This is a genomic window from Streptomyces sp. S3(2020) (assembly GCF_013044505.1).
GTDB lineage: Bacteria > Actinomycetota > Actinomycetes > Streptomycetales > Streptomycetaceae > Streptomyces.
The window spans coordinates 1-46,708 of the sequence record NZ_JABERD010000067.1 but is presented as its reverse complement, the minus strand read 5'-3'; the positions used below and the strand labels follow the sequence as shown (position 1 = coordinate 46,708).

Sequence of the window (46,708 nt, the reverse complement as noted above, 5' to 3'; positions counted from 1 at the left end):
CTGGATCTTCGGGCGTTCCTTCAGGGGGTAGAGGTCGGCGGCCAGCGTCTGGACCGTGCCCTGGAGGGCGCCGCCGCCCAGGCCCTGCACGATGCGGAACGCGATCAGTGAACCCATGTTCCAGGCGCGCCGCCCGAGCAGGGAGCCGAGGCGGAACAGCGCCTCCCCCGCGCCCAGGGCCCCCCGGCGGCCCGGCCTCCCGCCCTTCCCGCAACCACCGGGCCACCTCACCCACCCCGCACTCCCGCACCCACCGCCCGGCGACCTCGTCACCGGGCTCGACGACACGGGTGAGGAGGACGCGGGCGAGGAGTTCGCGGTCCGGGTCCTGGCCTCCGTTCACGTGAGTGCTCCGATGGCCATCGGGACGCCCCTGGGGACCCCGGTGCGCAGTTGCAGCGCGAGGGCGACGTCGGTCGCGTCGGGGCGGTCGTGGCCGAGCAGGTCGGCGACGGTCCAGGCGACGCGCAGGACACGGTCGAGGCCGCGGGCCGTCAGGACGCCGCGTTCGAGATTGCGCTCGGCCTCGTCCATGGCGCCGGGTACCGCGTGCCAGCGGCTGCGCAGCTCTCGGCCCGGCACTTCGCTGTTGGTCCGCCACGGGGTGCCGACGAGGCGTGCCGCCGCCCGCTCCCTGGCCGCCCTTACCCGGTCGGCCACCACCGCGGTCGACTCGCCCCGGGCGCCGCGCTCGGTGAGCTGGGCCCGGGTGACTCGGTCCACCTCCACCCGCAGGTCGACCCGGTCGAGCAGCGGGCCGGAGAGCCGGGCCTGGTACCTGCGGATCGCCGCGGGCGGGCATTCACAGAAGTCGTCGGTCTGCGAGAAGCGTCCACAGGGGCACGGGTTGGCCGCGAGCACCATCTGGAACTTCGCCGGGAACCGCACGACACCCGCGCTGCGGGCGATCACCACATGGCCCGCCTCCAGGGGCTGCCGCAGTGCGTCGAGGGCCTGACTGCTGAACTCCGGGGTCTCGTCCAGGAAGAGGACCCCCCGGTGGGACAGCGACACCGCACCGGGCCGGGCGATGCTCGGACCGCCTCCGACGAGCGCCTGCATGGTGGCCGAGTGGTGCGGGGCGCAGTACGGCGGGACGTCGATCATCGGTTTGCCGGGCGGCAGCAGACCGGCCACCGAGTGCACCGCCGTGACCTCCAGCGACTCCTGACGGGTCAGCCGGGGCAGGACGGCGGGCAGCCGCTCCGCGAGCATCGTCTTGCCCGCTCCGGGCGGCCCCTCCAGGAACAGGTGGTGGCCGCCGGCCGCCGAGACCTCCACCGCCGTGCGGGCCGAGAGCTGGCCCACGACATCGGCCAGGTCATGGCCGTGGTCCTGCTGCGCGGCCCCCAGGCTGTGCATCCCCGTGGCCGCGCCGGTGCCCGGCACCCGCAGGCCCGCCATGAGCGGGTCGGGGCGGCCCGGATCGTCCGGTTCCTCGTCGGGGACCGGCTCGTCAGCGAGGATGGCGATGAGCTGTCGCAGACTGCGCACACCCAGCACGGAGACACCGGGCACCAGCGAGGCCTCGGCGGCGGCGCACTCCGGCACGACGACCTGCTCGTAGCCCGCGTCCGCGGCGGCCAGCACCGCCGGCAGGATGCCCCGGACCGGACGCACCCGTCCGTCGAGGCCCAGCTCTCCGATCATCACGATGTCGGCGAGCACCCGCGGGTCGATCCGCTCCGAGGCGCCGAGCACCGCGCACGCGATGGCGAGGTCGAAGCCCGAGCCGGCCTTGGGCACCGACGCCGGGCTGAGCCCCACCGTCAGCTTCTTCTGCGGCCACCCCACGCCCGAGTTCACGACCGCCGCCCGAACCCGGTCCTTGCTCTCCGTAAGACTCTTGTCCGGCAACCCCACCAACGTGAAAGCCGCCACCCCAGGCTCCAGATCCGCCTGGACCTCCACGACGACGCCCTCGACGCCCACCAGCGCCACCGAGCACGTACGAGCGAACCCCATGTCAGGCCACCCCTCGCGCGTGCTCGACGACGGGTGCGCCGCGGCTCGGCAGGACGACGCCCACCAGGTCGATGCGGACACCGCCCGGCGGCGCTCCTCCGTGGGCGTGGATCCAGCAGGCGGCGAGACCTCGCAGCCGCTCCGCCTTCTCAGGGGTCACGGCGGCCATCGGATGCTCGAAGGCACCCGTCCGCCGTGTCTTGACCTCGCAGACGACCAGGACGTCCCCGTCCCGCGCCACGATGTCGATCTCGCCCGTCCTGCCACAGCGCCAGTTGCGCTCCAGGACCGTCATCCCGGCCTGGGCCAGCCGCCGCGCGGCCAGCGTCTCGCCGTACCTTCCCAGTGCACTGCGTGCCTGATGCGTGTTCATGTCGGCACCACCTCCGGCGCCAACCGTCACGCATGACGGCCCACCAAGTTGATCTTGGTGGGCCGTCCGACGATTGTGGAAAACTCCGTCACCCCCACGGGGCAACGTCAGGCGACGTCAGGCAACGTCAGCTGCCCGGAAGCTCCAGATCACTCTTGTTGAGCTCCTCGATGTTCACGTCCTTGAACGTGAGCACCCGCACCTGCTTCACGAACCGAGCCGGCCGATACATGTCCCACACCCACGCATCCGCCATCGACACCTCGAAGAACACCTCACCCTGAACCGAGTGCACCTGCATCTCGTAGTCATTGGTCAGATAGAAGCGCCGCTCGGTCTCGATCACGTACTTGAACAGACCGACGACATCGCGGTACTCCCGATAGAGCTTCAGCTCCATCTCGGTCTCGTACTTCTCGAGGTCCTCGGCGCTCATGGCATGTTCCCCTTCAGCCGTGCGGTCCCACCATTGTGCGCCAGTCCCGTCAGCCCCTAGACGATTTCGGGGTCGAGGGTCACGGGCCCGGCCGGGGGACCTTCGTCGAGCAGCCTGCGGAGCAGCTCGGCGAGTCTGGTCGGATACACCGTCTCATGTGCCCGGGTCAGTTCCTGACACGTCCACCAGCGCGCTCCGGCGACACTGCGCCGCTCCAGCTCCGTCAGCGCCACGGCCCCGGGCACCTCATCCGACGTATGGGCCGTCCGCGCCAGGTAGTACCACTCGTCCTGGTCCCATCGGCGGCCCGCGAACGGGAAGGAGCACATCCGTCGCCACAGCACCGGCCCGAGCTCCACCTCGGTGATGCCGGTCTCCTCCACGAGTTCCCGCAGAGCGGCCTGTTCACGGGTCTCGTCGCCCTCGATGCCGCCGCCCGGGGTGAACCACCAGTCGTTCGCCGGATCGTCCGGCTCATGGCCGTGCAGCAGGAGGATGCGGTCGTCCGGGTCGAGGAGCACCACCCTGGCGACCTTGCGCAATCCGCCCTCGTAGGTGTCCGCCGAAGCCTCAGCGCGCACCCACGGGCTCCGTCCGGGTCCGGGACCTGCCGCGGCCCAGCAGCTTGGCGACCGGGCCGTAGGCGCCGCCGCCGAGGACGAGCGCCGCACCGGCCACGATCAGGATCGTGATCGTCCGCAGCGGGCCCGGCGAGGAGAGCGCACCGAGCTTCTCGAAGCCGGTCGGCTGCTTCAGCATGCCGTCCATCGGCCATACGACGGCGTCCACGCGGCCCGTCACGGCGGACCGCGCGACCGTGCCGCTGGCGGCGTCCGTCAGGTGGGCGCTGGAGTCCAGGGAGCCCTGCCGTTCGTCACCCAGCAGGAACAGCCGCCCCTCGGGGACCGTCACGGACGGGATGGTCTTCCACTCGGCCGCGCTGCCCGCGGGCAGATAGGGCTCGTCGATCTGCTTGCCGTTGACGGTCAGCTTGCCGTCGGTGCAGCAGGCGACCGTGTCGCCGCCGACCGCGACCACGCGCTTGACCACGGGGGCGTTGGACACCCAGGTCTTGTCGGTGAAGACGACGACATCGCCCCGGCGTATCTCACCGCCGTCGACGCGCTGGGCCAGCACCCGTTCGCCGGCGTCGATGGTGGGCGCCATCGAGCTGGTGGGCACGGTGTACGGCCGGTATACCACCGCTCCCCAGGCGAACCCGCCGAGGAACAGCACAAGGCCCAGCGCGACGGCCAGCCCGGACAGTCGATGTCCGGTCCGGCTGCCCACCGGGCCTGTGTTCGTGCCGCCGCTGCGCGGGGCCGTACGTGTCGTGCTCTCGCCACCCATGGGTCCGCACCCTACCCGGCGGTACCGGACACGGTCAGCCCCTCACCAGCGACGAAGGTCAACCGCTCCGTAAAGGTTTCCCTAGGTCAACCGGTCAGCGGGTCTCGACCGGCGCGATCCTGCGCCGACGCCACAGCACCACCGGCACCGCACCCGCGAGCACGAGGCCCTGCGGGGCCACCGACAGGGCGGTGGAGGCGGCGGACTGAGTGCTCAGATCCTGGTCGAAGGTGTCCGGGACCGGCAGCGTGCCCCAGCGGTTGATCGGCCAGGCCTTCACGATGGCGCGTCCGACGACCTCGTCGACCGGGACCATGCCGTGGTACTTGTCGTCCTGGTTGTACCGCGAGTCACGCGAGTTCTGGCGGTGGTCGCCCATGACCCAGATGTAGCCCTCGGGCACCTTGACCTTGAACTGGCCGCCGATGTCGTCGACCGTGCACGGGGTGTTGCCCGGGTAGACGTACGACGACTCGCTCAGCGCCTTGCCGTTGACCTTCACCGGGCCGGTGCCCTTGCACTCGACCGTGTCGCCGCCGACGCCGATGACGCGCTTGATGAGGTCCTTCTCCTCGGCGGACGGCATCAGGCCGATCCAGCTGAGGAACGTCTGGATCGCGTTCGGGTCGGCGGTCGGCTCGCCCGCCAGCCACGTCGAGGGGTCGTGGAAGACGACGACCTCGCCGCGCTCGGGCTCGGAGCCGAACCACGGGGTGAGCTTGTCGACCAGGACGCGGTCACCCTGCTGGAGGGTGTTCTGCATCGAGTCCGAGGGGATCGAGAACGCCTGCACCAGGAACGTCTTGATCAGCAGCGCCAGGACGAGCGCGATACCGATCAGGATCGGCAGCTCCTTCCAGAAGGAGCGCTGGTTCTTCTGCTTGGGGGCCGCGTCGCCCGGCCCGTCGTCCCCGGGCTGTGTCCGCTCGTCCGCCGTGGAGTCACTCCCGGAGGTCACGACGTCGTCCGTGGCCGGGTCGGCCGCGTCCACGGGGCGTCCGCGGTGCTCCTCGCCGTCGTGCCCGGACCGTGCACCAACCGCCACATCCCCCACGCCAACTCCTTACTCTGTGCCGCCGCCTGCCCCATACGCGGCGCAGGCCCACCACTCCCATAACGAGCGGGAGTTCCGCAGGGCTCGGGAGCTGGATCGTTCCGTTCGGATCGTCGGAGGCAACCCTATGCGACAGTTGGGGAGCCGCAGTCGACCCGGCGGCCGAGTCGGTAATGGATGAGTATGTTTTCGGCTCGTCGAGGCTGTTCCAGTGACCGAAGGGCCAGGCGATGACCCGCGCCCGTCCCACCACCGAGTCCTCGGAGACCGTACCGCCGTAGTCGGTGTTCTGATGTGCGCGGGAGTCCGCGGAGTTGGCGCGGTGGTCGCCCATCACCCACAACCGCCCCTGCGGCACGGTGATGTCGAACTCCTGCGTGGACGGGGCGTTGCCGGGATAGAGGTAGTCCCCCTCGGTGAGCGGGACGCCGTTGACGGTGACCCGCCCTTCCGTGTCACAACACTTGACCTTGTCACCGCCGACGCCGACGACCCGCTTGATGAGGTCCTTCTCGTTGTCGGACGGCAGCAGGCCGATGAAGGTGAGCCCTTCCTTGATCTGCTTGATGACGACGGGGTCTTCCTTCTTCGTCGTCGTCTGCTCGTCCTGGAGCCAGCCGCCCGGGTCCTTGAAGACCACGACGTCCCCGCGCTGCGGCTTGGAGCCGAACCACGGGGTGAACTTGTCGACCAGTACCCGGTCGCCGATCTGGATCGTCTGCTCCATGGAGCCGGACGGGATCACGAAGGCCTGCACGAGGAAGGTCTTCAGCACCAGGGCTATCAGCACAGCGACGCCGACGAGGAGCGGTATCTCCTTGGCCGCGGAGCGCCTGCGGCGCCGCTTGACCTTGCGCTGGAGCTTGCGTCGCTCCGCGCGCGTGCGACCGCCCGAGGGGCTGGCGGCGCGCCGGACACCGGTGGGCAGAAGGTTGTCGGCGGCGTCGCTGGGCACACCGCGCGGTTTGCCGCGGTTACCCATCGGCACCTGCCGCGGCGGGCACGCGCGCGTAGGCGTCGGGTCGGTGCAGCCGGGTCCAGTGGGCGGTCGGCCATACGATCCAGTCGGCGCGGCCGATCACCCCGGTCACGGGGATCATACCGCCGCCGGGCGAGCCCAGATGGTCGCGGGAGTCGCTGGACTCGCCGCGGTGGTCGCCGAGGACGAAGAGGGTGCCGTCGGGCACGACGACGTCGAAGTCCACCGAGGACGGACTGTCACCGGGGTACAGGAACGACGACTCGTCGACCGACCGGCCGTTCACCTCGATCCTCCCCTCCTTGTCGCAGCAGACCACGTGGTCTCCCCCCACACCCACCACGCGCTTGATGTAGTCCGCATCCCCGAAGTACCCGGTTCCGTCGAACACCACTACATCTCCGCGCCGCGGCTCGGCACCAAAACGGTACGCCAACTTATTTACGAGAACCCGGTCCCCGATCCTCAATCCGTTTTCCATGGATCCGCTGGGAATCTGGAACGGTTGCACCACGAAAGCGTTGAGGAACAGCAAAAACAGCAGGCAGACCAACAAGGTCAGGCTGATCCGGCCACCGGGAAGCCACCCGGTGATCCGCGACACCAACGCGAAACGCGACCGTCCCTCCTGACCCTCTGTGTCCGAGATCTCCTCGGATCCGGAAGGGCGGGAGGAGCGGTCGCGCTCCGTCTGCTGTGCTTCGGTGTCCATCGGGGCCAGATGCTATCCGGCCCCTCTGTGGACCCCGGAAGGCGAGATCAGCGCTCGCGCTTCTCCTTGATCTTCGCGGCCTTGCCGCGCAGCTCGCGCAGGTAGTACAGCTTGGCGCGGCGCACGTCACCCTTGGTGACGAGCTCGATCTTCTCGACGATCGGGGTGTGCACCGGGAAGGTGCGCTCGACGCCGACGGAGAACGAGACCTTGCGGACCGTGAAGGTCTCGCGGACACCGGCGCCCTGGCGACGGATGACTACGCCCTTGAACTGCTGCACACGGGAGCGGTTGCCCTCGATGACGCGGACGTGGACGTTGACGGTGTCACCCGGGCGGAAGGCCGGGATGTCGCTGCGCAGCGACGCGTTGTCGACAGAGTCGAGCAGGTGAGACATTTCGTCTGCTTTCTTCACCCATGCCACAGGTCATAGGCGGGAGCTAGGTGTATCGGAGGGTGTTGTCCGTGCCGGAGCGGGCGTCGTGTCCCCCTGTGGCAGGGGCGCACGCCGGACGACGCACAACAGCGACCTATTCTTCCACGCCGTCGACCCGACGCCAAAATCGGCCGTACGGCTCCCCTGCCGGATCGGGCGCCCAGCCCAGGATGGAGAGCATCTCGCGGTCCTTCTTGTCGAAGGCCTTGGGGTCGCAGCGCTCGATGAGATCGGGCCGGTTGGCGGTGGTGCGCTTGAGCGCCTCGTCGCGCCGCCAGCGGGCGATCCTGCCGTGGTGTCCGCTGAGCAGCGTCTCCGGGATGCCCCGGTCGCGCCACCGGGGCGGCTTGGTGTAGACGGGGCCCTCCAGGAGGTTCGCCATGGCACCGGGCGCGAAGGAGTCGTCCCGGTGGGACTCGGCGTTGCCCAGGACACCGGGCAGCAGCCGGGCCACGGCCTCCGTGACGACGAGGACGGCCGCCTCGCCGCCGGCGAGGACGTAGTCGCCGATGGAGACCTCGTAGACGGGCATCCGGGTCGCGTACTCGTCGATGACTCGGCGGTCGATGCCCTCGTACCGGGCGGGCGTGAAGACCAGCCAGGGCCGCTCGGAGAGCTCCACGGCGAGTTCCTGGGTGAAGGGGCGCCCGCTGGGCGTGGGGACGATGAGCGCGGGCGCGTGGGAACCCGTCTCGTAGCCGTCCGCGAGCGCGGAGTCCAGCGCCTCCCCCCACGGGTCGGTCTTCATGACCATGCCCGGGCCGCCGCCGTACGGGGTGTCGTCGACGGTGTTGTGGCGGTCGTACGTCCAGTCGCGCAGGTCGTGGACGTGGACGTCCAGCTGTCCACGCGCGCGTGCCTTGCCGACGAGGGAGACGTTCAGGGGTTCGAGGTACTCGGGGAAGATCGTGACGACGTCGAGCCTCATGCGCTGTCTTCCTTGGAAGACGCGGTCTCTGCCTGGTCGTCGATGAGCCCGGGCGGCGGGTCGATGACCGCCCGCTGCTCCTCCAGGTCGATCTCGGTGACGATCGACTCGACGAACGGGATCATCACCTCGCTGCCGTCGGGCCGCTCGACGATGAACAGGTCCTGGGACGGCAGATGCGAGATCTCGGTGATCCGGCCGACCTCCACGCCGTCCTTGGTCACCACGTCCAGGTCCATCAGCTGGTGGTCGTAGTACTCGTCCTCCTCCTCGGGCAGCTCCTCCGGGTCCACCTCGGCGATCAGCAGGGTGTTCCGGAGGGCCTCCGCGCCACTGCGGTCCTTCACGCCCTCGAAGCGCAGGAGGAGGCGTCCGCTGTGGACGCGGCCGGTCTCGATGGTGAGGGGACCGGTGGAGGCGGGGTCCGTGAGCAGTACGGCGCCGGGCCCGAGCCTCAGCTCCGGCTCGTCGGTGCGGACCTCCACGGTGACCTCGCCCTTGATGCCGTGGGCACGGCCGATGCGAGCGACTACCAGCTGCACTGTGCTTGTTCTCCTGTAGGTACGACTACGGGCCGGGGACGGCCCAGTGGCCCTCCCCGGCCCGAGCCGGTGCTCTGTCAGCTGCGTTTTGCGTCAGCGGACGTGGTCGACGTCGACAAGGTCGACACGGACCCCACGGCCGCCGATGGCGCCCACGACGGTACGCAGAGCGCGTGCGGTGCGGCCGTTGCGACCGATCACCTTGCCGAGGTCGTCGGGGTGGACCCGGACCTCCAGCACACGCCCGCGGCGCAGGTCGCGTGAGGCGACCTGCACATCGTCAGGGTTGTCGACGATGCCCTTCACGAGGTGCTCGAGAGCCTCCTCGAGCATGCTCAGGCCTCGGTCGACTCGGACTCGGCGGCAGCCTCGTCCTTCTTCTCAGCCTTCTTCTTCTGGGTGATGGCCTCACCCTTGCCCTCGTCGTCGCCACCGAGGGCGTCGAACACCGGGCGAGCAGCCTTCGGCGCGGCCACGAGCAGCGGGGCCGGGGCGGGCAGGCCCTTGAACTTCTGCCAGTCGCCGGTCAGCTTCAGGATGGCGAGGACGGGCTCGGTCGGCTGCGCGCCGACACCCAGCCAGTACTGCGCGCGGTCCGAGTCGACCTCGATGCGCGAGGGGTTCTGCACCGGGTGGTACAGACCGATCTCCTCGATCGCACGGCCGTCACGGCGCGTGCGGGAGTCGGCGATGACGATGCGGTAGTGAGGCGAACGGATCTTGCCCAGACGCTTCAGCTTGATCTTGACTGCCACGGGAGTGGGTTCTCCTGGTTTTGACGTGGTTGGGCACGGCGAGATTGCCGCGTGGGGTTGCGGTACCCGAGTGCCCGATGGACGCGTCAGCCGGAGGCGAGAGGGTTCCTGTGCGGCTGTCGAGTACAGCTAGCCATTGTGCCATACCCGGCGGGTCGCGTCGGACGGGAGGCTGTGGCGGGCACGCCTGAGAGGCACCCGGCGGCGCAGGGTGCCCCAGGCGTGGTTCCGGCACCCACGAGATGCCGGTCCTCCACGGACCGCGGTTACGCGGCCCCGACGACCTCGGGGATCCGGAACGGCTTGCCGCACCCGCCGCAGACGATGGGCGCCTGCGCCAGGACCGACGGGACGACGCGCACGTTGCGACCGCAGTCGCAGACCGCCTTGACGCGTACGCCGCCACCGGACGAGCCGTGCCGGGCGGCCGGGCCGCGGAAGGAGCGGGCCGTGTCGGCGGAGGTGGCCGCCGTGTGGGCCTTCAGGGCGCGCTGGAGCCGCTCGATGGTCGGGCGGTAGCGGCGCTTGGCCTCGGGGTTGAGCGTGACCAGCGAGAAACCGCTGCTGGGGTGCGGCTCCTCGGGGTGGTCCAGGCCCAGCTCCTCGGCGATCGCGAGGAATCTGCGGTTGTGGTAACGGCCGGCGCGGGAGGTGTCGCGGACGCCGCGGGAGGCGGCGATCCCGTGGACTGCCTCGTGGAGCAGTCGCTCGAAGGAGAGCTCGTGTCCGCACGCGGACGACGACTCTCCGATCAGGGACTCTGGCGCGGCGAGATCGGGCAGCTCGGGGTGGTACCGCTGAATGTCGGCCCACGCCTGTGCCAGCTCGGCGGCGAGAACAGGTGGTGTCTGTGTCGTGCTCACGTAATGACAACGAGCCGGAGTGCCCCAGTGTTCCGATTCCGGGCCATCCCAAATAATTTGCACGTACCCGTCAGTTGCCGCTGATGCGTCCTGACGAGGGCGGGTGCGCTGATCTGCGGATAAGCCTCACAGCTCGCACTAAGCCGGTACGTAGTCTGATATACGACCCGCCACGTAGACGGTGTCCGCGCGCCGGGGCGACTGTGGTCCGCGGATGCGCAAGAGGCGTTTCGGTCGCTCTCCCGTCGGAAGGCGCTACCTCAGTAAGCGTGCGCGACGCCCGCGACGTTACCGGTCGCCTTGCCGCCGCCGGGAACCGACCCGCCCTCGGCGACCAGACACCGTACGGTCACCGCGCGCTCGACCGCCCTGGCCTCGCCTTCTTCACCGAGGGCCGCCCGGGAGACACATCCGCCGTCCGGGACGCGCGGTGCTCGCGGGACCGCGTCGGCGCCTGATCCTCTTCGAAGGTCGCCGGGGGAAGTCGTACGAGGGACTCGACGGCCACCGGCTCCTTCCCACCCGGGACCCGCCGGGCCGGTGTCACCGTGCCCCTCTCCAGGTCACGGGACCCGGCCTCGATCCGTACCGGCACACCGGTCGTCGGCATGCCCCCGTACGCCCACCGCCTCGAACTGATCGCCGCACGCGCGGACCTTGGCCAGAACCGCCTCGGCGATCGGATCCCGGTGCCGGCGCGCGAAGTCGGCGGCCCCGAACGTGGGAACGGGCGCCTTCGCCATGACGTGTTCGTACGGCTCCAGGTTGCCGGGATGTGAAATCTCGCCACGCGCACACCGAACCCGCAAGCCGGGCCCCACAGACCCTGGACGCGCGCTCGGGTGCGGAGTTATCTGGCATACGGGGGGAGTACGAGCGCACGTCACGGGGGCCAGGGAACGGGCACAGAGGTAACTCTCGGCGGATTGGGGCGCTTTCGATGACACCTACGCTCGTGCGGCAGCACCTGACTCATACGGGAGAGGCGTCCCGTGTGGACCGGTGTGCACGCGCGCGTGACTGGTCCGAGATCCAGGAGCGGATGCTGGTTCCGCTCTACGAGGCCGTCTACGAGCGACTCGAAGTGGGCACCGGCACCCGCGTGCTGGGCCTCGGCTGCGGTAGCGGACTCGCCCTTCTGATGGCGGCGTCGAGAGGGGCCGCGGTCACCGGCGTCGACTCCTCGTCCGCCGAACGGCTGGCGCTGGCCCGGGAGCGGCTGCTGCCCGAGGCCTGGGCCACGCGCACGCGTGCGGACACCCGGATCATCGACGGTCACCCCCGGGACGCGGCCGACGCGGAGACGCCCGCGTACACCCTGGTGACCGCCTTCGAGCCCATCGGGTGCCTCGCGGGCGACTCGGAGGGGCTCGCCGGGCTGCTCGCCGCGGCGACGCCGCTCGTCGAGCGGGGGGCGCCCGTGGTGCTCGCCGGCTGGGGTCCGCCGGAACGCTGCGCCACGTCGTCCGTGCTGCGGGTGGCCACGAAGCTGGCGGATCCGCTGCGCAGCACGGGCAGTTGGCGCCCCGCCCTCCGTGACGACCTGGAGGAGGTGGCCCAGCGGGCGGGTCTCAAGCCGGACGGTTCCGGGCGGGTCGCCTGCCCCTTCGGCTACGCCGACCTGGACAGCGCCCTGCGGGGCCTGCTGTCGACGGGCCTCTTCGACGCGGCGATCTGCGCGACGGACCAGGCCCAGGTCGACAAGGAGGTCGCGGAGGCCCTCCACCCGTACCAGCACCGGGACGGGACCGTGTGGATGCCGAACGTGTTCCGGTACCTGATCGCGCGCGTTCCCTGAACTCCCGCGCGGGATCGGCCCGAACCGGGCACAGCGGCCGGCCTAGGCGTCGTCCTTGGTCAGCCGGGTGATCCCCGCGATCCGGTACACGTCCGCCTCCTCCAGCGTCTCGTTGTCCAGCAGGGCCTGGGCGAGGGCGTCCAACTGGCCTCGGTGGTCGCGGAGTTTACGGCAGGCCTCCTCGTAGCAGCCGTCCACGATCCGGCGCATCTCGTGCTCGATCACGTCCAGGGTCTGCGGGGCCGCCGAGAGCCCGTAGGCCTGCTGGGCGTCACCGGGCAGCGCGGACAGCCGGCCCACGCGCTCGCTCATCCCCCACCGGGCGACCATGCCGCGCGCGATGTTGGTGACCTGTTCTAGGTCGTTCTCCGCGCCGGTGGTGATGGCGTCGTAGACGACGTGTTCCGCGGCCATGCCGCCGAGCGCGCCGATGATCCGGCCGCGCAGATACTCCTCGGTGTACGCGTACCGGTCCGCGTCCGGCGTCGACAGCGTCACGCCGAGGGCCCTCCCGCGCGGCACGATGGTGATCTTGCGAACGGGGTCGGCGCCCGGTTGCAGCATGCCGAGGAGGGCGTGTCCGCTCTCGTGGTAGGCGGTGCGGCGGCGTTCCTCCTCGGGCATCACCAGCGGGCGTTCGGCGCCCAGTTGGACCTTCTCCAGCGCTTCCGAGAGGTCGGTCTGCGTGACCGTCTCCTGCTTGCGTTTCACCGCCAGCAGCGCCGCCTCGTTCGCCAGGTTGGCGAGTTCGGCGCCGGTCATGCCCGGGGTCGTACGGGCGACCTGGGCCAGGTCGACACCGTCGGCGAGCGGGATCTCGCGGGTGTGGATCTCCAGGATGGCCTCACGGCCGCCCCGGTCCGGGGGCGAGACCATGACCACCCGGTCGAAGCGGCCGGGACGGGTCAGGGCCGGGTCCAGGACGTCGGCCCGGTTGGTGGCCGCGATGACGATGACGCCCTCCGAGCCGGAGAAGCCGTCCATCTCGGTGAGGATCTGGTTGAGGGTCTGTTCGCGCTCGTCGTGGCCGCCCATGCCCGAGCCGCCGCCGCGGGCCCGGCCGATGGTGTCGATCTCGTCGATGAAGATGATCGACGGCGCCACCTTGCGCGCCTCGGCGAACAGTTCACGCACGCGTGAGGCGCCGACGCCGACGATCATCTCGATGAACTCGGACGCGGAGGCCGAGAAGAAGGGCACTCCCGCCTCACCGGCGACGGCCCGCGCGAGGAGTGTCTTGCCGGTGCCGGGCGGACCCGCGAGCAGCACACCGCGCGGCATCTTGGCGCCCATCTTCCGGTAGGCGTCCGGGTTCTTGAGGAAGTCGACGACGTCGTTGAGCTCGCCCTCGACCTCGTCGATGCCCGCCACGTCCTCGAAGGTCGTGCGCTTCTCCCCCGACTCCAGCTCGACCGGCTTGGGCGGGGCCTTGCGGCCGAGCATGCCGCCGGCGCCGCCCATCCCCGCGCTCATCCGCCGTGCGATGAAGATCCACAGCACGACCAGGAGCAGCATCGGGGCCAGCGAGATCAGCAGGTTGGACAGGAAGCTGCGCTGCTGGACGACCGGCTCCGCGGTGACGGTGACGTCGTGCTTGGTCAGGTCCTCCCAGAGCTGGTCGTCCGCGAAGGTCGGCCGCTCGGTCTTGAACTTGGTGTACTTGCCGTCGCCCTCGGGGTTGTCCTGCTCCTTCTTGAGCTGGCCCTGGATCGCGTCGCCCTTGGCGTAGATCTTGCTGACGTTGCCGTCGTCGACCTGCTTGCTGAACTCCGTGTACGAGATCGTCGGCTCGTCGCCGTCGTTGAAGTACGACAGCACGAGGTTGGCGACCAGGAACACGATCAGCGCGGTGAGGAGCAGGCTCCACCAGCCCCCGCGCGGCTTCCGCCCGCCGGGCGGCGGCTTCGGCGGCTCCTGCGGGGTGCCCTCGGTACGCCAGGGCTGGTCGGGGGATCTCCGCGACGGCGCAGGGTTGGTCATATCCGGACGTTACGACAGGATAGCCCCACAGGCATGTGCGCTGACGCCGCTGGGGGCGCCCTCCACGACGGAGAGCGCCCCCAGCGGCGTACGGAACGAAGCGTCAGCCCATGAACTTCTTGAACTCGTCCGGCAGCTCGAAGTCCTGCGGGGCCTGCTGGCCCGGTACACCGAAGGCGTTGCCGCCCTGGGCGCCCGCGGCGCGGCGGGCGGCCTCCTCGGCCTCCTGCTGCTTGCGCTTCATCGGGTTACCGGAGCGCTGCTTGCCCTTGGCCTGCTTCGGCTGCTTCTTGGCGCGGCCGGGACCGCCGCCCATGCCCGGCATCCCGGGCATCCCCGGCATGCCGCCGCCCTGGGCCATGCGCGACATCATCTTGCGGGCCTCGAAGAACCGCTCGACCAGGTTCTTCACGGCGCTGACCTCGACGCCGGAGCCCTTGGCGATACGGGCGCGGCGCGAGCCGTTGATGATCGTCGCGTCCTGGCGCTCGGCCGGGGTCATCGACTTGATGATGGCGGCCGTGCGGTCGACGTCGCGCTCGTCGAGGTTGTTGATCTGGTCCTTGATCTGGCCCATGCCGGGGAGCATGCCGAGCAGCTTGGAGATGCTGCCCATCTTCCTGACCTGTTCCATCTGGGCCAGGAAGTCGTCCAGGGTGAAGTCCTGGCCCTTCTTGGACGCCAGCTTGGAGGCCATCTTCTCGGCCTCTTCCTGACTGAACGTCTTCTCCGCCTGCTCGATCAGGGTGAGCAGGTCACCCATGTCGAGGATGCGGGAGGCCATCCGGTCAGGGTGGAAGGCGTCGAAGTCGTCGAGCTTCTCGCCGTTCGACGCGAACATGATCGGCTTGCCGGTGATCTGCCGGATCGACAGGGCCGCACCACCGCGGGCGTCACCGTCGAGCTTGGAGAGCACCACGCCGTCGAAGCCGACGCCGTCGCGGAAGGCCTCGGCGGTGTTGACCGCGTCCTGACCGATCATCGCGTCGACGACGAAGAGGATCTCGTCGGGCGAGACGGCGTCCCTGATGTCCGCCGCCTGCTGCATCATCTCCTGGTCGATGCCGAGGCGGCCGGCGGTGTCCACGATCACGACGTCGTGGACCTTGGTCTTCGCGTACTCGATCGAGTCCCTGGCGACCTTGACCGGGTCACCGACGCCATTGCCGGGCTCCGGCGCGTACACGGCCGCACCGGCGCGTTCGGCGACCACGCTCAGCTGGTTGACGGCGTTCGGGCGCTGGAGGTCCGCCGCGACCAGGAGGGGCGAGTGGCCCTGCCCCTTCAGCCAGTGGGCGAGCTTGCCCGCGAGGGTGGTCTTACCGGCACCCTGGAGACCCGCGAGCATGATCACGGTGGGCGGTTGCTTGGCGAAGCGCAGCCGCCGGGTCTCGCCGCCCAGGATCGTGACGAGTTCCTCGTTGACGATCTTCAGAACCTGCTGCGCCGGGTTCAGCGCCTTGGAGACATCGGAACCGAGCGCGCGCTCCTTGACGTTCTTGATGAACGTCCGGACGACCGGCAGAGCCACGTCCGCTTCGAGAAGGGCGATACGGATCTCGCGCGCGGTGGCGTCGATGTCCGCCTCGGAGAGCCGTCCCTTGCCGCGCAGGTTCTTGAAAGTCGCTGAGAGGCGATCGGAGAGAGTATCGAACACGGCGCTCGCGGTCCTCGGGGTCGGTGGCTGTGGGAATCGCCCTCCAGGGTATCCCGGCGGCACCCGCTGCCGGGATCCCCGTTCAACCTCGCAGGGTCTCTTCCAGTTTCCGCGCCACGGAAGCCGCTTCCTCACTGGGCAACGGCGCCCCCTCGGGCCCCGTCACATAGAAGGCGTCCACCGCGTTGGCGCCCAGCGTGGACACATGCGCGCTGCGCATCCGTACGCTCGCGTCCTCCAGTGCCCGGCCGATCCGGAACAGCAGCCCCGGAGCGTCCTGTGCGCGCACCTCGATCACCGTGGCCAGCCGGGACGCGGCCGGATGGACCGTCACCCGTGCCGCGGGCGCGACCACACCGCGCCGGCGCGGGTACGCGGCGTCGCGCTCGGCGAGGCGCCCCGCGACGTCCAGGGAGCCGTCCAGGGCCCGTACCAGATCGGCCCGGAGCCGGGCGGCCTGCGGCAGGGAGCCGTACTCCGCCGCCACCCGCCAGTTCAGCAGCAGCACCGAGCCGTCGACGCCGTCCGGCAGGTCCAGGGCGCGCAGTTCGGCCGTGCGGACGGTCAGGCGGTGCATGGCGAGCACGCCGGCCACCGCGGGCAGCACGCCCGGCTGATCGGGTACGGCGATCAGCAGCTCCACGCCGAGCGGCTCGGGGTCGCCGGACGGCTCGTCGCCCGTCTGGGGTTCCGTCTGCGCGCGCAGCGACAGCACCGGGCTGCCCGTGGCGACCGCCTCGATGGCGAGCCGCTCCTGTTCGGCGGTGGGCGCGGCGGCCTCGGGCTCGTCCGGGTCGTCCCCGGCGAGCACGGCCGCGACCCGCTTGACCAGGTCGGCGACGAGCGAGCCCCGCCAGGACGACCAGGCGGCCGGTCCGGTGGCCAGGGCGTCCGCCTCGGTCAGGGCGTGCAGCAGTTCGAGGGTGCCCTGCGAACCGACCGCGTCGGCGACCGAACGGACCGTGGCCGGGTCCTCCAGGTCACGCCGGGTGGCCGTGTCCACGAGCAGCAGGTGATGCCGTACGAGGGACGCGAGCACCGCCACGTCCTCGCGGTCGAAGCCGATCCGGGCCGCCACGTCGCGGGCGATGATCTCGCCGGCCACGGAGTGGTCGCCGGGCCAGCCCTTGCCGATGTCGTGCAGCAGCGCGGCCACGAGCAGCAGGTCGGGACGGTGGACGCGGCGGGTGAACTCCGAGGCCCGCACCGCGGTCTCGATGAGATGCCGGTCGACCGTCCAGATGTGCACCGCGTTGCGCTGCGGCCGGCAGCGCACCCGCTCCCAGTCCGGGAGCAACCGTGTGATCAGGCCCTCCGCCTCCAGCGCTTCCCAGACATCGATCGTCGGGGACCCGGAGCCGAGCAGCGTGACGAGCTGCTCGCGTGCCTCGGCGGGCCAGGGCGTGGGCAGGGGGCGCACATTGGCCGCCAGGCGCCGCACCGCGTGCAGCGACAGCGGCAGGCCCGCCTGCGCGGCGGCCGCGGCGGCGCGCAGCGGGAGGACGGGGTCGCGCTCGGGACGCGCGGCGCGGGCGAGCACCACCTCGCCGTCCTGCTCGACCACGCCCTCCGCCAGCGGCGACCTGTCCACGACCGGCTTGCCGCCGCCCAGCATGGCGCGCAGCCGGGGCCGCACGGCCCGCGAACGCAGCACGCGCCCCACCTCGCGCCAGGTGACATCACTGGCGTACGAGATGACCCGCGCCGCCTCGTACACCTGCCGCAGCAGCGTGTCCGCGTCGAGCAGTCCGAGTTCGGCGGCGACCTGGTCCTGCTCCTGGAGCGCGAGCCGGTCGGTCGCGCGCCCGGTGGTGAGGTGCAGGGCGTCGCGTACGTCGAGGAGGCGGCGGCGGGCGTCGTCGAGGCCCTCGCGCGGGGCGTCGGCCAGCCAGGAGGCGGCGACGGCGCGCAGGGCGGTGGCGTCCCGCAGTCCGCCGCGGGCTTCCTTGAGGTCCGGCTCCAGCAGGTACTGGAGCTCGCCCTGGCGCTCGGCGCGCTCGGCGCACAGTTCCTGGAGTTCGGGCAGGCGCTTGGGCGCCTGGTTGCGCCAGTCGGCGAGGACGGCGGTGCGCAGTCCGGCGGTCAGGCCCAGATCGCCGGCGAGGTGGCGGGCGTCCAGGAGACCGAGCTGGACCTTCAGGTCCTCGCCGGCGGTCTTGCGGGCCTCGGCGGGTGTCCGTACGGAGTGGTCGAGGGCGAGGCCCAGGTCCCAGACCGGGTACCAGAGACGGTCGGCCAGGGCCGCGACCGCGCCGGAGTCGCTGCCGTCGTGCAGCAGGAGCAGATCCAGGTCGCTGCGCGGGGACAGCTCGCCACGGCCGTAGCCGCCGACCGCGACCAGGGAGACCCCGCGCAATCCGTCGGCGCCCGTGTCGAAGAGCCCCGACAGCCAGTCGTCCGTCAGTTCGGAGAGGGCCGAACGGCGCGGCGGCCCGGACTGCGCCCCCTCGGTGAGGAGGCGCAGCCGGGCCGCCGCGTAGCCGCTGGGTCCCGAGTCTTCTGCTTCTTTACGCACGTCCGTACTCGACACCCAGCAGCTCCTTGTTCTTCTTCTGTCAGAGCGCGTCGGGTCCGCGCTCGCCGGTCCGGACCCGTACGGCCGTCTCGACCGGCAGGGACCAGACCTTGCCGTCACCGATCTTGCCGGTGCGGGCGGCCTTGACGATGACGTCGATCAGCTGCTCGGCGTCGTCGTCCTCGGCGAGGACCTCGATGCGGATCTTGGGGACCAGGTCGACGGTGTACTCGGCACCGCGGTAGACCTCGGTGTGGCCCCGCTGACGACCGTAACCGCTCGCCTCGGTGACCGTCAGGCCGTGCACTCCGAAGGCCTGGAGGGCTTCCTTGATCTCGTCGAGCCGGTGCGGCTTGACGACGGCGGTGATGAGCTTCATGCGTCCACCTTCTTGCTCGCACCCGCGGCGGCCGGGGCCGCGACGGTGGCCTTGGCGGCACCGCCACCGGCGCCGCTGAAGTCGTATGCGGTCTCGGCGTGCTCGGCCTGGTCGATACCGGCGACCTCTTCGTCCTCGGTGACCCGCATACCGATGGTCTTGTCGAGGATGAAGGCGAGGATCGCGGAGGCGATCAGGGAGTAGGCGAGGACACCGCCGACACCGGCGAGCTGCTTCCACAGCTGGGTGAAGCTGTGGTCGCCGTAGAAGACGCCGGTCGCGTCCGACTGGCCCTTGCCGCTGGCGAAGAAGCCGATCAGGACCGAGCCGACGACACCGCCGACGAGGTGGACACCGACGACGTCGAGCGAGTCGTCGTAGCCGAACTTGTACTTCAGGCCGACGGCCATGGCGCACAGGACACCGGCGATCGCGCCGACCGCGATCGCGCCGATCGGGGTGACCGCACCACCGGACGGGGTGATGGCGACCAGACCGGCGACCGCGCCGGAGGCGGCGCCCAGCGTGGTGAACGCGCCGTGGCGGATCTTCTCGTAGATGAGCCAGGCCAGCATGGCGGCGGCGGTGGCGACCTGCGTGTTGACGAACATCAGCGTGCCGACGCCGTCGTCGTTGCCGAGCCACGAACCGGCGTTGAAGCCGAACCAGCCGAACCACAGCAGACCGGCGCCGAGCATGACCAGCGGGAGGCTGTGCGGGCGCATCGGGTCCTTCTTGAAGCCGACGCGCTTGCCGATGACCAGGATCACGCCGAGTGCCGCGGCACCGGCGTTGATGTGGACCGCCGTACCACCGGCGAAGTCGATCACGCCGAGGTCGAAGGCCCAGCCGCCGGTACCCCAGACCCAGTGGGCGACGGGGAAGTACACGATCGTGGCCCACAGCGCGATGAAGAGCGCCCAGGCGGAGAACTTCACACGGTCGGCCAGCGCACCGCTTATCAGGGCGGGCGTGATGATCGCGAACATCAGCTGGAAGACCATGAAGGCCAGGACCGGGATGTTGTACGGGAGCCAGAGGTCACCCTTGTCGATCCCGCTGAGGCCGACGAAGTCCGACGTCCAGCCGACGAGGCTGCCCTTGTCGGCGCCGAAGGCGACGGAGAAGCCGTACAACACCCACAGGATGGTGATGATCCCCATGCTGATGAAGCTCATCATCAGCATGTTCAGGGTGCTCTTGACGCGGACCATGCCTCCGTAGAAGAAGGCCAGACCCGGGGTCATGAGCAGCACCAGGGCGGAACAGATGAGCATGAAGCCCGTGTTGGCGGGCGACAGCTCTACGTCTGCCGCCATCGTGATGGCTGGTGCCATCGGCGTCTCCTCGTCGTTGGTACGGCCCCGTGCGGGCGAAGCCTGAGCGGATTGAGGGGTGGGCCGGTTATGCGCCAAGAGATTGGCGCAGCGCGGTTTCGTTGGAAGCCCCTCGTTGTTTCGCCGCCGTGACGAAGGCGCCTTACGTGTTACGCGTCGATGAACTGCCGGATGTTCGCCAGATGGATCGTTATCGTGGCGCAACCTTCGGTAGGGCAGGGAACCGGCCGCGGTCGGCCTTCCGATGACCTGGCATGGGGGAGCCGAGTCGGGCAGTTCGGGAGGGCCGGCCGCGGCCGGGGCTCAAGGAATTCAGACTGCTTCGGCCGTCTCCGGAAGCTCGATGCCGAGCTTCTCGGTGAGATCCACGACCTCGGCGAGATCGCCGAAATCGCGTACGGCCGTGTCGACCGTCTTTCGGATACGAGTGTTCACACGCTCGGAGCGGACCTTCTTGGCGATGTGCATCGCCTCCTCGGCCAGCACCGCACTGCGCTCGGGCTCGCGCCGGAGCAGGTGCACGGTGGCCATGCCGATCAGGTTGAGTGCGTACGACCGCTGGTGCTCGTCGTCCTTGGCGAACAGGTCCACGGCCCGCTGCATCAGGGGCTCGGCCAGCGAGGCGTACGTGGGGCTGCGGCCGGCGACATAGGCCAGGTCACGGTAGGAGTGGGAGTTCTCGCCGTACAGCTCGGCCTCGGAGAAGAAGCGGATCCAGTCGGGGTCCGGCTCGTCCCATTCGTCGGCGTCGGCGAAGGTGGCCTCGGCCATCCGGACGGCGCGCTTGCACTTGCCGGGCTGTCCCATGTTGGCGTAGGCGCGGGCCTCCATCGCATACAGCATCGACTGGGTGCGCGGGCTCGCGCAGTCCCGGCTGCCGTACTGCGCGAGGTGGATCAGTTCCAGGGCGTCGTCGGGCCGGCCGAGGTGGATCATCTGGCGGCTCATGCTGGACAGCACGTACGAGCCCAGCGGCTTGTCGCCGGCCTCCTTGGCGGCGTGCAGGGCCAGGACGAAGTACTTCTGCGCGGTGGGCTGGAGCCCGACGTCGTAGGACATCCAGCCCGCGAGCTCCGCCAGTTCGGCGGCGACCTTGAACAGCCTGCGGGTGGTGGTGTCGGGCTGGGGCTCCTGGAGGAGGTCCGTCACCTCGTGCAGCTGGCCGACGACCGCCTTGCGGCGCAGGCCGCCGCCGCACTGGGCGTCCCACTGCCGGAACATCACGGTGGTGGACTCCAGGAGGTCCAGCTCGGGCTTGGAGAGGCGGCCGCCCCGGCGGGACGCGGCCGCCGACTCCGGCTCCTGCTGCGAGGCGGACGGGGAGGGCACGAGCCAGCGCTGCATGGGCTCGATGAGGGACGGGCCCGCGGACAGGGCCAGCGAGGTCCCGAGGAAGCCGCGCCGCGCCAGCATCAGGTCGCTGCGCGAGAACTCGCTGAGCAGGGCCACGGTCTGCGGGCCCGTCCAGGGCAGGTCGACCCCGGACACGGACGGTGACTGGCGGGCGGCGCGCAGGCCGAGATCCTCGACCGAGACGACACAGCCGAACCGCTCGGAGAACAGCTCCGACAGGATCCTGGGGATCGGTTCACGGGGGTTCTCGCCGTCCAGCCAGCGGCGGACGCGCGAGGTGTCGGTGGAGATGTGGTTGGCGCCCAACTGGCGGGCCCGGCGGTTGACTTGGCGGGCGAGTTCGCCCTTCGACCAGCCGCTGCGCACGAACCACGAGGTGAGCAGCTCATTGGGGCGCTTGTCACCGTTCACCGCGCTGCCGGCGCCCGTTCCGCTTTCGCCGTTGCCGCTCACTGGAACGCCCCCATCCCTGAGACCACTTGTCGCTGAGTGCGCCAAGCCCTATCAGAATGCCGGTAAATACGGCCGCCCGTCCGGTACTTCTCACCCTTCGAACGGGATGCCGACTTGCCTCCGGCATACCCACAAGCGCATGTGCCCCCAGGACTCGTGCACTCAAAGTAATCCTACGATCACCCCTCCAGCCATGGCGATCCCGGAAACGCCACCATTCGCCACCCCTTCGAATGAACTCACGGTCGCCCACACGCGATTCACTTGACATAGGACGGCCGGGAGTGGGCGGAGCGGTGCACTCAGGGGCGCACCAGGCCGGGCGCACCACCCGGGACACATCCGGGCGCCGAGCGGACGTTCGGGGCACCGACCAAGTCACTTTCCGTGCACGACTCGTAACCACCGGTGCGCCGGACCCGTTGGAGGGGGCATGGGCTTCACGATCGGCAGCAGTCGGGGGATCCGCGACATCCGGTCCTCCTCTCGTCGCCGCGGCCGCTCGTCGGAGTGCACCGCCGTGGCCGAGTTCACCGGACTCTGGGGCTGGGACGTGGTCCCGGGCGCCCGGGCCGCCGCGGGCGCCTGCTCCTGCGGCCGGGCCGACTGCCGGGCACCGGGCGCGCACCCCCTGGACTTCGCACCGGAGGTGCCCGCGGGCGCGACACTGGACGAAGTGACCGGCGCCTGGGCCGAGTTCCCGGGCGCCTCGGTGATGCTGCCGGCCGGCCGGGCCTTCGACGTGATCGAGGTGGCGGAACCCGCGGGCCGCCGCGCCCTGGTCCGCCTGGAGCGCATGGGCCTCCCCCTCGGCCCGGTGACGGCGACCCCCGAGGGCCGCGCCCAGTTCTTCGTCGCTCCCGGTGCCGCCGCCGAACTCCCCGAACTCCTCTACCGCATGGGCTGGGACGACCCGACCTCCCTGGACCTGCGCGGCCTGGGCCCCGGCACCCACATCACGGCCCCGCCGTCGGACCGCGCCGGCCTGGGCCCGGTCGAGTGGCTGCGCTCCCCCGCGCTGGATTCAGCGACCAAGCCCCCGGCCGCGCGCCTGCTGCTGGGCACGCTGGCGTATGTGGCGCACCGGTCGCGGGCGTAGGCGTACGACACGGGCGCAGGCGTACGACGCACGCGTGGCCGTACACGGCGAAGTGCCCGCTCCCGACTGCACCTCGGGGGCGGGCACTTCTTCGTGTGAACGACGGCCTACTCGCCGATAAGGGCATCGACGAACGCTTCCGGCTCGAAGGGCGCCAGGTCGTCCGCGCCCTCACCCAGACCCACCAGCTTCACCGGCACGCCCAGCTCCCGCTGGACCGCGATGACGATGCCGCCCTTGGCCGTGCCGTCCAGCTTGGTCAGCACGATGCCGGTGATGTCGACGACCTCGGCGAAGACCCGGGCCTGCACGAGCCCGTTCTGCCCGGTCGTGGCGTCCAGCACCAGCAGCACCTCGTCGAGCGGCGCCTGCTTCTCCACCACCCGCTTGACCTTGCCGAGCTCGTCCATGAGCCCGGTCTTGGTGTGCAGGCGCCCGGCGGTGTCGATCAGTACGACATCCGCGCCGATCTCCTTGCCCTCCTTCACCGCGTCGAAGGCGATGGAGGCGGGGTCGCCGCCCTCGGGGCCCCGGACGGTGTGGGCACCGACCCGGTCGCCCCAGGTCTGGAGCTGGTCGGCGGCGGCGGCACGGAAGGTGTCCGCGGCACCGAGTACGACCGTGCGCCCGTCGGCGACGAGGACGCGGGCCAGCTTGCCGGTGGTGGTGGTCTTGCCGGTGCCGTTGACACCGACGACCATCACGATGCCGGGCTTGCCGGCCTCGGGCTCCGTCCTGACGGCGCGGTCGAAGTCGGTGCCGAGCAACTTGAGGAGCTCCTCGCGCAGCAGGCCGCGCAGTTCCTCGGGGGTCCGGGTGCCGAGCACCTTCACGCGCTCGCGCAGTCCCTCGACCAGTTCCTGGGTGGGGGCGACGCCGACGTCGGCGGTGAGGAGGGTGTCCTCGATCTCCTCCCAGGTGTCGTCGTCGAGGTGCTCGCGCGACAGGAGCGTGAGCAGCCCCTTGCCGAGCGCGTTCTGGGAGCGGGAGAGGCGCGTGCGCAGGCGGACGAGACGTCCTGCCGTGGGCTCGGGGACCTCGATCTCGGGGACGTCGAGAGCCGGCGGCTCCTCGACGGCGACCGGGGCCGAGCCGTCCGGGAGATCCACCTCCTCTATCGTCCGGCGCGGTTCGTCGCGGGGCGTCTCGGCCTCGTCGCCGACATGCGGCTCGGCCGGAGGGGCGGTGATGTCGGGCGCTGCGGGAGGCGGCGGGGGCAGCGGCTTCTTACGTCGGCTGCCGACGACGAGCCCGCCGAGCACACCGAGCACGACCACGGCGATGACTACAGCAAGGATGACGGTTTCCATAACCCGTCCAGTATCAGTCATGGGTCCCCGCCGGACCCAGCCTGTACTTTCCTCCAAAGGACAAAGCGCCACATAGAGGATGGATAAGATCAAAGTACGATGACTCGTCATGAGCGGTCTCGAAACGCACGGCCTTGAGCCGATCCCCCACGCCGAGCGCACCGCACGCCCCCGCGACCTCTTCCCCACCTGGGTCGCCGCCAACATCAGCGTCCTGCTCCTGACCATGGGAGCGACCCTGTCCGTCGGCTACGGGCTCAACTTCTGGCAGGCCCTGGTGGTCGGTGTCGCGGCGCCGACCGTCTCGTACGGCCTGGTCGGTCTCGTCGGAATCGCCGGCAAGCGCGGGGGCGCTCCCGGCATGGCCCTGTCCCGGGCGGCGTTCGGGCAGCGCGGGAACCTGCTGCCGGGTTCGCTGATCTGGATCGCGCGCTGGGGCTGGGAGACGATCAACGCGGTGACCGGGGCCTACGCACTGCTGACCGTCCTCGACATCCTGTTCGACATCAAGAGCGGCACCCCGCTCGTCATCGTCACCCTGCTGCTCTTCGTGGTCACGACCTTCGCGATCTCCGGCATGGGCATCGACGCCCTGCGGAGGTGCAACAAGTGGGCGACCTACCTGTTCGGCGGCTTCTCCGTCCTCGTCCTCGGTCATCTGGTCGCGGAGACGGACTGGAGCAGGGTGTTCGGGCAGAGCGCGGGACCGACGTCGGCGATGATCACGGGCGTGGGCCTGATCGCGGCGGGCGGCATCAGCTGGGTGCCCTCCGCCCCCGACTTCACGCGCTACCTGCCGGCCTCGACGCCCTCGGCGGCGATCGTGCGCAACACGATGGGCGGCGCCGGGATCGTCGTGCTGCCGATGGTCCTGATGGGTCTGGTCATGGCCTCGGCGACGCCAGGCCTGGCCTCCACGTCGGACCCCGTGTCCTTCCTCGGCGAGATCCTCCCGCTGTGGCTCGCGGTGCCCTATCTGCTGATCGCCCTGATCGGCACCCTGCTGATCAACTCGATGTCCATGTACTCGGCGGGCTTCACCGCACAGACGCTCGGTTTCAAGGTCCCGCGCCACTGGGCGGTCTCGGTCAACGCGGTGATCTCACTGGTCCTCGGCAGCGTCCTGATGCTCGCCGCGACCGGCTTCACGGGCCCCTTCGTCACCTTCCTCTCACTGCTCGCGGTGGCCTTCTCGGCCTGGCTCGGCGTCTTCGGCGTCGACATGCTGCGCCGCACGGAGTACGACGCGGAGGCCCTGCTCGACACCACCCGCACCAGCGCCTACTGGTACCGGGGCGGCTTCGGCCCGGCGGCGGTCGCGGCCTGGGCGACCGGTCTCGGCACCGGGCTCCTGTTCACCGCGTCCGACTGGTTCACCGGCCCGCTGGCCTCGAACAACCCGATCGGCGAGTACGGCCTCGGCTGGGTCGCGACGATCGCGGTCTCGGGCCTGCTGTACGCGGCGCTCCCCAAGCCGGCCGTCCCCGGGAGGGCGACCGAGGACGGGAAGCCCGCGGCCATGGCCATCTGACGTACCGTCAGCTAACGTCCCCCACCACCGACTGAAGGGGGACCCCGTGCCCGTCACGGTCGTACGCTTCAACCTCGTCGAACCCGGCGCCACCCCCGCCTCCCTCCGCACCCGCTACCAGGCCGCCCTGCAGATGGCGGCCTACGCCGACGAGCACGGCATCACCACGGTCCAGACCGAGGAACACCACGGCGTGGCCAACAACTGGCTCCCCTCCCCCTTCGCCTTCGCGGGCGCCGTCTTCGGCGCGACCGAGCGGATCGCGGTCACGGTCTCGGCGATCATCGGCCCGCTGCACGACCCGCTGCGGCTGGCCGAGGAGATCGCCGTGCTGGACCTGCTGAGCGGCGGCCGCCTGGTCACGGTCGCGGGAATCGGCTACCGGCCCGAGGAATACGCCCAGTTCGACGTGGAGTGGAAGCGGCGCGGCAAGCTCCAGGACGAACTGCTGGAGACGCTGCTCAAGGCCTGGACCGGCGAGGAGTTCACATACCGGGGCCGTACGGTACGCGTCACCCCGCGCCCCTGCACCGACCCGCACCCCCTGCTCCTGGTCGGCGGCTCCTCCCGGGCCGCCGCACGCCGGGCCGCCCGGCTGGGCCTGCCGTTCTTCCCCAGCGCGCATCTGCCCGAGCTGGAGGCGTACTACAAGGAGCGGCTCGTCGAGTACGGCACCGAGGGCTGGACCATGATGCCCGCCGCCGAGACACCGCTGCTGCACATCGCGGAGGACCCGGACCGGGCGTGGCAGACGTACGGCTCCTGCTTCCTGCACGAGGCCCGGACGTACGCCTCCTGGCAGTCCGGGGACATCCGGTCCGCCGTGAAGTCGGGGGCCACGAGCGTGGCTGAGTTGCGCGCCGAGGGCGTGTACCGGATTCTCACGCCGCAGGAGTGCGTGGCGCAGGGCCTCGACAACCTCGTACTGCATCCGCTGGCGGGCGGGATGCCGGTGGAGGAGGGGTGGCGGAGTCTGCGGCTGTTCGCGGAGGAGGTCCTGCCGGCGCTGACGGACTGACGCGGGCGGTGGTCCACCGGGGGCGCGCGAGCCTCACGGTGGAGGTGGTCCGGCACCGCCGCCCCCGACCCGGGCAGTGACCGGGTCGGGGGCGGCGGCAGGATCCGGGGAGAAGGGCAGCGGGGATGGGCCCGTCCCCCCGAGTTCACGTGGGCCGGTCAGCCCATCTCCTCCAGTGCCTTGCCCTTCGTCTCCTTCACGAACTTGAGGACGAAGGGGATGGAGAGCGCGGCGAAGACCGTGTAGATCACATACGTCATGGAGAGGTTCCAGTCCGCCAGCGACGGGAAGCTCGCGGTGATGGCCCAGTTGGCGATCCACTGCGCGGAGGCGGCCACGCCCAGGGCGGCGGCGCGGATCTTGTTCGGGAACATCTCACCGAGGAAGACCCAGACCACCACACCCCAGGACAGGGCGAAGAAGAGCACGAAGACGTGGGCGGCGATCAGGGCGGTCCAGCCCTGCGCGGCCGGCAGCTTGCCGTCGACCAGGTCGAAGGAGAAGGCCCAGGCCTCCAGCCCCAGACCGATCACCATGCCGACCGAGCCGATGAGGGCCAGCGGCTTACGGCCGATGCGGTCCACGAAGATCATGGCGATCACGGTGCCGACGATGTTGATGATCGACGTCGTGAACGAGTAGAAGAACGACTCCGTCGGGTCGACACCGACCGACTGCCACAGGGTCGAGGAGTAGTAGAACGCGACGTTGATGCCGACGAACTGCTGGAAGACCGAGAGGCCGATACCGACCCAGACGATCGGCTTGAAGAAGAAGCCGCCGCCGAGCAGGTCCTTGAAGGTGGACTTGTGCTCGCTGGACATGGCGTGCTCGATCTCGGTGACACGGGCGTCCAGATCGATCTTCTCGCCCTCGACCTCCTTGAGGATCTCGCGGGCACGCTCGTGCTTGCCGACGGAGATCAGGAAGCGCGGGGACTCGGGGATCGCGAAGGAGAGCAGGCCGTAGAGGACGGCCGGGATCACCATGACGCCGAGCATGACCTGCCAGGCCTCGATGCCCATCAGCTCGCCGCGCTGGTCACCGCCGGCCGCGTTCAGCAGACCCCAGTTGACCAGCTGCGAGATGGCGATGCCGATGACGATCGCGGCCTGCTGGAAGGAACCGAGGCGACCGCGGTAGGCCGGTGGGGCGACCTCCGCGATGTAGGCGGGGCCGATCACGGAGGCCATACCGATCGCGAAGCCACCGACCACGCGCCAGAAGGCGAGGTCCCACAGCGCGAAGGGCAGCGCCGAACCCACCGCGCTGACCGTGAAGAGCACGGCCGAGATCTGCATGCACCGGATGCGGCCGATCCGGTCGGCGATCCGGCCGGCGGTCGCGGCACCGATGGCGCATCCGATCAGGGCGATGGCGATGACCTGGGCCAGCGCCGCGGAGCCGATGTCGTAGCGGTCCCGGATGGCCTCGACCGCGCCGTTGATCACGGAGCTGTCGTAGCCGAAGAGGAAGCCGCCCATCGCGGCCGCCGCCGCGATGAAGATGACGTGCCCGAGATGCTCGGGATGAGCCGACCCGGCTCCTGACGTGGGGGGCGCTGTGCTGGTCACGTGAAACTCCTCGGGCCACCGGCAACGCTGCCGGGTGGGGGACCCTCCGGTAGGTGGTACCTGAAGGTAAAAGCAACGTTGCCGAGACTATGCCTTCAAGTTTCGAAGTCAAGAGGGGGGTACCTATGAGATTTGGACACACGAGTGACCAGCTTGTGTTCAATTCTTGAAGGAATGGTCTCAGCGGAGTCGCTGGCTGATGACCTTCGATACGCCGTCGCCCTGCATGGAGACGCCGTACAGCGCGTCGGCGACCTCCATCGTCCGCTTCTGATGCGTGATCACGATGAGCTGTGACGCTTCCTGAAGCTCCTGCATGATCCGGATCAGCCGCTGGAGGTTGGTGTCGTCGAGGGCGGCCTCGACCTCGTCCATGACGTAGAAGGGGCTCGGCCGGGCCTTGAAGATCGACACCAGCAACGCTACGGCGGTGAGGGAGCGTTCGCCACCCGAGAGCAGGCTGAGCCGCTTCACCTTCTTGCCCGGCGGACGCGCCTCGACGTCGATGCCGGTGGTGAGCATGTTGTCGGGGTCGGTGAGGATCAGCCGCCCGTCACCACCCGGGAACAGCCGGCTGAAGACGCCCTCGAACTCCCGGGCGGTGTCCCGGAAGGCCTCGGTGAAGACCTGCTCGACGCGCTCGTCGACCTCCTTCACCACCTGAAGCAGGTCGGTACGGGTCTTCTTCAGGTCCTCCAGCTGCTCGCTGAGGAACTTGTGCCGCTCCTCCAGCGCCGAGAACTCCTCCAGGGCGAGCGGGTTCACCTTCCCGAGCTGCTGATAGGCCCGTTCGGCCGCCCTGAGCCGCTTCTCCTGCTCGGCCCGGTGGAACGTCCTCGGCTGGTTGCGCGGATGCTCCGGGTCCTCCGGCAGCTCCTCGCCCTCGGCGGGCGGAGAGGGCGGTACGAGCTGATGGGGCCCGTACTCGGAGACGAGACCGGCGGGCTCGACGCCCAGCTCCTCCAGCGCCTTGGTCTCCAGCTGCTCGATCCGCATCCGCTTCTCGGCGCCGAGCACCTCGCCCCGGTGGACCGAGTCGGTCAGCTTGTCGAGCTCGCCCTTGAGGTCCCGGCCGGCGTTGCGAGCGGCGGTCAGCTCCTGCTCGCGGCGCGCCTTGGCGGCCTCCGCGGCGGACCGTTCCTCCTCGGCTCGCCCGAGCGACACCTCGACGTGCGCGAGGAGTTGCCGCGCACCGGAGGCGACGGCCTCGGCGACGCCGGCCTCGTGCCGCAGCCGCGCTCGCCGCTGCTCGGCACGCGCGCGTGCGTCGCGCTCCGCCCTGGCCGCGCGGTCGAGGGAGTCGGCGCGGCCGGCGAGGCCCTTGACCCGCTCCTCGTGCGTACGCACTTGGAGGCGGGCCTCCATCTCCGTCTGCCGGGCGTTGGCACCGTCGGCGGCGAGCCGGTCCCGTACGGAGGTGTCCGGCTCCTCCTCGACGGGCATCTCCTCGGCGACGGCGAGGCGTTCGGCGAGTTCCTCGACGTCCTGGAGCGCCTTGTCGAGGGCGTCCTGCGCGCGCGTGGCTGCCGCCACGGAACGCTCCGCTTCTCCCGAAGCACCCCGGGCCTGCCCTCCGAGGCGGCCGAGCTGCTGGGCCACGGACGACTTCTCGCGGTCGGCGGCGCGGCGCTGTTCGCCGAGTTCCTCGACCAGTGCGGCCTGTTGACCGCGCCGTTCCTGTGCCTCGTGCTGGGCCTCGCTCAACTCCTCGCAGCGGACGGCGAGTTCCTCCAGCTCGGCGGCTGCCTCGTCGACGGATGCCTGTACTTCGAGGAGGCTGGGGGCGCCTGCGGAGCCGCCGTGGGCGAAGTGGGCGCCGAGGAGGTCGCCTTCGGCGGTGACGGCGGTGAGGTGGGGGTTGGCGTAGACGAGGTCCTCGGCGTCTTCGAGGGTGCCGACGACGATGATGCCGTGGAGCAGGCGGCGGACTGCTGGCATCAGGTCGGAGGGGGCGCGGACCAGATCTGCCGCGTGCTGATGTGTGGCGTCCGCGGGTCCGTCGTGGCTGGTCGCGCAGTTCCCCGCGCCCCTGGGTGGGTCCGGTGCTCCGGCGAGGAGCAGTGAGGCCCTGCCTCCGTCCTGCTTTCGCAACAGGCGGATCGCATCTGCCGCTGCCGATGGGGAGGTCACAGCGAGGGCGTCCGCCGCCGCGCCGAAAGCCGCCGCCAGGGCCACCTCGTGCCCCTGGGCCACCGCCAACAGCTCTGCCGCCGGGCCCAGCAGACCAGTGAGGCGATCCTTCGCGCCCAGCAGTATCCCGGTCCCGTCCTTCCTCCGCAGCCCGAGCGCGAGCGCCTCGTGCCTCGCCTGAGTCGCCGCCCTCTTGCGTTCCGCCGCTGTGGCCGCCTCTCGGGCCGCCGTCAGCGCGGACTCCGCCTCGGCCAGCTGCCGTTTGGCCGCCTCGTGCTGTTCCGCCAGCTCCGCGTCGTCCGCGTCCAGGCCGTCGACCTCGGCTTTGAGTACCTCGTACTCCTCCTGGGCGGAGAACGCGCGCTCCTGGGCCTCGTCTCTCGCCGCCGCCAGCCGGTCGATCTCGGCCTGGGCCGATGCCGCGCGCGAACGGGCCGCGTTGACCTGCCCGTTCAGCCGGGCAAGACCTTCGCGGCGGTCGGCGATGGCGCGGGCGACGTCCTTCAGACGCCGTTCCTCGTCGGTCAGCGAACGTTCCAGCTCGGCCCGGTGCGCGACCGTGTCCTCCAGGGCGTGCTCGGCCGCCTCCAGGGCCGCTTCGAGCTCGGCCTCCTGCTCACGGATCCGGGCGGCCTCGCGCTCCATGTCCTCGGGGTCACGGCCACGCCGCTCCTCCGGTGGCACCGAGGTCGCGCTCTTCACGCGCGCGTCGGCGAGCGAGACCGTGCCGCGCACCCGCTCGGCGAGCTGGGAGAGCTCGTACCAGGTCTGCTGGGCCCGCTGGAGCCGCGGGGCGAGTCGCCGCACCTCGTCCTCCAGGAGCGCCTCCCGTTGCAGGGCCTTCCTCAGCTCCTGCTCGGCGGCTTCCTTGCGCTCCTTCAGCGCGGCCTCGTCGGCGATCTCGGACGTGAGCGCCTGCCGCAGCCGTACGAGATCGTCGGCCAGGAGCCTCAGACGTGCGTCGCGCAGATCCGCCTGGATCACCGCGGCCCGCCGCGCGACCGCCGCCTGGCGGCCCAGCGGCTTCAGCTGTCTGCGCAGTTCGTCCGTCAGGTCCTGCACGCGCGCGAGGTTGGCCTGCATCGCGTCCAGTTTGCGGAGGGCCTTCTCCTTGCGCTTGCGGTGCTTGAGGACGCCGGCCGCCTCCTCGATGAAGGCGCGACGGCCCATCGGATCGGCGTGCAGGACGGAGTCGAGCTGGCCCTGGCCGACGATGACATGCATCTCGCGGCCGATGCCGGAGTCGGAGAGGAGTTCCTGGATGTCCAGGAGGCGGCAGGTGTCGCCGTTGATCTGGTACTCGCTGCCGCCGTTGCGGAACATGATCCGCGTGATGGTGACCTCGGCGTACTCGATGGGCAGCGCCCCGTCGGAGTTGTCGATGGTCAGGGACACCTCGGCACGGCCCAGCGGGGGCCGCCCGGTGGTGCCGGCGAAGATGACGTCCTCCATCTTGCCGCCGCGCAGCGACTTGGCGCCCTGCTCGCCCATGACCCAGCTGAGGGCGTCGACGACATTGGACTTGCCCGAGCCGTTCGGTCCGACGACACACGTGATACCCGGCTCGAACCGGAGCGTGGTCGCCGAGGCGAACGACTTGAACCCGCGGAGGGTCAGGGCCTTGAGGTGCACGCCGCTGGACTCTACCTTCCGGGGTTGTCTCACTCCATGAACGCGCTGTGTCCCGCGGTTTCACCCATGAACGTGCAGGGCACATCAGACGTTAAAGAGAGCGGGAAGGTGTACGCGGGGGAAAGAAAGAAGGGACGCCGAAGCGTCCCTTGCAAACTCGAACTCTGACAACTTAGCGGTTGATACGGGCAGCCCAACCACTGCTGATGTCGTGGTGCGATGCAGTGATCAGGTGAGCGCGGGCTCCGCCTGGTGTGCGTCGATGCTCTCGAGAAGCGAGTCGTGAGAAGCGGCAGCCGCGAGCGCGTCGTTCTCGGCCTGGATCCGTACGAGCTCGGATTCGAGGTCTTGTACGCGCTGCTGGAGCCGTCGCATCTCGGCAATGAGTCGCGGGTCGGAGCCGCCGACGTAACCGAGAAGCGCCTTTGCCATGATGGATGGTCCTCCACACTGAGTGACCGACCGAAGCGGTGTGGGTCGTGAGGGATTCGCACCCGCGATGCTTGGCACTGTTGAGTTTGTGCTGCCGTTCATCCATGCCAAACAGCTAAGGTGCGCGGGGTGCATTCAGCGTCTCACCAAAAAGTTTGACGGTCAACACGATCACGCCCTGTATTGGCGGGCAACCCGGGGGCACGCGACCGGAAACGGCGGCGCAGCGACTCCTGCGGGGCCCTCAGGGCGTAGCGATCATCCTTAAGTGCGGAGCCTCCCAGGAAATGCCGTTCTTGGCAACCACCAGGGCCTTTCTGCTTCGGGCAGGTGCCAGTGGCATGCTCCTCCGGTTCCACCTGGCCCGCTTTACAGAACCGGCTCAGCGGATGGCGAAGCCGTCGTAACCCCCGCGGGGTGTGTCCCAGATCTCGGTGACACCGTCCACGCGCCCGGGCGTGTCCTCGCCCTGGAGCCAGTCGAGGAGTCCTTCGCACCGCCCTCTCGGACCCTCCGCGACCACCTGGACCCGTCCGTCGCCCAAATTGAGAGCAAAACCACTCAACCCACCGAGCTCAAGGGCCTTGGCCCGCGTGAACCAGCGGAAACCCACACCTTGGACCCGTCCTCGCACCCAGGCGACCAGCCGTACATCCTCGCTCATAGACGCAACCTAACCAACCAATGTCTCTCTGGGCTCTCCCTCCCCTGGCGCCATGCGGTACCGTCCCCTGCCAATGAATCTCATACGAAACTCACTCGATCGTGTGAGTTTTGTGCGTTCGGTCCGACCGCTGGGGACGAGTCGGCCACAAAGGACGAGGAAGGCCAGGACACATGGGACGCCACCGACGCTCCGCCGCCGGCCGCGCCGCCACGGGCCGCGCCACGGGGGTCACAGAAACAGACGGCTCATACACGAGCGGCTACGACCCGCAGCACTCGTACGACTACGACCCACAGCACTCGTACGGCCTGGACCAGCAGTTCTCGTACGATTTCGAGGCCGATGCCCGGGGTCACCACAGCGGTGAGTACCCCACGGTGGGCATCGCGCCCTATCTGAACCCCGAGGCGCACTCCCGCAGTGACGCCTATCTCTACGCGACGGACGACGAGTACGCGCAGGCCACGGGCACCACGGGCACGGCGCTGTTCCCGAGCGAGGGTTTCTCGCCGGGTGACGGCCCGCGGCGCGGCGGGGGCTCTCGCCGCCGCCGTAAGAAGAAGGTCGTGACGCCCGTCAAGACCGGTCTGCTCGGGGTCTCCGCGGCGGTCGCCATCGGCACGGTCGCGGTGGCCACGGGTGTGGTGCCCGGCCTCGACAACTACAAGCTCGGCGGTGGCAACGCCGACAACGTGCAGGCCGCGGACACCCCGACCAACTCCGCGACCGAGCAGGGCGGCACCTCCGGCAGCGCCGACGCCGGCCGGGACGACGAGGCGGCCAGCCGCGACGGTGAGCGTTCGGCCTCGCCCACGCCGTCCGCCTCGGCATCGACGGCCGCGCCGACCAAGGCGCCGTCGAAGAAGCCCACGGCCACGCCCAGCGAGAAGAAGCCGGAGACGACTCCTTCGCGTGCGGCCACGAAGGCGCCGGCGAACACCAAGGCCCCGGTGACGGTCTCCGCGGAGGCCCAGGCCGAGGCCGAGGTGCTGAAGCTCGTGAACGAGGAGCGGTCGAAGGTCGGGTGCAGCCCGGTGGCCGCGAACAGCGCGCTGGGCAAGCTGGCCGAGGACTTCAGCGACGCGATGGCCGCCGAAGGCTTCTTCGACCACACCGACCCCAGCGGCAACACCCCCTGGGACCGGGCCGAGGCAGCCGGCATCACCAGCCTCGGCGGCGAGAACATAGCCCGGGGCCAGACCGACGCGGCCGCGGTGATGGAAGCCTGGATGAACAGCCCGGGCCACAAGGCGAACATCCTGAACTGCGACTTCAAGACGCTGGGGGTCGGCGTGCACTTCGGGTCGGGTGGCCCGTGGTGGACGCAGGACTTCGGCTACTGACCGAAGAACCGAAAAAGGGAGCACTAACTCACGGTTAGTGCTCCCTTTTCGTTAGCGCTGTGCTCCCGTACGCTGGGGTGTATGGACACCACGCTCGACATCTCCTACGACGTGTTCGCCAAGGCCTGTCCCTCGCGCAACACGCTGGAGCATGTGACGGGACGCTGGGGCGGGCTGACGCTCTGCGCCCTGCACGAGGGCTCGCTGCGCTTCAACGAGCTGCGCCGTCGGGTGGACGGCGTGAGCGAGAAGATGCTCTCCCAGACATTGCAGGCCCTGGAGCGCGACGGCCTGGTGCACCGCGAGGCCCAGCCGACCAACCCGCCTCGCGTGGACTACGAACTCACCCCGCTGGGCCGCGGCGTGGCCGAGCGACTGGTCGGCCTCATCGAGTTCGTGGAGGGCCGCATGGACGACGTGCTCACGGCACGTCAGCGCTACGACGAGACGCGCGGCACCCGCTGACACTTCGGGCAGAAGTAGCTGGACCGGTTCATCCAGGGCCGGCGCCGCATCGGCGTACCGCACCGCTTGCAGGGCAGTCCCTCGCGGCCGTACGCGTCGAGCGAGCGGTCGAAGTAGCCGGACTCACCATTGACGTTGACGTACAGACTGTCGAAGCTCGTGCCGCCGACCGCGAGCGCCGCGTTCATCACATCCCTGACGTGGCCCAGGAGTTCGGTCGTGCGTGGGCGGGTGAATCCCGCGGTCGGGCGCTCGTAGTGGAGGCGAGCACGCCAAAGTGCCTCGTCCGCGTAGATGTTGCCCACGCCGCTGATCAACGACTGGTCGAGCAGCGCCCGTTTGATGGTGCTGCGCTTACGACGCAGGGCCTGGTGGAACGCCTCGTCGTCGAAGAGCGGGTCCAGGGGATCGCGGGCGATGTGCGCGATGACGTCGGGCAGGCCGTCCTCGGTGTTGTCGTGCAACGACAGGCCGCCGAAGGTGCGTTGGTCGACGAAGCGGAGTTCCGTGTCGAGGTCGTCCGCGAACCGTACGCGGATCCTGAGGTGCTTCTCGTCCGCTGCCTCGTGCGGCTGGACCAGGAGCTGGCCGCTCATGCCGAGGTGCGCCAGAATCGACTGGTTCGCGTCCTCCAGGGGCAGCCACAGGTACTTGCCGCGGCGCATGGGCACGCCGACACGATGCCCCTTGAGGCGGTGGGTGAAGTCGTCGGCACCGGCGACGTGCCGGCGCACCGCGCGCGGGTGCAGCACCTCGGCCTCGGCGACCGTGCGCTGGGCGACCCACCGCTCCAGACCTCGCCGTACGACCTCGACCTCGGGCAACTCGGGCATGGCATCCCCCGGTGTATGAACCGAGCGCCCGCCCCGGTGCGGGACGGGCGCTCTGGATGACGCTGTCGGTTCAGGCGGAGGCGGACGCTTCGTCGGCGCCCGCGTCGGCTGCTTCCGCTGCCTTCGCGGCCGCCTCGGCGCGCTCGTCCGCGGCGGCCCGGATGGACCGCCATGCGGACTCGGCGGCCTGCTGCTCCGCCTCCTTCTTGCTGCGGCCGGTGCCGGTGCCGTACGAGACGCCTCCGACGCGGGCGGCAGCAGTGAAGGTCTTCTCGTGGTCGGGGCCGGTCTCCGAGACCTGGTACTCGGGCACGCCGAGTCCTTCGGTCGCGGTGAGCTCCTGGAGACTGGTCTTCCAGTCCAGGCCGGCACCGAGGTTGGAGGACTTCTCGATCAGCGGGTCGAAGAGCCGGTGGACGAGTTCGCCCGCCGCTTCCAGACCCTGGTCGAGATAGACCGCGCCGATCACCGCTTCAAGGGTGTCGGCGAGGATGGATGCCTTGTCCCGGCCGCCCGTACCCTCTTCACCACGGCCGAGCCGGATGAAGGAGCCCAGGTCGAGCCCACGGCCCACCTCCGCCAGCGCACGAGAGTTGACCACCGCGGCCCGCAACTTGGCCAGCTGGCCTTCGGGCAGGTCGGGGTGGGTGCGGTACAGCGTGTCCGTGACCACGAGGCCGAGGACGGAGTCCCCGAGGAACTCCAGGCGCTCGTTGGTGGGCAGACCGCCGTTCTCGTACGCATAGGACCGGTGGGTCAGCGCACGCACCAGAAGGGCGGACTCGAGTTTGTACCCGAGCCGCCCTTCCAACAGCGTGTGGGACGAGGCCGTGTTGTCCGCAGAGTTCTTCTTCGGAGTGGACACAGTGCCTCTCACCAGCCGCTCAGACCTCGAGGACCTGGCGCTTGTTGTACGTGCCGCAAGACGGGCACGCGATGTGCTGCTGCTTGGGCTCGTGGCAGCGCTCGCACGCAACCAGGGGGGTGACCGCAGCCTTCCACTGCGACCGGCGGTGGCGCGTGTTGCTGCGCGACATCTTCCGCTTCGGAACAGCCACGGCTACTTCTCCTGCTTCTCGTCGACGTGCGCTGAAGGAAGCGCGCCGCCGCTCATCTCGTCCTTCTCGCCATCTTCGAGTGAACCGGCGAGTCCCTGCAGTGCCGCCCAACGGATGTCGACGGCGTCGTGGTGGTGGTCCGGGTCGTCCGCCAGCCGCGCTCCGCACTCGGAGCACAGGCCGGGGCAGTCGTCCTGGCACACCGGCTGCATCGGCAGGGCAAGCACCACCGCGTCACGCAGCACGGGTTCGAGGTCGAACAGGCCGTCCTCGAGGAAGAGCCTGTCCTCGTCTTCCTCGGCGTCGTCGGCCGGTTCCGCTTTCACACGGCCCCGGTCATCGGCGTCAGGGTACGAGAACATCTCCTGGAAGTCCGCTGCGAGCTCCAGCTCCAGCGGCTCCAGACACCTTACGCACTCCCCCTCGGCCAGTGCACGGGCGGTGCCTGTGACAAGCACCCCTTCCATGACCGACTCGAGCCGGAGTTCGAGCTTCACCGGGGCGCCTTCCGGCACTCCGATCACTCCCGCGATCCCCAGATCCTTGGGAGCGTCGATCTCACGGGTCAGGCGCTGCTGCGCACCGGGCCGCCGCCCCAGCTCGTGTGTGTCGAACACGAGAGGCTTGCGGTGGTCGAGGCGGGCGTTCAGAACCATTCCTGCTTTCGATCTTCGAGCTCAGAGGGACGCTGCCCTTCGGTGTTCCCGGGCAGCGCTGATCGCGGACGTACACGCGACCGAAGAGCCAGGATACTGGACCTTTCCCTCACGGCCCAATCCGGTGGTCTCCGCCCGGTCCTTATTGGCCGCGCCCCTGCTCATAGGCCCTCAGCTGCTCCGGCGTGATCATGCCGGTGTCGAAGAGGCTGGTCTCGTCGAGGGCGTACGACTGCTGGGCGTGCTGCTGGTCCTGCTGGGTCTGTCCGGCGTCGTAGGCGGCCTGCTGGGCGTCGTAGCCCTGGTAGGCGTAGGGATCGGCCTGCTGGTAGCCGTAGGGGTCCTGCTGCTGGGCGTAGGCCTGCTGCTGCGGGTAGCCGCCGTAGGTGTCCGTCTGCTGGTAGCCGTAGGCCGGCTGCGGCTCGTACTGCGGCTGGGCGGACTGCTCGGCGGCGGCCCGGTTGTCCTGCTCGGCGAGGGCCGCGAGGTCGGCGAGGTAGTCGGCGTCGCTGGAGTGCTGGACGGTCGTGTCGTCGTCGGCGAGGGCGCCGAGGTCGTCCGAGGCGATCCGGCCGTGGAGCTTCTGGCGGCCCTTGCCGACGGCCTGGAGGGTCTTGGTGAGGACCGCCTCGAAGGCGCCGAGCTTGGTGTCGACGTAGCTGTCGGCGTCCCGGCGCAGGGTCTCGGGGTCATGGCTGCGCTCGGGGGCGTCCTCGTCCTCGTAGCCCTGCTCGTCGACGCCCGGGCCGGTGCCGAGGAGCTTCTCGCGGCCGCGGCCGACGGAGCCGATGGTCTTGGTGAGGACGACCTCGAAGTTGGCGAGCTTGGAGTCGACGTAGTCGTCGGCCTCCGCACGGACGTCCTCGGCCTCCCGGCGGGCCTCGGTGAGGATGCGGTCGGCCTCGGTCTGGGAGCGGCGGGCGACCTCGGTGTCGGAGATCAGCGAGCCGCGCTCGGCGTGCGCGGTCGAGATGATCCGCTCGGCCTCCTGACGGGCCTGCTCGACCATCTGCTCACGGCCGCCGATCAGCTCCTGGGCCTGGGCGAGGGAGTCGGGCAGGGCCGCCCGCACCTCTTCCAGCATCGCGAGCAGCTCGGCGCGGTTGACCACGCACGAGGCCGACATGGGCATCGACCGGGCGCCGGAGACCGCGGCGACGATCTCGTCGAGCTTCTTCTGCACGTCCACCTGTGCTCGCCACTCTCTACAGCTGTGTTGGAGACGGACGGGACGACTGTAGCCCCATCAGCCCGGTAGCCCCATCAGTCCTTGCGCAGGCGCTCGTTGAGCGCCTCCAGGACCAGCGGTGGCACCAGGTGGGCGATGTCTCCGCCCCAGGTGGCGACCTCCTTGACGAGCGAGGAGGACAGGAAGCTGTAGGTGGGGTTGGTCGGCACGAAGAGCGTCTCGACGCCCGACAGGCCGTTGTTCATCTGGGCCATCTGCAGCTCGTAGTCGAAGTCGCTGACCGCGCGCAGGCCCTTGACGATGGCCGGGATGTCGCGCTGCTTGCAGTAGTCGACGAGGAGGCCGTGGAAGGCCTCGACCTTGACGTTGCCGTATTCGGCGGTGACCTGGCGGATCAGCTCGATCCGCTCCTCGACCTCGAACAGGCCCTTCTTGGACTTGTTGATCATGACCGCGACATAGACCTCGTCGTACAGACGGGAGGCGCGGGAAATGATGTCGAGATGTCCGTTGGTGATCGGGTCGAACGACCCGGGACAGACGGCGCGGCGCACTTGAGATCCCTCGCTCTCCGGTCCGGTCATCGTGCGTCTTCGCACGTAGAGGCGGCGCGACCGTACCAAAAGGTCCCCTCGCCGTAGCGACGGGACCGGAGCGGTTCGAAGCCGTCCGGCCAGTGGAATTCTCCGCCTCTGGTGCTGCGCTCCACGGTGACCAGCGCTTCGGCCGTGAGCCAGCCCTGGGTGCGGAGTGTGAGCAGGATCTCGCGAAGATCGTCGTCCGGGACGGCGTACGGGGGGTCGAGGAAGACGAGGTCGTACGGGTCCGTCGGCGCCGGCGTCTGGACGATCTGTTCCGCTTTGCCCGCCCTCACCTCGGCGCCGGGGAGGCCGAGTGCCTTCACGTTCTCGCGGATCGTGCGGGCGGCGCGGGCGTCCGCCTCGACGAGGAGGGTGTGGCTCGCGCCGCGGGAGAGGGCTTCGAGGCCGACCGCTCCTGATCCGGCGTACAGGTCCAGGACGTGCTCGCCGTCCAGGGGGCCGCCCAGGAGTGCCTGCCAGGTGGAGAAGAGACCTTCGCGTGCGCGGTCGGAGGTGGGGCGGGTGCCGTTGCCGGGCGGGACTGCCAGGCGACGTCCACCGGCCTTTCCGGCGATCACGCGAGTCATCTTCGGTCCTTGTTCGAGGGTGGTTGCGAGGCCAGTTTCTCAGCCCTTTTCCAGGTACTGCTCCCTCTCGTCGTCCAAGAGGGCGTCGAGCGCCGTGCGCAGACCCGGAAGGTGCTCCAGCTCCGGATCGGCCTCCACCACCGCCGTCGCCTCCTCCCTCGCCTCCGCGATGATCTCCTCGTCGTCGATGACGGTGAGGACCTTCAGGGAGGTGCGGGCCCCCGACTGGGCCTGGCCCAGGACGTCGCCCTCCCGGCGTTGTTCCAGGTCGATGCGGGAGAGTTCGAAGCCGTCCAGGGTCGACGCCACCGCGTTGAGGCGCTGGCGGGCGGCGCTGGCCTCGGGCATCTCGGTGACCAGGAGGCAGAGGCCGGCCGCCGAGCCCCGGCCCACGCGGCCGCGGAGCTGGTGGAGCTGGGAGACGCCGAACCGGTCCGCGTCCATGATCACCATGGCGGTGGCGTTCGGGACGTTGACGCCGACCTCGATGACCGTGGTGGCGACCAGGACATGGGTCTCGCCGGCGGCGAAGCGGCGCATGACGGCGTCCTTGTCGTCGGGGTGCATACGCCCGTGCAGGACCTCGACGCGCAGGCCCCGCAGCGGCCCCTTGGCCAGTTGGTCCGCCACTTCGAGAACGGCCAGCGGTGGGCGCTTCTCAGCTTCGTCCTCGGGGGACTTCTTCTTTTTCGGGTCCACTTCCTCGTCGCCGATGCGGGGGCAGACGACATACCCCTGGTGGCCGTTCTCCACCTCCTCCCGCACCCGTTCCCAGGCCCGGGTCAGGAAGTGGGGCTTGTCGGCGGCCGGGACGACATGGCTGGCGATCGGGGAGCGGCCCGCCGGGAGCTGGTCCAGGACCGAGGTCTCCAGGTCGCCGAAGACCGTCATGGCGACCGTGCGCGGAATGGGCGTGGCGGTCATGACGAGCAGGTGGGGCGGCTGTTTGCCCTTGCCCCGCAGGGCGTCCCGCTGCTCCACGCCGAAGCGGTGCTGCTCGTCGACGACGACCAGTCCGAGGTCGTGGAACTGCACCTTGTCCTCGATCAGCGCATGGGTGCCGATGACGATCCCGGCGTCCGCGGTGACGAGGTCGAGCAGGGCCTGACGGCGGGCGGCCATGCCCATGGAGCCGGTCAGGAGCACCACCTTCGTGGCGTGTTCGGACCCGCCGAGCATTCCGCCCTCGGCCAGGTCGCCCATCATCTCGACGATCGAGCGGTGGTGCTGCTGGGCGAGGACCTCGGTGGGGGCGAGCATGGCGGCCTGACCGCCGGCGTCGACGACGGCGAGCATGGCGCGCAGGGCCACCATCGTGTTGTGGGTGACGGTGAAGTCGTCGGTGACGTAGGCATGGCTCGGGTGGGCGACGCTGATGCACTGGACCGGCTTGCGCCCCACGTGTTCGACGGCTCGGATCCCGCGCCGGAACGTGTGGTCCTCGGGCCGCGGACGGACGCGGTCGGCCTTGTGGGTCAGCCGGAACGGCGCGTGTTCGTCGGGCAGGGCGACCGAGACCTGGAAGGCGGCTCGCTCGGGCAGGACCCGCGCAGCACCACCCAGCGAACGTACGAGCCAGGCGACGTCGTCGGCGAGCCTGCGCGAGGCGGCACGGAACGAGAGGCTCGTGCCGTCCGCGTGGAGGGTGCCGTCCGTGTCCAGAAGGCCTTGCAGCAGAGCGAGGCGGTTCTTGACCGAGGTGTTCTTGAACTCCTCGGGCACGAACCCGCCCGAGGACGCCGGGCCCCACCGACCCAGGTCGTGCCGGGATGAGCCGTCCCCCAGGGCACGGCCGAACAGGTAGGGATCCAGCGGCGGTCCCGAGTCGGATCCGAGGTCGACGGGGACCGCGGCCGGGATGTGCCACTTCGAGGATCCGTCCGGCTCGACCATGTCGAGGCGGATCTCCCGGGTGGTCATGACCTCGGGGGCCTCCCCCCGGCTCCACCCGCGACGCGTACCGACGATCCAGAGATGCTCGTCGTCGCACTCCACAGAGCTGCCGTCGGACAGCACCAGCCGCCAGACATCGCGCTCTCCTTGCGGGAAGACGCCGTCGACCGGCGCGATCTCCCCGTCGGGGACGACCACTTCGTCCCCCACCTGCAAGTCCCCCATCCGGCGGAAACCGGCAGGGGTGAGCACCAGCGAGTCCAGCGGCTGGGCCTTGCCCGATCCGACCTCGCCCTGGAGCAGCCGGTGCATCGGGTGCTCGGTGGCCAGGTCGTCGAAGATCTCCTTGGAGACCTTCTGCTGGCCCTCGGTGAGGGTGAAGGGGAGGCGGGCGTCGAAGGCGGTCAGGAGGCCGTCCGGCTTCGGCTGGCGGGCCACCGCGGGGAGTTGGGCGTCGGCGTGGCGGCGGCGGGCGAGGGCGACCTGGAGGACGAAGGCCTCGTCCCACTTGAGGCGGGAGCGGGCGTCCTCGATGTCGGCCTTGGTGTGCGGGCGGTGGATCTTGAGGAGTGCCTCGGGGAGGGCGACCAGGCCGCGGCCGTCGCGGAGCGAGTCCGGAAGGGGGTCCAGCGCCTCCTGGGCGCTGGGCAGGACCGTCTGGATCGCCTTGCCGATCTTCCAGGACTCCAGCTTGGCCGTGGCGGGGTAGATGGGGATCAGGGCGCCGGCCCAGGTCTCCACCGTCTCCGCCGCGCCATCGCCGTCCGCGCGCAGCAACTCGTAGGCCGGGTGCGCCAGTTGAAGGCGTCGGTTGAAGACGGAGACCTTGCCCGCGAACAGCGCGCGGGTGCCCGGCAGGAGCTCCTTGTGGGGCTTGTGGACACCGGAGCCGAAGAAGACCAGCTGGAGACGGCCGCTGCCGTCGGTGATGGTCACCTCCAGGCGCTGTCCCTTGCCCCGGGGGGCCTTGGCCGAGGCGAAGGAGTGCAGCCGGGCGTCGGCGACCTGGGCGACCACCGTGACGTGCTCGTCCATGGGGAGGTCGGCCAGGTGGGTGAGCTGGCCCCGCTCCTCGTATCTGCGCGGGTAGTGGTGCAGGAGGTCGCCGACGGTGTGCAGGCCGAGATGCTCGGCCATCACCTTCGCGGTGGGTGGGCCGAGCACCTTTTTCAGTGGTTCTTCGAGCGCGGGCACGAGATCCATTGCACACCACCCCACTGACATTGCCGTATACGTATCGGGAAACCCCTGGTCAGACGGGCTGTTCCGGCTCTAGGATGACGCGCTCCGGCCATCCCGCGGTCACCGCCCCACCGGGACCGCCCGACCCCGCGCCGAAGACCTCCCCACCCTCGGCGTTGCAGCGATGGACTCCCAGACCTCACAGTCATCCCAGGCATCCCCGTCACCTCACACGTTCCAGGTCGACCTGCGTGGTCTGGTGGACCTGCTGTCCCATCACCTCTACTCCAGTCCCAAGGTCTATCTGCGCGAGTTGCTGCAGAACGCCGTGGACGCCATCACCGCCCGGCGGGCCGAACAGCCCGACGCCCCGGCCAGGGTGCGGCTCCACGCCGAGGAGGGCACCCTGCGGGTCGAGGACTCCGGCGTGGGGCTCACCGAGGCGGACGTGCACGCCCTGTTGGCGACCATCGGCCGCAGTTCCAAGCGGGCCGACGCACTCCAGGACGGGCTCCAGGAGGTCCGCTCCGACTTCCTCGGCCAGTTCGGCATCGGCCTGCTCGCCTGTTTCGTGGTGGCCGAGCGGATCCGGGTCGTCAGCCGCAGCGCCCGTACGCCCGGGGCGGCGCCCGTGGAGTGGACGGCGAGCGAGGACGGTTCGTACACCGTGCGGACGTTGCCGCACGAGGCCCGTCCCGAGCCCGGTACCACCGTGCATCTGACGGCTCGGGCGGGGGCCGGGGAGTGGCTCACGCCCGAGCGGGTCCTCACGCTGGCACGGGACTTCGGCTCGCTGCTGCCGTACGACGTGCGGGTGGGCGACGAGGCGGTCACCGACCTGCCGGCGCCCTGGGACCGGCCCTACCCCTCCCCCGCCACCCGGAGGGTGGCCCTGGCGCGGCACTGTCACGACCTCTTCGGGTTCAGCCCGCTGGACTCGATCGAGCTGAACGTGCCCGTCGCCGGGATCCGCGGGGTGGCGTACGTGCTGCCCTCGGCGGTCAGTCCGGCCGCGCGCGCGACGCACCGCGTCCACCTCAAGGGCATGCTGCTGACCGAGCGCGCCGAACAGCTGCTGCCCGACTGGGCGTTCTTCGTGCGCTGCGTCCTGGACACGGACAGTCTGCGGCCGACGGCCTCGCGCGAGTCGCTGTACGAGGACGAGACGCTGGCTGCCGTACGGGAGGCGCTGGGCGAGAAGATCCGGTCCTGGCTGACGGGGCTGGCCGCCGGTGATCCGGAGCGGCTCGCGGCCTTCCTCTCCGTGCATCACCTGGGCGTGAAGTCCCTGGCCCGGCACGACAAGGACATGCTGCGCACGATGCTGCCGTGGCTGCCCTTCGAGACGACCGACGGACAGCTGTCCCTGGAGGAGTTCGCACAGCGGCACCCGGTCGTGCACTTCACGCGGACCGTGGAGGAGTACCGGCAGGTCGCGCCCATCGCGTCCGCGCAGGGCGTCGGGGTGGTCAACGGCGGTTACACCTACGACAGCGACCTGGTCGAGGCGCTGCCGTCGGTGCGGCCGGGGACGGTGGTCGCCGAGCTGGACACCGACACCGTGACCGCGCACCTGGACGCGGTCGACCCGGCCGACGAGCTGGCGCTGTCCGGCTTCCTGGCGGCCGCGCGGGCCACCCTGGAGCCGCTGGGCTGTGACGTCGTCCTGCGCGCGTTCCGCCCGCTCTCGGTGCCCGCGCTGCACCTGGACGACCGGTCCGCCCGGCACGAGCAGGCGCGCGCGGAGGCCGAGGCGCGGGCCGACGACCTGTGGGCGGGCATCCTCGGTTCGCTGCGCGGCAGCGCGCCACGCGCGCGTCTGGTGCTCAACCATCTCAATCCACTGATCCGGCGGATCAGTTCACTCGGCGATCCGGAGCTGATCGGCACCGCGACGGAGTCCCTGTACGGACAGGCGCTGCTGATGGCGCAGCGCCCGCTCAGGCCCGCGGACTCGGCGCTGCTGAACCGGTCCTTCATGGGCCTTCTGGAGTGGGCCACGAACGGCGAGGAGGGTCGCTGATGACCGAGATCACGGACTTCGACGCCCTGCGCCGGGCGATGGCCGAGAACGGCGAGCAGCCAGAAGGTCCGGCCCGCAACGCGCGCGCGGAGCAGCTGCTGGTGGCGGCCGAGGGTCTGAACGTCCCGCTCGCCGTGATCGAGGCGCTCGGACACCAGCTGAAGGTCTACAACTACAGCTCCGAGAAGGACCGGATGTTCGTCCCCTTCGCGCGTCTGCTGCGCATGTGGGACGAACGGCCCGAGGACTTCGACGAGTACGAGACCCACACCCTGCACTGGGTCTTCAAGTGGGTGTCGTCCGGCATGCTCGACCAGCCGCACGTGCCGCTCGCCTCCGTCGAGAAGTGGCTCGGCGAGATGGAGCACCGCTACCGGCTCGCCGGGCACTCCGAACGGGCCGTGCGCAGCGCCGAGTTCAACGTCGCCGCGCACATCGGGGACCTGCCGCGCGCGGAACGGGCGTACACCGCGTGGCTCGCCGCCGACCGGGACCGCATGGCCGACTGCCACGCGTGCGAGCTGCACGGGCAGGGCTGGTGGCAGAGCGAGCGGGGCCGGGACGCGGAGGCGCTCGAACTGTGGACGCCGGTCCTGGAGGGCGAGCTCAGCTGCGCGCACGAGCCGCACACCTCCCTCGCGGCCTCTCTGCTGCCCCTGCTGCGCCTCGGCCGCCTCGACGAGGCCCGCGCGAACCACCTGCGGGGCTTCCGCCTCGTACGGGCCATGGAGAGCATGCGCGGCGCCTACGCCGACCACGTCGAGTTCTGCGCCCTGAGCGGCAACGAGGCGCGTGGCCTGGAGCTGCTCGCGGAACGGCCGTCGTACTTCACGGACGCCGGGCATCCGCGCAGCAGGCTGGAGTTCCTGAGCGTGGTGGCGCTGCTCATGGACCGGCTGACCGGGCTCGGTCTCGGCGAGCGTCGGGTACCGGGACCGGGCGACCGTTCCTGGATGGCCCGCGAACTCGCCGCGCACGCGCGTGCGGAGGCCCTCGACCTGGCCGGCCGCTTCGACGCGCGCAACGGCACGGCGTACGTCGGTGAGCGGGCACGCGCGCGTATGGCGCAGGAGCCGCTGGTGGAGCGGTTGCCACTGGGGGTGCGGTCGGCGAGGACGGCCACCCCTGCCACGCCTGCTGTCCCGGTGGTCGCGCGGGAGTCCGCCGAGCCGGATCTGGCGGCTCTGATCGCCGAGGCGCGAGGACTGTCGGACGGTCTGCGGCCGCACGCCGTCGAGGCGTGGGCGGCGGTCTCGCGGGCGGCGGAGGGCGTCGAGCTGGACCCGCGCGTCCTGGCGGAGATCGCCGACCACCAGGCCATGGACCTCGGCCCCGAGGGCGTGGAGCTGTTCGACCGCGCCGCCGAGCTCTATGCGCGGGCGGGCGACCCGGGCGAGGCGCTGGCCGCACGCGCGCGCGGGGCGTTCGTACGTGCCCTCGCGGGCGACTCGGAAGCGGCACTCACGGCGATCGCCGGGCCGTACGACGAGATCCTCGCCCTCTACGCCGAGGACGGCACCGGCGTTCGCCAGACGGCGTCGGTACTGATGGCACGGGCACGGATTCTGATGCGCCGGGTACAGGAGGCCGGGGAGGCGCCGGAGGGTGGCGGCGACGGGGTGTTGGAGGAGGGGGTGCT

39 protein-coding genes and 4 pseudogenes are annotated in these 46,708 nt (G+C 70.2%); 8 read left to right on the top strand and 35 right to left on the bottom strand.

Going from position 1 to position 46,708, the window contains the following annotated elements:
• The 16 genes and pseudogenes from HLK59_RS22205 to HLK59_RS51150 form a co-directional block, all read right to left on the bottom strand.
• Positions 1–231, bottom strand: a pseudogene (locus tag HLK59_RS22205) (hypothetical protein); the annotation flags it as partial.
• A 108-nt stretch (positions 232–339) separates the two neighbouring features.
• On the bottom strand, positions 340–1,965 hold the full coding sequence (locus tag HLK59_RS22200; protein WP_171143245.1) for a YifB family Mg chelatase-like AAA ATPase: 1,626 nt from the start codon (positions 1,963–1,965) through the stop codon (positions 340–342).
• Between the two features lies 1 nt (position 1,966).
• Complete coding sequence (locus HLK59_RS22195; protein ID WP_171143244.1) at positions 1,967–2,338, bottom strand: YraN family protein; 372 nt, start codon at positions 2,336–2,338, stop codon at positions 1,967–1,969.
• Positions 2,339–2,465: 127 nt separating this feature from the next.
• Positions 2,466–2,774 (bottom strand): DUF2469 domain-containing protein, encoded by a 309-nt coding sequence (locus tag HLK59_RS22190; protein WP_005311352.1) that lies wholly within the window; start codon positions 2,772–2,774, stop codon positions 2,466–2,468.
• Positions 2,775–2,830: 56 nt separating this feature from the next.
• On the bottom strand, positions 2,831–3,355 hold the full coding sequence (locus HLK59_RS22185; protein WP_171143243.1) for an NUDIX hydrolase: 525 nt from the start codon (positions 3,353–3,355) through the stop codon (positions 2,831–2,833).
• Complete coding sequence (lepB, locus tag HLK59_RS22180; protein ID WP_171143242.1) at positions 3,345–4,124, bottom strand: signal peptidase I; 780 nt, start codon at positions 4,122–4,124, stop codon at positions 3,345–3,347. Before lepB (HLK59_RS22180) ends, HLK59_RS22185 begins: the two co-directional genes overlap by 11 nt.
• A 94-nt stretch (positions 4,125–4,218) precedes the next feature.
• Complete coding sequence (lepB, locus tag HLK59_RS22175) at positions 4,219–5,178, bottom strand: signal peptidase I (protein WP_171143241.1); 960 nt, start codon at positions 5,176–5,178, stop codon at positions 4,219–4,221.
• Entirely contained in the window at positions 5,066–6,160 is a 1,095-nt protein-coding gene (gene lepB / locus HLK59_RS22170; protein WP_171143240.1) for a signal peptidase I, read from the bottom strand. Before lepB (HLK59_RS22170) ends, lepB (HLK59_RS22175) begins: the two co-directional genes overlap by 113 nt.
• Positions 6,153–6,869: a signal peptidase I gene (gene lepB / locus HLK59_RS22165; protein WP_171143239.1), complete on the bottom strand. Its 717-nt coding sequence runs from the start codon at positions 6,867–6,869 to the stop codon at positions 6,153–6,155. Before lepB (HLK59_RS22165) ends, lepB (HLK59_RS22170) begins: the two co-directional genes overlap by 8 nt.
• 47 nt (positions 6,870–6,916) lie before the next feature.
• Positions 6,917–7,267: a 50S ribosomal protein L19 gene (gene rplS, locus HLK59_RS22160; protein WP_171143238.1), complete on the bottom strand. Its 351-nt coding sequence runs from the start codon at positions 7,265–7,267 to the stop codon at positions 6,917–6,919.
• 133 nt (positions 7,268–7,400) lie between these two features.
• Positions 7,401–8,234, bottom strand: a complete 834-nt coding sequence (trmD, locus tag HLK59_RS22155) for a tRNA (guanosine(37)-N1)-methyltransferase TrmD (RefSeq protein ID WP_171143237.1) — start codon at positions 8,232–8,234, stop codon at positions 7,401–7,403.
• A complete protein-coding gene (rimM, locus tag HLK59_RS22150; protein WP_171143236.1) occupies positions 8,231–8,776 on the bottom strand; it encodes a ribosome maturation factor RimM in 546 nt (181 codons plus the stop codon). Before rimM ends, trmD begins: the two co-directional genes overlap by 4 nt.
• 93 nt (positions 8,777–8,869) lie before the next feature.
• Entirely contained in the window at positions 8,870–9,109 is a 240-nt protein-coding gene (locus HLK59_RS22145) for an RNA-binding protein (RefSeq protein WP_005479813.1), read from the bottom strand.
• A 2-nt stretch (positions 9,110–9,111) separates the two neighbouring features.
• Positions 9,112–9,531: a 30S ribosomal protein S16 gene (gene rpsP / locus HLK59_RS22140; protein ID WP_171143235.1), complete on the bottom strand. Its 420-nt coding sequence runs from the start codon at positions 9,529–9,531 to the stop codon at positions 9,112–9,114.
• A 266-nt stretch (positions 9,532–9,797) separates the two neighbouring features.
• On the bottom strand, positions 9,798–10,394 hold the full coding sequence (locus HLK59_RS22135) for a hypothetical protein (protein ID WP_171143234.1): 597 nt from the start codon (positions 10,392–10,394) through the stop codon (positions 9,798–9,800).
• Between the two features lie 260 nt (positions 10,395–10,654).
• Positions 10,655–11,068: pseudogene (locus HLK59_RS51150) on the bottom strand (proline--tRNA ligase); the annotation flags it as partial.
• A gap of 266 nt (positions 11,069–11,334) precedes the next feature.
• Here HLK59_RS51150 and HLK59_RS22125 point away from each other — a divergent pair.
• A complete protein-coding gene (locus tag HLK59_RS22125; protein ID WP_171143232.1) occupies positions 11,335–12,192 on the top strand; it encodes a class I SAM-dependent methyltransferase in 858 nt (285 codons plus the stop codon).
• Positions 12,193–12,234: 42 nt separating this feature from the next.
• Here the strand turns inward: HLK59_RS22125 and ftsH are convergent, their stop codons facing one another.
• The 6 genes from ftsH to HLK59_RS22095 form a co-directional block, all read right to left on the bottom strand.
• Positions 12,235–14,172, bottom strand: coding sequence for an ATP-dependent zinc metalloprotease FtsH (ftsH, locus tag HLK59_RS22120; protein ID WP_171143231.1), 1,938 nt, complete (start codon positions 14,170–14,172; stop codon positions 12,235–12,237).
• A gap of 103 nt (positions 14,173–14,275) precedes the next feature.
• Positions 14,276–15,829 (bottom strand): signal recognition particle protein, encoded by a 1,554-nt coding sequence (gene ffh, locus HLK59_RS22115; protein WP_171143230.1) that lies wholly within the window; start codon positions 15,827–15,829, stop codon positions 14,276–14,278.
• Between the two features lie 82 nt (positions 15,830–15,911).
• Positions 15,912–18,359 (bottom strand): [protein-PII] uridylyltransferase, encoded by a 2,448-nt coding sequence (locus HLK59_RS22110; protein WP_171143229.1) that lies wholly within the window; start codon positions 18,357–18,359, stop codon positions 15,912–15,914.
• Positions 18,360–18,384: 25 nt separating this feature from the next.
• Complete coding sequence (locus HLK59_RS22105; protein WP_003997576.1) at positions 18,385–18,723, bottom strand: P-II family nitrogen regulator; 339 nt, start codon at positions 18,721–18,723, stop codon at positions 18,385–18,387.
• Complete coding sequence (locus tag HLK59_RS22100; protein WP_171143228.1) at positions 18,720–20,060, bottom strand: ammonium transporter; 1,341 nt, start codon at positions 20,058–20,060, stop codon at positions 18,720–18,722. Before HLK59_RS22100 ends, HLK59_RS22105 begins: the two co-directional genes overlap by 4 nt.
• Positions 20,061–20,372: 312 nt before the next feature.
• Entirely contained in the window at positions 20,373–21,866 is a 1,494-nt protein-coding gene (locus HLK59_RS22095; protein WP_171143227.1) for a hypothetical protein, read from the bottom strand.
• Between the two features lie 433 nt (positions 21,867–22,299).
• Here HLK59_RS22095 and HLK59_RS22090 point away from each other — a divergent pair, with 433 nt between their 5' ends.
• Positions 22,300–22,965, top strand: a complete 666-nt coding sequence (locus HLK59_RS22090; protein WP_171143226.1) for a bifunctional DNA primase/polymerase — start codon at positions 22,300–22,302, stop codon at positions 22,963–22,965.
• 107 nt (positions 22,966–23,072) lie between these two features.
• Here the strand turns inward: HLK59_RS22090 and ftsY are convergent, their stop codons facing one another.
• Positions 23,073–24,275: a signal recognition particle-docking protein FtsY gene (gene ftsY / locus HLK59_RS22085; protein WP_171143225.1), complete on the bottom strand. Its 1,203-nt coding sequence runs from the start codon at positions 24,273–24,275 to the stop codon at positions 23,073–23,075.
• A gap of 109 nt (positions 24,276–24,384) precedes the next feature.
• Here ftsY and HLK59_RS22080 point away from each other — a divergent pair, with 109 nt between their 5' ends.
• Positions 24,385–25,806: a cytosine permease gene (locus tag HLK59_RS22080; RefSeq protein ID WP_171143224.1), complete on the top strand. Its 1,422-nt coding sequence runs from the start codon at positions 24,385–24,387 to the stop codon at positions 25,804–25,806.
• A 46-nt stretch (positions 25,807–25,852) separates the two neighbouring features.
• Entirely contained in the window at positions 25,853–26,824 is a 972-nt protein-coding gene (locus tag HLK59_RS52030; protein WP_171143223.1) for an LLM class flavin-dependent oxidoreductase, read from the top strand.
• Between the two features lie 158 nt (positions 26,825–26,982).
• Here HLK59_RS52030 and HLK59_RS22070 read toward each other — a convergent pair whose 3' ends face one another.
• The 4 genes from HLK59_RS22070 to HLK59_RS22055 all read right to left on the bottom strand — a co-directional run bounded on the left by HLK59_RS22070 (position 26,983) and on the right by HLK59_RS22055 (position 33,256).
• On the bottom strand, positions 26,983–28,398 hold the full coding sequence (locus HLK59_RS22070) for a sugar porter family MFS transporter (protein ID WP_171143222.1): 1,416 nt from the start codon (positions 28,396–28,398) through the stop codon (positions 26,983–26,985).
• Positions 28,399–28,578: 180 nt separating this feature from the next.
• On the bottom strand, positions 28,579–32,160 hold the full coding sequence (gene smc / locus HLK59_RS22065) for a chromosome segregation protein SMC (RefSeq protein WP_171143221.1): 3,582 nt from the start codon (positions 32,158–32,160) through the stop codon (positions 28,579–28,581).
• A gap of 228 nt (positions 32,161–32,388) precedes the next feature.
• Entirely contained in the window at positions 32,389–32,592 is a 204-nt protein-coding gene (locus HLK59_RS22060; protein ID WP_037649730.1) for a hypothetical protein, read from the bottom strand.
• A 382-nt stretch (positions 32,593–32,974) separates the two neighbouring features.
• Positions 32,975–33,256, bottom strand: coding sequence for an acylphosphatase (locus tag HLK59_RS22055; RefSeq protein ID WP_046258852.1), 282 nt, complete (start codon positions 33,254–33,256; stop codon positions 32,975–32,977).
• Between the two features lie 173 nt (positions 33,257–33,429).
• Between HLK59_RS22055 and HLK59_RS22050 the strand changes: the two genes are divergently transcribed.
• Positions 33,430–34,602, top strand: coding sequence for a CAP domain-containing protein (locus tag HLK59_RS22050; RefSeq protein ID WP_171143220.1), 1,173 nt, complete (start codon positions 33,430–33,432; stop codon positions 34,600–34,602).
• Positions 34,603–34,683: 81 nt separating this feature from the next.
• On the top strand, positions 34,684–35,067 hold the full coding sequence (locus tag HLK59_RS22045; protein ID WP_171143219.1) for a helix-turn-helix domain-containing protein: 384 nt from the start codon (positions 34,684–34,686) through the stop codon (positions 35,065–35,067).
• Here the strand turns inward: HLK59_RS22045 and mutM are convergent.
• The 8 genes and pseudogenes from mutM to HLK59_RS22005 form a co-directional block, all read right to left on the bottom strand.
• Positions 35,040–35,900: a bifunctional DNA-formamidopyrimidine glycosylase/DNA-(apurinic or apyrimidinic site) lyase gene (gene mutM, locus HLK59_RS22040; protein WP_171143218.1), complete on the bottom strand. Its 861-nt coding sequence runs from the start codon at positions 35,898–35,900 to the stop codon at positions 35,040–35,042. The two genes, HLK59_RS22045 and mutM, sit on opposite strands and share 28 nt — an antisense overlap.
• A 70-nt stretch (positions 35,901–35,970) precedes the next feature.
• Positions 35,971–36,765, bottom strand: a complete 795-nt coding sequence (rnc, locus tag HLK59_RS22035) for a ribonuclease III (RefSeq protein ID WP_171143217.1) — start codon at positions 36,763–36,765, stop codon at positions 35,971–35,973.
• 19 nt (positions 36,766–36,784) lie between these two features.
• On the bottom strand, positions 36,785–36,958 hold the full coding sequence (gene rpmF, locus HLK59_RS22030) for a 50S ribosomal protein L32 (protein ID WP_015657589.1): 174 nt from the start codon (positions 36,956–36,958) through the stop codon (positions 36,785–36,787).
• Between the two features lie 2 nt (positions 36,959–36,960).
• On the bottom strand, positions 36,961–37,614 hold the full coding sequence (locus HLK59_RS22025) for a DUF177 domain-containing protein (protein ID WP_171143216.1): 654 nt from the start codon (positions 37,612–37,614) through the stop codon (positions 36,961–36,963).
• A 142-nt stretch (positions 37,615–37,756) separates the two neighbouring features.
• Positions 37,757–38,803, bottom strand: coding sequence for a cell division initiation protein (locus HLK59_RS22020; protein ID WP_171143215.1), 1,047 nt, complete (start codon positions 38,801–38,803; stop codon positions 37,757–37,759).
• A 74-nt stretch (positions 38,804–38,877) separates the two neighbouring features.
• Positions 38,878–39,357 (bottom strand): pantetheine-phosphate adenylyltransferase, encoded by a 480-nt coding sequence (coaD, locus tag HLK59_RS22015; RefSeq protein ID WP_046258859.1) that lies wholly within the window; start codon positions 39,355–39,357, stop codon positions 38,878–38,880.
• Between the two features lie 26 nt (positions 39,358–39,383).
• Positions 39,384–39,977: pseudogene (gene rsmD, locus HLK59_RS22010) on the bottom strand (16S rRNA (guanine(966)-N(2))-methyltransferase RsmD); the annotation flags it as partial.
• A gap of 33 nt (positions 39,978–40,010) precedes the next feature.
• Positions 40,011–43,067 (bottom strand): helicase-related protein, encoded by a 3,057-nt coding sequence (locus tag HLK59_RS22005; protein ID WP_171143213.1) that lies wholly within the window; start codon positions 43,065–43,067, stop codon positions 40,011–40,013.
• A 163-nt stretch (positions 43,068–43,230) separates the two neighbouring features.
• Between HLK59_RS22005 and HLK59_RS22000 the strand changes: the two genes are divergently transcribed.
• Positions 43,231–45,069, top strand: a complete 1,839-nt coding sequence (locus tag HLK59_RS22000) for an HSP90 family protein (RefSeq protein WP_171143212.1) — start codon at positions 43,231–43,233, stop codon at positions 45,067–45,069.
• A pseudogene (locus tag HLK59_RS21995) lies at positions 45,069–46,708 on the top strand (tetratricopeptide repeat protein); the annotation flags it as partial. The gene HLK59_RS22000 and the pseudogene HLK59_RS21995, both read left to right, overlap by 1 nt.

Coding starts and splice junctions, on each gene's coding strand:
- HLK59_RS22200 (WP_171143245.1), bottom strand. CDS start 1,965: ATGGGGTTCGCTCGTACGTGCTCGGTGGCGCTGGTGGGCGTCGAGGGC.
- HLK59_RS22195 (WP_171143244.1), bottom strand. CDS start 2,338: ATGAACACGCATCAGGCACGCAGTGCACTGGGAAGGTACGGCGAGACG.
- HLK59_RS22190 (WP_005311352.1), bottom strand. CDS start 2,774: ATGAGCGCCGAGGACCTCGAGAAGTACGAGACCGAGATGGAGCTGAAG.
- lepB (WP_171143242.1), bottom strand. CDS start 4,124: ATGGGTGGCGAGAGCACGACACGTACGGCCCCGCGCAGCGGCGGCACG.
- lepB (WP_171143240.1), bottom strand. CDS start 6,160: ATGGGTAACCGCGGCAAACCGCGCGGTGTGCCCAGCGACGCCGCCGAC.
- lepB (WP_171143239.1), bottom strand. CDS start 6,869: ATGGACACCGAAGCACAGCAGACGGAGCGCGACCGCTCCTCCCGCCCT.
- rplS (WP_171143238.1), bottom strand. CDS start 7,267: ATGTCTCACCTGCTCGACTCTGTCGACAACGCGTCGCTGCGCAGCGAC.
- trmD (WP_171143237.1), bottom strand. CDS start 8,234: ATGAGGCTCGACGTCGTCACGATCTTCCCCGAGTACCTCGAACCCCTG.
- HLK59_RS22145 (WP_005479813.1), bottom strand. CDS start 9,109: ATGCTCGAGGAGGCTCTCGAGCACCTCGTGAAGGGCATCGTCGACAAC.
- HLK59_RS22125 (WP_171143232.1), top strand. CDS start 11,335: ATGACACCTACGCTCGTGCGGCAGCACCTGACTCATACGGGAGAGGCG.
- ftsH (WP_171143231.1), bottom strand. CDS start 14,172: ATGACCAACCCTGCGCCGTCGCGGAGATCCCCCGACCAGCCCTGGCGT.
- HLK59_RS22105 (WP_003997576.1), bottom strand. CDS start 18,723: ATGAAGCTCATCACCGCCGTCGTCAAGCCGCACCGGCTCGACGAGATC.
- HLK59_RS22100 (WP_171143228.1), bottom strand. CDS start 20,060: ATGGCACCAGCCATCACGATGGCGGCAGACGTAGAGCTGTCGCCCGCC.
- HLK59_RS22090 (WP_171143226.1), top strand. CDS start 22,300: ATGGGCTTCACGATCGGCAGCAGTCGGGGGATCCGCGACATCCGGTCC.
- ftsY (WP_171143225.1), bottom strand. CDS start 24,275: ATGGAAACCGTCATCCTTGCTGTAGTCATCGCCGTGGTCGTGCTCGGT.
- HLK59_RS22080 (WP_171143224.1), top strand. CDS start 24,385: ATGAGCGGTCTCGAAACGCACGGCCTTGAGCCGATCCCCCACGCCGAG.
- HLK59_RS22060 (WP_037649730.1), bottom strand. CDS start 32,592: ATGGCAAAGGCGCTTCTCGGTTACGTCGGCGGCTCCGACCCGCGACTC.
- HLK59_RS22055 (WP_046258852.1), bottom strand. CDS start 33,256: ATGAGCGAGGATGTACGGCTGGTCGCCTGGGTGCGAGGACGGGTCCAA.
- HLK59_RS22050 (WP_171143220.1), top strand. CDS start 33,430: ATGGGACGCCACCGACGCTCCGCCGCCGGCCGCGCCGCCACGGGCCGC.
- HLK59_RS22045 (WP_171143219.1), top strand. CDS start 34,684: ATGGACACCACGCTCGACATCTCCTACGACGTGTTCGCCAAGGCCTGT.
- mutM (WP_171143218.1), bottom strand. CDS start 35,900: ATGCCCGAGTTGCCCGAGGTCGAGGTCGTACGGCGAGGTCTGGAGCGG.
- HLK59_RS22025 (WP_171143216.1), bottom strand. CDS start 37,614: ATGGTTCTGAACGCCCGCCTCGACCACCGCAAGCCTCTCGTGTTCGAC.
- HLK59_RS22005 (WP_171143213.1), bottom strand. CDS start 43,067: ATGGATCTCGTGCCCGCGCTCGAAGAACCACTGAAAAAGGTGCTCGGC.
- HLK59_RS22000 (WP_171143212.1), top strand. CDS start 43,231: ATGGACTCCCAGACCTCACAGTCATCCCAGGCATCCCCGTCACCTCAC.